The sequence below is a fragment of the Paenarthrobacter sp. 10N417 genome, assembly GCF_056394745.1.
This window is the reverse complement of record NZ_JBFTIL010000007.1, coordinates 114,248-169,644: the sequence shown is the minus strand read 5'-3', so window position 1 is coordinate 169,644 and position 55,397 is coordinate 114,248. Positions and strand designations below refer to the sequence as shown.

The following is a 55,397-nucleotide window of genomic DNA, read 5'->3' as shown; positions in this document are numbered from 1 at the left end:
AGCCGCCTACTCCGGGCGCTGGTTTCCGTTGGTGGTGGCGGGAAGCGGAGCACCATGCAACACCCGGTGGACGGCATCGGCAGGGTCATCCACCAGTTGGATCAGGTCCAGGTCCTTTTCGGACACCATTCCTTCAGCAACCAAAGTGTCCCGGATCCACTCAATCATTGGACCCCAGAAGCGAACACCCAACAGCACAATCGGGAACGATGTCACCTTGCGTGTCTGCACCAGGACCATTGCCTCGAAGAGCTCGTCCAGGGTTCCAAGTCCGCCGGGCAAGACGACGAAGCCCTGGGCGTATTTCACGAACATGGTCTTGCGGGCAAAGAAGTACCGGAAGTTGATGCCCAGGTCCACCCATTGGTTCAGGCCCTGCTCGAACGGCAACTCAATGCCCAGTCCGACAGATACGCCGTTGCCTTCCACAGCACCCTTGTTGGCGGCTTCCATGGAGCCGGGGCCGCCACCGGTGATCACGGCGACTCCGGCTTCGGCGAGCTTGCGCCCTACATCCACTGCCATCTCGTAGTACTCGGTTCCCGGTTTGGTACGGGCTGAACCGAAAACACTGACTGCCGGACCAATATCGGCCAATGCCCCAAAGCCCTCAACGAATTCGCTCTGAATCCTCAGGACGCGCCAGGGATCGGTGTGGATGAACTGCCCGGCACCGCTCGTGTCCAGCAAGTGCTGATCGGACATTCCCTTGTCTGCCTGTTTGCGTCGCAGTTCCAAAGGGCCCTTGTGCTTGGCCGGTGCAATCTCCGAAGGCAGGGGCACGTGGACGCCCGCGACGTGGCCATTCGCGTCCGGGCTGGGAATCGGGTGCTGGCTAATGCTCATTGCCCAAGGCTAGCGCGGATGAATGCAAGCGAAGACGCTACGACGCGGTTCTTGCATTGCAGTCTGGTATATCGCTGGAGGGCAGGTTTCTGTTCAGTCACGATCTGGAGGAACTTGCCGTGACCGTGGTCATAATTGTGTCTTTGTTCGCTAGATTCGTCCTATGACTACTCAAGTGTCCGGCGATGCGCTCGTCTCCCTGAACAGCGTCAACAAACACTACGGTCAATTGCACGTCCTCAAAGACATCAACCTCCAGGTTCGGAAGGGTGAAGTCGTCGTGGTCATCGGGCCGTCCGGCTCCGGTAAGTCCACGTTGTGCCGTGCCATCAACCGTTTGGAAACGATCGACGACGGCGACATCGCGATCGACGGGAAGAAGCTCCCGGAAGAAGGCAAGGAACTCGCCCACCTGCGTGCCGACGTCGGAATGGTCTTCCAGTCCTTCAACCTRTTCGCCCACAAGACGATCCTTGAGAACGTCACGCTGGGACCGATCAAGGTGAAGGGCGTTGCCAAAGGCACGGCAGAAAGGGAGGCAATGGCCCTCCTGGAACGTGTCGGCGTCGGCCACCAGGCTCCCAAGCTCCCCGCGCAGCTCTCCGGTGGCCAGCAACAGCGTGTGGCCATTGCCCGCGCGCTTGCCATGAAGCCCAAGGTGATGCTGTTCGACGAGCCCACCTCGGCGCTGGACCCCGAAATGATCAACGAGGTCCTGGACGTCATGATCCAGCTGGCAAAGGAAGGCATGACCATGATCGTGGTTACCCACGAGATGGGTTTTGCCCGCAAGGCAGCCGACCGCGTCGTGTTCATGGCCGATGGCCAGATCGTGGAAGATTCAACACCCGAGGAATTCTTCACCAATCCGCAGAGCAACCGCGCCAAGGATTTCCTGTCCAAGCTTCTGACCCACTAGCTCCCTGCTGACCCGCATCCAGGCCCGCACGGACCGCATCCAGGCCGTACGCCGGCCAACCAATGAAAGGAATGTCATGAAGAAGGCTTTTATTACCCGGAGGAAATCTCTCCTGGTGGCCGCTTCGGCTGCACTGGCCCTCTCGCTGAGCGCCTGCGGTGGAGGCAGTGGCACCACCACTCCGCCCGTTGCCTCGGCGACCTTCGACGCCGGCACCACGATGGCGAAGTTGAACCAGGCCAAGAAGATCACCATTGGTACCAAGTTTGACCAGCCGCTGTTCGGCCAGAAGGGCCTGGACGGCAAGCCTGTGGGCTTCGACGTCGAAATCGGCAAGGCCATCGCTGCCAAGCTCGGAATTGAACCTGACAAGATCGAATGGGTGGAAACTGTTTCCGCCAACCGTGAACCGTTCATCGAGCAGGGCCGCGTTGACATCGTCATTGCCACCTACACGATCAACGATGCCCGCAAGCAAAAGGTCGCATTCGCGGGCCCGTACTACGAAGCCGGTCAGGCTCTGCTGGTGAACAAGGACGATAACTCCATCACCAAACCCGAGGACGTCAAGGGCAAGAAGGTCTGCTCTGTAACGGGTTCCACCCCGGCTAAGACCATCGTCGAAAAGTACGGTGCCGAACTGGTCCCGGCCGCAAACTACACCGCTTGCCTGGAGCCGTTGCGCAACAAGCAGGTTGTCGCCGTCACCACTGACAACGTGATCCTCGCCGGCTACGTTGACAAGGAACCGGACGCCTTCAAGCTCGCATCGGACCAAACGTTCACAAAAGAGCCGTACGGTATCGGCCTGAAGAAGGATGACACGGTCTTCCGCAACTGGATCAATGACCAGTTGGAGGGATTCGCCAAGGACGGCACGTACAAGAAGGCTTGGGAAGCAACAGCAGGAAAGGTCATCAAGACCGCACCTGAACTGCCCAAGATCGACCGCTACTAGTCGGAAGCCGGTGGCTGCCGCACTCCCCCTTGGGGAAGGGCGGCAGCCACCGACCTTGAGGACTCCCTACCTTTCCGCAGCAGCCGAAGGAAGCCAATGGACGCCATCTTCGAAAGCCTCCCCCAATATTGGGACGGATTTCTCCGAACCCTGTTTCTAGCCGTCATATCTGGCGTCATCGCACTGACAGCGGGTACTCTCCTCGCCGCAATGCGTGTCTCGCCCGTGGCTGCCTTACGGGGCTTCAGCACGTTCTATGTTGAAGTCGCCAGAAACACCCCACTCACAATTATTTTCTTTTTCTCCGCAATCGTGCTTCCCCGGCTCGGCGTCAAGTTCGAACAGTTTGAAGTCGCCGCCATCATCGCATTGAGCAGCTACACGGCAGCATTTGTTGCCGAAGCCGTTCGATCCGGCGTCAACAGCGTCCCGGTGGGGCAAGCCGAGGCAGCCCGCAGTATCGGCATGACGTTCACGCAGGTTTTGGGCCTGGTGGTCCTGCCACAGGCTGTCCGGACCGTCATACCCCCATTGATCAACATCATGATTGCCTTGGTCAAGAACTCATCCGTCGCGGGTGCATTCTTTGTCCTGGAGCTTTTCGGCTATGGTCTGCAGCTGTCAAACAGCCATGGTGACGCGGTCATGTGGATCTTGATTGGTGTGGCATTCTTCTACCTGCTGATCACCGTGCCCCTGGGCTTGTTGGCCCACTTCGTCGAGAAAAAGGTGGCGATTGCCCGATGACTTCGGTTCTCTATGACGTACCGGGCCCCAAGGCCCGCCGCGTTTCCCTCATTGGTTCAGTTGTCGGGTCCATCATCATTGCCGGTGGCGTGGTGGGAGCCATCGTCATCCTGTCTTCGCAGGGCATATTCAACGCCTCCCGTTGGGAAGTCTTTGTTAACGAATCTGCCAAGGACGTTTGGACGCAGCTCGGCTATGGCGTCCTTGCCACCCTGCAGGCAGCCGGCGTCGCAGCCGTCATTGCCTTTCCCCTTGGAGTGGCGCTGTGCCTGCTCCGCATTTCCCTGATCTCGTGGATTCGCGTTCCCACACAGGTGGTGCTTGAGTTCCTCCGCGGCATGCCAGTGGTGCTCATGATCCTCTTCGTGCTCCTGGTGTTTGCTACGACCCCCTTCACTGCTGTCGTCAGTGGCCTGGTCCTCTACAACGCAGCGATCTTCGCTGAAATTCTGAGGGCGGGTATCCAGTCACTTCCCAAGGGACAACGCGAAGCCGGTTTGGCCATTGGACTGCGCAGCTTCCAGTCCAGGATGAGCATCGAATTTCCCCAGGCAATCCGCCGCATGCTCCCCTCACTTATTGCACAGTTGGTCGTTCTCCTGAAGGACACCTCGCTTGGCTACATCGTGGCCTAGTCCGCAGCCGTTCATTCGGCTGCGGACCTTCTCTTCATGTGCTTTTAGAGCGCTTTTAGACCTTAGCGACCAGCCACGTCCGAAGTGCACGAAGGCACTCACGGACGGCATCGGCGTCGACGTGTTCATTGTCCTTGTGCGCCAGCAACGGATCGCCGGGCCCGAAGTTCACGGCCGGGATGCCCAACTCACTGAAACGCGCGACGTCGGTCCACCCGTATTTGGGCTTTGGTTCCGCGCCGACTGCGGCCACGAAAGACGCAGCTGCGGGGTGGTTCAGTCCGGGCCGGGCGCCGGCAGCAGCGTCGGTGCGGACGACGTCGAATCCCTCCAGGAGCTCTCGCACGTGGGCCTCGGCCTGGTCCGGGGTCTTGTCCGGAGCGAAGCGGTAGTTGATCTCCACCACGCAGCGGTCAGGGATGACGTTACCGGCCGTGCCGCCATTGATCTTCACCGCATTGAGGCTCTCCCGGTAATCGAGGCCGTCCACGTTGATCGTCCGCGGCTCGTAGGCCGCGAGGCGGGCGAGAATTGGTGCCGCCGCATGGATGGCGTTGCTGCCCATCCAAGCGCGGGCCGAGTGGGCCGCTTCACCGATGGTGGTCGCTTCGAACCGGCTGGTTCCGTTGCAGCCCCCTTCCACCGTGCCGTGTGTGGGCTCAAGAAGAATAGCGAAGTCCCCCAGGAGCAGGTCGCCATGGTTGCGGACCAGCCTGCCCAGGCCACTCTTGACGGCCTCCACTTCCTCGTGGTCATAGAAGACAAAGGTGACATCCTTGTCTGGCTCCCTGCCGTCGTCGAACAGGGTCGCCGCGAGTGCGAGCTGCACGGCAACGCCGCCCTTCATGTCGGTGGTCCCCCGGCCATAGAGCACACCCTCCCCGGGGATGCCTGATTCCCACGTTGCCGGAACGGTGCCCAGCGAGCCTTCCACCGTGGGCAGCGGAACAGTGTCCAGGTGTCCAGCGAGGATGACGCGCTCGGCGCGGCCAAGTTCAGTGCGTGCAATGATGGCGTCGCCGTCGCGCACCACGGTGTATTCGGGGATGGCGCGCAGGGCCGCCTCGACGAGATCGGCGAGCAGGGTCTCGTTGCCCGAGACACTGTTGATATCGATGAGCGCGGCTGTCAGCAAGGCAACGTCCTGGCGCAGGTCCAGTAGGGCGGGGGCAGGGTTAAGGGTCACCACTCCACCTTAACTCCCCGGGCAGCTGTGTTTCGGGCAACAAATGCGACCTTGCGGGTGAGACGGGTTTCAGCCGCGCCACGGGCGATCGATACACTGGGGCCATGACTGAAACTGCTTCCTCTGCTGTGCCCGCAAACCACCGATCAGCCTACGGATTCGGCCTCGCCACCATCGCCACCTCGCCTTCCGGGGAAGCAACCGTGCTGGATGTCTGGTACCCGGCACCGGCCCTGGGTGTAGCCGCTGAAACCCTTCGTGACGTTGACAATGCCGATCCCGCACTCACTGCCCTGGCTGACGACGGCAAAGACGCCGATCGCGGCACGGAGCAGAAGGTGGTCTTCGCACAGATCGACCTCGACGCCGCCCCGGCAGATACAGCCGATGCTTACCTGCGTCTGCACCTCCTTTCGCACCGCCTGGTCAAGCCGAACAGCATCAACCTGGATGGCGTCTTCGGCAAGCTCCCCAACGTCGTCTGGACCAACTTCGGCCCAGCCGCCGTCGAGGGTTTTGAAATGACGCGTGCGCGCCTGCGTAAGCGCGGCAACGTGGTGGTTTACGGCGTGGACAAGTTCCCGCGGATGGTCGATTACGTGGTTCCCACGGGTGTTCGGATCGCCGACGCCGACCGCGTCCGTCTGGGCGCGCACCTCGCCGAAGGCACCACTGTGATGCATGAAGGCTTCGTGAACTTCAACGCTGGAACCCTCGGCACGTCCATGGTGGAAGGCCGCATCTCCGCTGGAGTGGTGGCCGGTGACGGGACGGACGTCGGCGGCGGCGCCTCCATCATGGGTACGCTCTCCGGCGGCGGCAAGGAAAAGATCGCTTTGGGCGAGCGGGTACTGCTTGGCGCAAACTCCGGTGTCGGCATCAGCATCGGCGATGATTCCGTGGTGGAAGCCGGCCTGTACGTCACCGCGGGAACCCGCGTTCGGGTGCCCGGCCCCAAGGACGAAAACGGCGAAGACACCAGCAAGATCATCAAGGCCGTCGAGCTTTCCGGTGTCCCCAACCTGCTGTTCCGCCGCAACTCCACCACCGGCGGCGTGGAAGTCCTGCCCCGCAAGGGCCAGACCGTGGAGTTGAACGAGGCGCTGCACGCCAATTAGCAGGAGACAAGCAATGCGCCGGTTCCGCCGCGCCATCGTTGCGGTGCTGGCGCTGGCCCTCGTGGCCGGTGCTATCTACGCGATAGTTGCCATACTGCAGCGCTCCGAGACTCTGGTCTCGGAGCGCTGCCTCGCCGTCACGGGGTCCGAAAGCTACGAGTTGGCTACCGACCAAGCGGCCAACGCCTCGCTCATCACGGCCATCTCCGTTCAGCGCGGACTTCCACCAAGGGCTGCAAGCATCGCCCTCGCCACCGCGATGCAGGAATCCAAGCTACGGAACATCAATTACGGCGACGATGCAGGACCTGATTCGCGGGGTTTGTTCCAACAGAGGCCATCCCAAGGTTGGGGAACCGAAGCACAGGTCATGGACCCTCTCTATGCGACGAACGCCTTCTATAACGGCCTCATCAAAATTCCCGGTTACGAGACCATGGAAATTACCCAGGCAGCCCAGCAGGTCCAGCGCTCCGCGTTCCCCCGGGCATACGCCCAGCACGAGAACATGGGACGCGCCTTCGCTTCTGCCCTCACCGGGCACTCGGAATCCGCGCTGACCTGTGAACTCCGCATGCCCGAAGCGGCCGGTGACCCTGCCGCCGTCGTGGAGGAACTGACGACGGCGTTCGGCTCCCAGCCGACCACAGTCCAGGGCCGCTCGGTGCAACTGGATATCACTGGCACGCAAGCCTGGGCAGTTGCCCATTGGGCGGTAGCCAACGCCAAGTCCCTCTCCATCACGCAAGTGGATGTTCGTGGTCAGACATGGAATCGGGAAAAACGCGACGGCTGGATTACTTCGGCCGCACCGTCTGAGTCAGTGACCATCACCGTCTCGGCACCTACCACCTGACTACTTAGGCGAGCATCTCCACCACGGGCTGGACATAGCTGCGGAAGACTTCAGGCTCGGACAGCAGCCTGTGGCTCATGATCATGGTGCTGGGCTCCAAGTACCAGGCGCGCGGCTCGTTGAGCGGCAACTCGATAATGGTGAGATCAAAGTCCCGCGAGCTCCGGCCAACTTCCAGGAGCCTGTCCTCCACCATCTCGTTCAGGACTCCCGTAACCCCATTCGCTTCGCGCTCTGCCTCGATCTTCGCGTATTCATCGATCCTGTCCGTTGCCCATCCCAAAGCCGAACCAAAGTGTGCCTGCAGGACACGCTGCAGGGCAGGAGAATTGCCGAAGGCCTTGAAACTGGGGGGCGCGAGCTCAAGTGCCGGGTTGGGATAGGTCTTCACGAGCTTCTCCCACCAGGCCTCCCACTCGGTTTTGAGGGCGTGGATCCCACCCACATCCGAGGTGAGGTGGCTATGATCGGCATGGCGGACCTTGGGAGCAGCGTGGGACAGTAACGGTTTTCCGGCACCGTCGAGTCCAGCTACGTCGCGCAAGTACAGGGCGATGAGCATCGGCCCGGACGTGTCCATGGTGATGCGCCATCCAGAGCCGCCTGACTCATGCATCCGAATTCCTCCCTTGGCAGGTTCCCGACATGTCCCAGTCTATTCCCGTTGGCTTGCTACGGTAACGGTGCGGGAGGCACTGCTTGCTGGGTGGCACCTGGGTCTTCCTGTCAGCGTCCTGAGGGCGTCCTTAGGGCAGGACGGCCTATGGCGCAGCCGGCACCGGAGCGAAAGCCGCCAGATGGGCCGTGAGGACGTCACTACACATCTCGGCCGTCATCCATTCGGGCTGGAGCAGCGCGTGCATGCACAGGCCGTCCATGGTGGCCAGGAGCCGTTCAGCCTCTGTGACAAGGCTTTGCGGGGCGGTGGCTTCGCCGGGGCTCAACAGGATGATGAGGCGTCCCACAATGGCAGCGACCACGCGGTGACTGCGTTCGGCTTCGGGAGCAAGGACCGGCTTTATCCGGGCAGCGTGGCGGAAGGCCATCCAAACGCAGGCGTCCACGGCGAGTTCTTCGTCCAAGGGAAGGAACTGACCCAAGAGGTTCAACACCGCGGCGTGCTGCCCGGCGCTGCCCGGGATTTCGCCTTCAACGGCAAGCAAAGCTGACTCCAGCCGACCGCTAATACGGTCGATGACGGAGGAAAAGGAGAACACGAGAAGCTCGTCGCTGCTGGCAAAATAGTGCCGAACGGAGCCTACGGCCAGCCCGGCTTCATCAGCTACTTCACGAAGGGAGGCCCGTTCCAAACCGTCGCTTGCGATGATCCTGAAGACAGCTTGGACAACTTCCTGGCGCCGGGCTTCGGCATCAACAATTTTGGGCACCAGTATTTTTTAGCACGAACGTGCTTCAACACCGCTCAACACTGAGCGGCGTGGCTCCGATTTCCGATAGCGTAGACATCATGAAAATTCTTGTCACGGGTGGCACCGGCTACATCGGTTCGCACACCGTTCTGTCCCTTCAGGAAGCCGGTCATGAGGTCGTCGTGCTCGATAACCTCGTGAACTCCAGCGAAGAGTCCCTGCGGAGGGTTTCCGAGCTCACTGGCAAGACTGCAGCCTTCCACAAAGTTGACCTGGTGGACGAGCCCGCCGTCGAGGACGTGTTCGACCAGCACCAGATCGACGCCGTGATCCACTTCGCAGGACTGAAGGCCGTGGGCGAATCCGTTCAGGAGCCATTGGCGTACTACTACAACAACATTGTGGGCACGCTGAACCTGCTCCGGGCCATGGACAAGCACAACGTCCGCTCGATTGTGTTCAGCTCCTCGGCAACCGTATACGGCGAGCACAATCCCATCCCGTACATCGAGAAGATGGAAATCGGCGCCAACAACCCGTACGGCCGCACCAAGGAACAGATCGAGGACATCCTCTCGGACCTGGGCAATGCGGACGACCGCTGGCATATCGCACTGCTGCGCTACTTCAACCCGGTTGGCGCCCACCCGTCCGGACGCATCGGCGAGGACCCTCAAGGCATTCCCAACAACCTTGTCCCATTCATCGCACAGGTTGCCGTGGGACGCCGCGAGAAACTCATGGTTTTCGGTGGTGACTATGACACCCCTGATGGAACGGCCCAGCGCGACTACATCCACGTCGTGGATCTTGCTGAAGGTCACGTGGCGGCACTGAACTTCATTGCTGACCGCGCTGGCGTCCGTCGCTGGAACCTTGGTTCCGGCAAGGGATCGTCCGTGCTGGAGGTACTGCGCTCCTTCGAAAAGGCCGTCGGACACGAGCTGCCCTACGAAATCACGGGCCGCCGCGCTGGCGACCTCCCCGCCTTCTGGGCCGATGCCTCGTCCGCCCCCTCGCGCGAGGTGGGCGGCCGCCGTCGTGATTGACGCTGTTGCCGTATCAGTTGGCCGGGTAGTTGCGCTCCGGCTCCCCTGTGTAGAGCTGCCGCGGGCGGCCGATCTTGGTCTGGGGATCGTTGATCATTTCGCGCCACTGGGCAATCCAGCCCGGGAGGCGGCCGATGGCGAAGAGGACGGTGAACATCTTCTCCGGGAAACCCATCGCCTTGTAGATCAGGCCAGTATAGAAGTCCACGTTGGGGTACAGCTTGCGCTGGATGAAGTAGTCATCAGCCAGGGCCTTTTCTTCAAGGCGCATGGCGATGTCCAGCAGTTCGTCGTTGCCGCCGAGCTTGCCCAGGACCTCGTGCGCCGTTGCCTTGATGATCTTGGCGCGGGGATCGTAGTTCTTGTAGACGCGGTGCCCGAAGCCCATGAGGCGGACGCCGTCTTCCTTGTTCTTAACCTTCTCCATGTAGTCCTCGGGCTTGATGCCGTCGGCCTGGATCTGGCGCAGCATCTTCAGCACGGCCTCATTGGCGCCGCCGTGGGCGGGGCCAAAGAGGGCGTTGATGCCGGCAGATACTGACGCGAAGAGGTTTGCGTTGGAGGAACCCACCAAGCGGACAGTGGAGGTGGAACAGTTCTGCTCGTGGTCAGCGTGCAGGATGAGCAGCAGGTCCAGGGCCTTGACCACAATGGGGTCCAGCTCGTACTGCTCGGCCGGGAGGCCAAAGCTCAACCGCAGGAAGTTTTCCACGAGGTTCATGGAGTTGTCCGGGTAGAGCATCGGCTGGCCGATGGACTTCTTGTGGGCGTAAGCGGCAATAACGGGCAGCTTGGCCATGAGGCGGATGGTGGAAACTTCCACATGCTCCGCGTTGAAGGGATCCAGCGAGTCCTGGTAGAACGTGGACAACGCTGAAACGGCCGAGGAAAGCACCGGCATGGGGTGAGCATCGCGCGGGAATCCGCCGAAGAAGCCCTTCAGTTCCTCGTGCAGGAGCGTGTGGTGGCGGATGCGCTGATCGAAGGCTTCCAGTTCCGTGGGAGTGGGAAGGTTACCGTAGATCAGCAGGTAGGAAACTTCAAGGAAGCTCGAGTGCTGTGCGAGCTGCTCGATCGGGTACCCGCGGTAGCGCAGAATGCCTGCGTCGCCGTCGATGTACGTGATGGCAGAGGTGGTGGCCGCTGTGTTCATGAAGCCGGGGTCATAGGCAACGGCGCCCGTCTGCTTCAGCAGCTTGGAAACGTCATAACCTTCGTTTCCTTCTACAACCTGGATGCGCGGCAGTTCAAGTTCGCCGCCGGCATGGCGCAGTGTCGCGCTGGTGGTCTCAGTCATGGAGTCCCCTTCATGAGGCCTCTGGGCCTCTATAGAACGCTTGTCCAACCAACTTCTGGTGACGCCGTCTTCGGCCCCACTGTTGCAGGGCTCCAACGACCGCAGTGCTTTCTTATTGAAGGCCACCATTGATAGTCAGTTAAAAAGCTACCGCCAGTAACCCTCCGGAACTAATCCGTTCCGTCCGGTTACTGGCGGAATGACGCGACTTGTGGCACAAGTCACAGCATTGTTATGACCCTGAGCTTAACCTCTCCACGGCCGCGTCAATGCGTTCATCGCTGCCCGTCAGTGCCACCCGGATGAAGCCATTGCCGGCATCACCGTAGAAAACACCGGGTCCTACGACGATCCCCAGCTCAGCGAACCGGGCAACCGTGTCCCACGTAGCTTCACCCGCCGTAGACCATAGATAAAGCCCGGCGTTGGAGTCATGGATCTGCAATCCGAACTTCTCAAGTGCCGGAACGATTCTCTCGCGCCGCCCGCGGTAGAGGTCCTTTTGGGCAAGCACGTGGTTCGAATCGCCCAAAGCGACGCGCATCGCCTCTTGCACCGGGTAGGGCACGATCATTCCCGCGTGCTTCCGGCTGTTAACAAGGTTGGCCATAATCGCGGAATCGCCAGCTACGAAAGCAGCCCGATAGCCGGCGAGGTTGGACTGCTTGCTCAGGGAATAGACGCAAAGGAGGCCATCCGTGGAACCACCGGAAACCCGCGGGTCCAGGATGCTCGGGACCGCTTCTCCCCCACGCTGGACATCCCACTCACCCCAGCCAAGCTCGGCGTAGCATTCGTCGGAGGCCACTACGGCGCCGATTTCGCGCGCCTGGTTGACGATCTGTTGTAGAGATTCCACGCTCCGGACACTGCCCGTGGGATTGCCCGGCGAGTTGATCCAGACCAAGCGAACCCTTGCACGAGTAGCGGCATCCAGCTCGTCCAGGCTATCCGCCGCTACGGCGGTAGCTCCCGCCAGCATCGCGCCGATGTCGTACGTGGGGTAGGCAACGGTAGGCCTGACTACGATGTCCCCGTTGCCAAGGCCCAGCAGGAAAGGCAACCAGGCGACGAGCTCCTTGGAGCCCACCGTGGGCATAACGTCCTTTGGATCCAGGTTGGGGACTCCGCGGCGGGTCGCAAACCAGTCCACGACGGCCTGCCTCAAGGCTTGGGTGCCATGCACAGTCGGGTAGCCGTGGGCGTCCGACGCCGCAGCCAATGCGTCGCGGATCAGCCCTGGAGTGGGATCAACCGGGGTTCCGATCGAGAGGTTAACGGCACCCCCGGGATGTTTGGCGGCTGTGGCCACATACGGTGCCATGGCCTCCCACGGGTAGTCGGGCAGGTTAAGGCCAAAGGCCGGTGCCGCGGAAATCAAGGAAGCAACCGCCCTTAGTGGTCTTGGTTCTGCGGGGGCAGTGCGGCAATGAACGGGTGGTCCTTGCCGGTGTTGCCGATCTTCGCAGCGCCGCCCGGGGAGCCAAGATCGTCAAAGAATTCGACGTTGGCCTTGTAGTAGTCAGCCCACTCTTCCGGAGTGTCATCCTCATAGTAGATGGCCTCAACAGGGCATACGGGTTCGCAAGCACCACAGTCAACGCATTCATCCGGGTGGATGTAGAGGGAACGCTCACCTTCGTAAATGCAGTCAACAGGGCATTCTTCGATACATGCCTTGTCCTTGACATCTACACACGGCTGCGCGATTACGTACGTCACGTCCCAGACCTCTCCACGGTTTGTCCCGGCCAATAGCCGGGGTAATACGGCCGGCAGCATGCCGGACACTCAACTTCTGACCCTATTATCCAACAGTGCTATGACGCCAACCTAGCCCGCGTCTTAGTATGAAACGGTGACTCCCCCGCATTTGCCACCTCGACAATTTCTGCTCAAAGCCCAGCCGGGCATTCGGGTCGTGGTCCGCTACAGGATCCAAGACGGCCTGACCGATGYGCTGGGGTATCTGGTGACCACCACAGAAAGCAGCTGCACCGTACGAACGCGAACGTCCGACGTCGAAATTCCACTTGCGCTGGTCATCGCAGCGAAAGAAGTTCCCCCACCACCGTCCCGGCGCCAGTAGTGCTGGCAGCTGTGCGCGGGACACTACCTACTGAACAGCTGTCCGCCATCGCTTCACCAGACGGCTGGCAACAACAAGCATGATCAACGTGACTGCAGCTATGCCATAAACCCAGATGTTGCCCGCGGCGTCACCTAGCAACAACTGTTTGTCGCGTCCCCCTGACGACAATGCACCGACGGTGGCATAAACCACCACGCCTGCTACCGCCGTCGGGATAACTGAAACCGACCAAGCTGCCAGCCACAACTGTACCGACGCGAGCAGCAACAGCGCGGCGCAGACGCCCCACTGGACGTCGACGCCGGAGATCACCATGCTCTGCCGGTGGAGTGCCGTTCCTGCCGCAGCAACCAAAAGAGCCGCCAGCACGGCCGCGGCGATGCCACGGGCCATACTGGCGACTCCCTTGTTCATTCTGCTGTTCCAGCCGGATTCAACCCGGCCGGACCGGACTAGGCCTTTGCGCGGGCGCGGTTGGCCTTGGCACGCTCGTTGGAATCGAGGATGAGCTTGCGGATACGGATGTCTTCCGGCGTCACCTCAACGCACTCGTCTTCACGCGCGAATTCGAGGGACTCTTCGAGGGTCAGGTCGCGCGGCGGCGTCAGGTTCTCGAAGGTGTCCGAGGAAGCTGCACGCATGTTGGTGAGCTTCTTTTCCTTGGTGATGTTGACGTCCATGTCGTCGGCGCGTGAGTTCTCGCCCACGATCATGCCTTCGTAAACCTCGGAGGTGGGCTTCACGAAGAAGGAACCGCGCTCCTGCAGGTTGATCATGGCGAACGGGGTGACGACACCGGCGCGGTCGGCAACCATCGAACCGTTGGTGCGGTATTCGATGGGACCGGCCCACGGCTCGTAGCCTTCGGAGATGGAAGCCGCGATACCGGCACCACGGGTGTCGGTGAGGAACTTGGTGCGGAAGCCGATGAGGCCACGGGCAGGAACGATGAATTCCATGCGGCACCAGCCGGTGCCGTGGTTGGCCATGTTGGTCATGCGGCCCTTGCGGGCGGCCATGAGCTGGGTTACGGCGCCGAGGTACTCTTCGGGCACGTCGATGGTCATGTGTTCCATCGGCTCGTGGATCTTGCCGTCGATGGTCTTGGTGACTACCTGCGGCTTGCCAACGGTCAGCTCGAAGCCTTCGCGACGCATCTGCTCAACGAGGATTGCCAGGGCGAGCTCGCCACGGCCCTGTACTTCCCAAGCGTCCGGACGCTCGGTGGGCAGAACCTTGATGGAGACGTTACCGATCAGTTCCTTGTCCAGGCGGTCCTTCACCTGGCGGGCGGTGACCTTGGCTCCCTTGACCCTGCCGGCCAGCGGCGAGGTGTTGATACCGATGGTCATGGAGATCGCGGGGTCATCCACGGTGATCAACGGCAACGGCTGCGGGTTTTCGGCGTCCGTAAGGGTTTCACCGATGGTGATTTCCTCGATACCTGCAACGGCAACGATTTCACCCGGCCCGGCCGACTCGGTAGGAACGCGGGTCAGTGCCTTGGTGGCCAGGAGTTCAGTGATCTTGACGTTCTTGAGTTCACCGTTGGCACGGGCCCACGCGACAGTCTGGCCCTTGCGGAGCGTGCCGTTGTAGATGCGGAGCAGGGCGAGGCGGCCAAGGAACGGCGAAGCGTCCAGGTTGGTCACGTGCGCTTGAAGCACGCCATCCGGGTTGTAGGTGGGAGCGGGGATGTGCTCGATGATGGTCTTGAAAAGGGGCTCAAGGTCCTCGTTGTCCGGGGCGGAGCCGTTGTCCGGCTGGTCCAGGGAGGCGCGGCCAACCTTGGCAGCAGCGTAGACGACCGGAACTTCGAGGACCTTGTCCAGGTCCAGGTCCGGAACTTCGTCGGCAAGGTCCGAAGCCAGGCCCAGGAGCAGGTCCATGGACTCGTGGACAACTTCATCGATGCGGGCGTCGGGACGGTCCGTCTTGTTGACCAGGAGGATCACCGGGAGGTGCGCAGCAAGGGCCTTGCGGAGCACGAAGCGGGTCTGGGGCAGCGGGCCTTCAGAGGAGTCGACCAGCAGGACAACGCCGTCGACCATGGAAAGACCGCGCTCAACCTCGCCACCGAAGTCGGCGTGGCCGGGGGTGTCGATGACGTTGATGGTGATGGTTTCGCCGTTGGACGACGGGCCGTTGTAGGCAACCGTGGTGTTCTTTGCGAGGATCGTGATGCCCTTTTCGCGCTCCAGGTCACCGGAGTCCATGACGCGGTCCTCAACCTCACCGTGGGAAGCGAAGGAGTTGGTCTGCTTGAGCATGGCGTCGACCAGGGTGGTCTTACCGTGGTCAACGTGTGCGACGATCGCGACGTTGCGCAGATCGCTCCGCGACGCAGTGTTGGTGATGGTTTCAGACATGCGTTTATGACTCGTTTCAGTGGTGAAGTCAGTTGTTTGTATCCGCGCGCATACCTGATCACGTGATCGGAACACACAACGAAAAAGACCCCGGGACACAGGGCACCTACAGCAAGTCTAAACGCAGTTGCATTTATCAGCCTAAAAAGCAAGCCATTTACCGCCCGATTGTGGCGTCCATCACAGCACATCACGCTTTAGTAACCGGCAGTCAAGATGCTGGATTTTCTGCTTCCAGTGCCCCATGATTGCTGCAGAACCAGTGCCACACGGAGACCAACGATGCGCAAAGCCTCGGCCGCGTTCCGCCTGCTCGCACCCTTGATCGCCGTTGGCGTTCTTGTGGTCGGCTGCGGACCAAACCAAGCAACCCCACAATCCACACCCTCGCGCTCAGCCGCGCCAGTTCCCGCGGAGACTTCAGCGGCGGACAAACCCCTTAGGGTGGCGCCTGCTCCGAGCCCCCTTGACCTGCCAGTGGGCTCCCTCTACAGGAATCCGGCGAACAACCGCGACGAAGTGGTCCTCGCCGATGTGCGCCACACCGCGGTGTTGATTGGCGATTCCCAGGCCATGCCGAAGGACTCATGGCCGCAAAGGGGAATTTCGGCGCTTGGGTACAAATTGCACGTCGTGGGCATGGGTGGCACGGGATTCGTAGCTTCCAACGGCAAGACAGGCAATTACATCGACGCGCTCCAGCGTGGGGACTGGCTGCTGCCTTACGGAGATCCGCCACTGATCGTGGTCCAGGGTGGCGGCAATGACGCCTCCCAAAAGGCCACTGACGCCCAGATCACGAGTAACGCCGACCGGCTCCTCGGTGCGCTCAAGAAGCGCTATCCGGGTGCCCGGCTGGCAATGATCGGGACGTTGGCACGCGGAGCCGACAACGGTGGCGGCCGCCGTTCCGAGGTGGACGCACTCCTTGGCCGGATCGCCGCCAAGCAAGCGATCCCGTTTGTCAGCGCGGGCGACTGGCTCACCCGCTACGATGCCGTTGCCGATCTCCAGGACGGCGTCCACCTCAAGCCATCCGGGCACGCGAAGTTGGGCAGCGTTCTGGCGCGCGAACTCACGGCACTTGGTCTGACGGCACGCCCGGACACCGACCCGTCCGTTTCACCCGAATAGATGCCGTTGCGGGGCTTGCTTTGCGCCTTTTGCGGGTGATTTGGGATGCAGAGCAGGCCTAACAACGAGTGATTTAACGGCAAGAGCCGGCGGTTCCCTCTCGTGGGAGCCACCGGCTCTTGCTTTTGTCTCCTCGGCTGCTGTTGTCTCGTCAGCAGAGAGTACGACGTCGGTCAGGCCACCGCGGGCGGCAGCAGCAGCGAACCGCCAGGAATGGCATCCAACAGTGCCTGCGTGTAGGCCTCGCGCGGGTTGTCGAAGACATCGTCCGTGCTGCCCGTTTCTACGAGCTGGCCCTTTTCCATGACGCAGACGTGGTCGGCGATCTGGCGCACAACGGCGAGGTCGTGGGTAATGAACAAGTACGTCAGACCAAGGTTGTCCTGAAGGTCGGCGAGAAGGTTCAGCACCTGCGCCTGGACGAGTACGTCCAACGCGGAGACGGCCTCATCACAGATGATCACTTCAGGATCCAAGGCCAAGGCACGGGCAATCGCAATGCGTTGTCGCTGGCCACCTGAAAGCTCGTTCGGATACCTCTGCATCATGGACTGTGGCAAAGCCACCTGGTCCAACAGCTCGCGGACCTTCTTTTCGCGACTGGCCGCATTTCCGATCTTGTGCACCCGCAGAGGCTCTTCGATGGTCCGGAAGATGTTGTACATCGGATCCAGGGAGCCGTAAGGATCCTGGAAAATCGGCTGCACCCGCCGCCGGAACTTGAAGAGGTCCTTGCCTTTGAGTCCAGCAGTATCGACGCCGTCGAACACAATCTGGCCCTCGGTAGGCTTCTCAAGTTGGAGGACCATTTTGGCCACGGTGGATTTACCCGAACCCGACTCCCCCACAATCGCCGTAGTGGTTCCGCGCTTGACGTCGAAGCTGATGTCGTCCACTGCAGCGAAGTCTGAGGTCTGGCCCAGGCCCTGCCGGAGCTTGTAGATCTTGCGCAGGTTTCGGATCTGCAGGACCTCGTCGGTTGCGTGCTTCTTAATTGCCGCGACAGGCGCCAAGAGGTCGCTGGCTTCCACGCCCAGCTCCTTCGCCACCTGAATGCGGCGGGAGGCGAGCGAGGGCGCCGATTCCACGAGTCGCTTTGTGTAGGGGTGCTGCGGGTTCTGCAGCAGTTCCAGTGAAGGACCCGCCTCCACAACGTTGCCCTGGTACATAACCACTACCTTGTCCGCGCGCTCGGCAGCAAGGCCGAGGTCGTGGGTGATGAGCAGCACCGATGTACCGAGCTCCGTAGTCATTTTGTCCAAGTGATCCAGGATCTTGCGCTGGACGGTAACGTCCAATGCAGACGTAGGCTCATCCGCGATCAGGAGCTTGGGCTGGCAACTCAGACCGATAGCGATAAGAGCCCGCTGGCGCATACCGCCGGAGAACTCGTGTGGATACTGCTTGGCTCGCCGCGCAGCATCGGGAAGACCCGCCTCCGCCAAAACCCGGGCAACGTCTTCGGGCCCGTCCGGACGACCATTGGCCTTGAGGGTCTCGCGAACCTGGTAGCCGATCTTCCACACGGGATTGAGGTTGGACATCGGGTCCTGGGGAACCATACCGATATGGCTGCCGCGGAGTTCAATCATGCGTCGTTCCGGCGCATGCGAGATGTCCTCGCCGTCCAGCAGAATCTGCCCACCTGAGACGCGTCCATTGTTCGGCAACAAGCCGATGGCAGCCAGGGCCGTCGTCGACTTTCCTGAACCGGACTCCCCCACGATCGCGACGGTTTCGCCGGGCATGATGGTCAAGTGGGCGTTTTTGACGGCCTTCACTTCACCCGAGCCGGTCTTGAAGGTGATGGCCAGATCCTTGATTTCCAGGATTGGCCGTACCTGTGAGGTGACTTCGTTGATTCGTACGTTGGCAGAAGCCATGTTCGCCTCCTTAGCGCTGACGGCTCTTGGGATCAAGAGCATCGCGAACGGCGTCGCCAAGCATGATGAAGCTCAGGACGGTGATGGACAGGGCGGCTGCCGGATAGAGCAGGATTCCGGGGTTGGTTCGAATAGAGGCATTGGCCGCTGAAATATCGTTACCCCACGACATCACGCTGGTAGGCAGGCCCACGCCAAGGAAGGACAATGTCGCTTCCAGGACGATGAACACGCCAAGTTCCAGCGTGGCCAGAACAATTACCGGAGCCAGGGCATTTGGCAAGGCGTGCTTGACCAACGCCCCAAACTTGGAAACACCAAGAGACCGGGCCGCTGTAACGAAGTCCGCGTTGCGCACCTCAATCACTGCGCCTCTGGTAATACGGGCCATTTGCGGCCAGGCCAGCAAGGATATCGTCAGGACGACCGTCCAAACGCTCCTGTTCTCGCGGAACAGCGGCAACTGAGTGATGACCAGGGCGCCGAGGATGATCGGCAAGGCGAAGAAAATGTCGCCGAGTCGGGCCAAGACCGCATCCAACCAGCCACCGTAGTAGCCAGCCAGGGCGCCGAGAGTCACGCCGATGATGATCACTGCGAGGACGGACAGGATGCCGACAGACAACGAAGCTTGCGTGCCATGGACAACCCGGGAATAGACGTCACAGCCTTGCAGCGTGAAACCTAGCGGGTGTCCTGAAGTTGGGCCCGCCTCGGAGTTGGCCAACTGGCAGTCGTTGTTGGGCGCCACGCTGGTAAACAGCCCTGGGAAGAGGGCAACCGTCAGCAACAACAGGATCAGCAGCGAGGAGACGATGAACATGGGACGGCGGCGCAGCTTTCGCCACGCATCGGCCCATAGGCTCAGGGGTGCCTGATCCGTCTTGACGGCGTCAGTGGCCAGCAGCGGGGTTTCATCGACAGGGGCAACGAAGTGTTCGGTATTACTGGTCATAGCGGATCCTCGGGTCAAGCCAGGCGTACAGGAGGTCAACCAGGAGGTTGGTCACGACGAAAACCAAGACCAGGACACTCACGATCGCAACAATGGTGGGACCCTCGCTGCGCTGAATGGCTTGGAAGAGTTTGTTCCCAACTCCGGGGACGTTGAAGATGCCTTCGGTGACGATGGCCCCTCCCATCAGGCCACCCAGGTTTGCGCCCAGATAGGTCACAACAGGGATCAGCGAGTTCCTCAGAATATGGGCCATGATCACACGCGGACGCGAAAGGCCTTTGGCCGTGGCAGTACGCACGTAGTCCGCGTTCATGTTCTCGCTGACAGACGCCCTGGTGAGGCGAAGGACATACGCGAAGGAGACCAGCCCCAAAACCACTGCCGGGAGTATGAGATTTCCCCAGTCCGCATTGGCGCCAACTGTCGGCTTGGCCCAGCCGAGCTGGACGCCAAAGATGAGCTGGAAAACGAAGCCGAGGACGAAAGTGGGAACGGCAATCACAACCAGCGACATAATGAGCACGGTGGAGTCGAAGAGTTTGCCTTTGCGAAGGCCGGCGAAGACGCCAAAAGCAATGCCAAAGACGGCCTGGATGATGAGCGCTTCAACGGCGAGCATCGCGGTAACCGGGAATGCCCTTGCCAGAGCGGCTGAGATGGGCTGCTGGGTGAAGTCGACACCGAGGTTGAAGGTGAACAGGTTCTTCAGGAAGATCCCGTACTGGACCCAGAACGGCTGGTCCAGGTTGTATTGGGCGCGAAGCGCGTCAATAACGCTCTGCGGCGGCTGGCGCTCACCGAACAGGGCGGCGATGGGGTCCCCCGGAAGGGCGAACACCATGTAGTAGACAAGGAGGGTGGTTCCAAGGAAAACGGGAATTACCTGAAGGAGCCTACGCAAGATATAGCGAACCACGGGTCACCCCTTTCCGCTTGATGGGCGTTGGTGTGTCATGTTTGCCTTCCTGCCGAAACAAGGCAATGGGGGCCCGGCTTTAAGGCCGGGCCCCCATGCCTCACGGCAAGGTCAGATCCTGGGGATTACTTGGCCTGGATGTTGTAGTAGAGGATTCCGCCATTCCAGCCAGTTTCAGCTGAGACAACGTTGTTGCTCCACACAATCGGGCGGTTCAAGTACCACAGCGGAAGGCCGGGGAGGTCCTGGAACAGGATCTCCTGTGCCTTGTTGAACTTGGTGTTGGCGTCCTCAGGCGTCTTGGCGGCAAGGCCTTCCTTGAGCAGCTTGTCGAACTCGGGGTTCGAGTACTTCTCGTAGTTCGACGACGCGTTGGTTGCCCATACCGGTCCAAGGAAGTTGTAGAGCGACGGGTAGTCACCCTGCCAGCCAGCACGCGTCAGGCCCGGAAGGGACTGCGACTTGCGGAGGTCCAGGACTTCAGCAAACTTGGCGAATGGCTGGATTTCAGCATTGATACCGAGGTTGTTCTTGAAGCCGTTCGCAACGGCGTCGATCCATTCCTTGTTGCCACCATCGGTGTTGGAAGCGATCTGCAGCGGCTTTGAACCGTCATACGGCTTGATCTTCTCAGCTTGAGCCCAAAGATCCTTGGCCTTGGCAACGTCGAACTTCAGGACGTCACTGCCCGGGATGTGGTCGTTGTAGYCATCCAGAACGGGAGCCGTGAATTCGGTAGCCGGAGTACGCGTGCCGTTGAAGATCACCTTGGTGATCTCTTCACGGTTGATGGCGTGGGACAAGGCCTGGCGGCGCAACTTGCCAGCTTCACCCTGGAAGTTCGGGTTGTAACCCGGGATGTTCAGCGTGGAGTTGTTGGCGACCGGCTTGGTGGAGTTACGGTCTTGGAAGTCCGTCGTGTAGGTCTTCAGGGCATTGGACGGCAGGACGTCGGTGACGTCGAGGTTGTCAGCCTGGAGATCCGTGTATGCGGGGCCGGGATCGGTGTAGAACTTGAAGGTCACTCCACCGTTCTTCGCCGCACGGGGGCCGTTGTAGTCAGGGTTCTTGACGAGGGAGATGGACTGGTCATGGACCCATGCACCTTCCTTGGCGAACTTGTACGGGCCGTTGCCAATCGGGTTTTCGCCAAACTTCTTCGGGTCCTTCAGGGCATCTGAAGGAAGCGGGTAGAAGGCGGAGTAGCCCAGGCGCAGTGACCAGTCAGCCTCAGGCTGGGCCAGCTTCACCGTAATGGTTTGATCGTCCTTGGCTGCCAACCCGGACATTGTCTGCGCGGTGGGGGCCGGAGTGGAAGTCTTCTTGCCATCAGCGCCTGTGGTCTGATTGACGGCGCTGACATCGGCGTAACCCTCGATGGACTCGAAGAAGAAGCCGTTGTTCTGGAGGTTGGTGCTCAGCGCCGCGAAGTTCCAGGAATCAACGAACGTCTTGGCTGTGATGGCCTCGCCGTTGGTGAACTTGGCTCCCGACTTAACCTTGATAGTCCAGTTCTGGGAATCGGAGGTATCGATCGACTCTGCCAGAGCATTGACAGGCTTGCCGCTGGGGTCGTAGGCACGAAGGCCTTCAAACAGCAGCTCGACGACGCGACCGCCATACACCTCGTTGGTGTTGGCCGGCAGCAGCGGATTCTGCGGTTCATTGCTGTATGCGGTGATGACCTTGTTGGGATCGGCTGCAGCAGAGCTGTTCGTGTTGCTGCCGGAGCCGCCGCCGCAACCGGTCACTGCGAGGGCGATTATCGCCGCTACGCCTAGAGCTTTGGAAGTGCGCGAGAAACGCATTCCGCCTCCTATGAGTCGTGGAGTTGATCAGGGGAAATTTGTGATGACCCCCAGGCGCAGACGCAGTTTTCCTACTGTGACGTTGCCTACATGTGTGTGTAAGCCTACCCACATTGTGTCCGGATGTTGGGACTCGCTGGCCAAACTGTAACCGTTCCGCAACCTCCAGATGCCTAAACTGGCGGGAATTTCAAGTCAAAAGCTACTGGGTGGTAATATTCGCTGTCTGACAGCAGGACAAGCCTGTTTTTGGGCAAAAAAGAACCCCGGTTGAGGCTGAAGGCTCAGCCGAACCGGGGTTCTTGGGCGAGTCGAGCGTCTAGTACAAACCCGCCGACTGTTCAGGCTGCAGTACGCGGGCCAGGCATTGCGAACGAGGAGGAACTCCACGGGTCACCGCATTTAGAATTCGATCCGGCTGACCGGGTCCAAACACTTTCCGCAACCAGCGGTAGAGCCAGCATTGTTCCCTACCCGATCAGGTAGACCATGCCGCGGCCCTCGTCCGCGAGATTTGTGACGAAAACCTGCGCCCGTCGCAGATAGCCAAGGGCATACTGGACATCAGAGGCCCTATCGATGTGCGGCGAAACCGGCAGCCGCAGCCTTAACTCAGCCTCAGAGATAATGTTCAAGTCCTGAGCAATAGCCACCACATCGGACGGAGTCAGTGCCTGCACCCACGGCTCCCAACCGTCGTCGTGCATAGTCACTCTTCCTTCAAACATACGAAACGCAGGTCTCGCCTCCACTCCAGACCCCAAAGAGGCGGTGAAGGCCTGCAGTTGCCGCCACGCCTTGTCCAGGTAGAGCATGTCGCGCTCAGGCACCGATTGCTCGAAGGTGGTACTACTGACCCCAGCCCCGGATTCAAGACCCCAAGCATCAGCTAACGGATCAGCCGATACAACATAGTAGGGATCGGACAGCACCTGGTCAGTGATGGCGCCGTCAAAGGCATATGCGTAGTATCTGATTCCCATTCTCCAAGTATCGCCAGGGCGACGCCTGCAACGATCAGGCGCGTGGCGTTATGTGGACAACTCATGAAACGGTCATGTTATCGCCGCGTTGAAGTGGATCGGGCACAATGGGTAGCCCGCTTGGCTGCCCTAAACGTTGAAGCGGAACTCCACCACGTCGCCGTCGGCCATGACGTACTCTTTGCCTTCGATGCGGACCTTGCCGCGGGACTTTGCCTCAGCCATGGAACCGGCGTCGATGAGGTCCTCGAAGGAGACAACCTCAGCCTTGATGAAGCCGCGCTGGAAGTCGGAGTGGATCACGCCGGCGGCCTGGGGTGCGGTGTCGCCCTGGCGAATGGTCCATGCACGGGTTTCCTTGGGACCGGCCGTGAGGTAGGTCTGCAGGCCGAGGGTGTGGAAACCAACGCGTGCCAGCTGGTCCAGGCCGGATTCGCTCTGGCCGTTCATTTCCAGCATTTCGCGGGCTTCTTCCTCGTCCAGTTCAACGAGGTCGGATTCGAGCTTGGCGTCGAGGAATACGGCATCTGCGGGAGCAACCAGGGCACGCAACTCGTCCTGTTTTTCCTGGTCACCAAGAATGCCTTCATCGGCGTTGAAGACGTAGATAAAGGGCTTTGCAGTGAGAAGTCCGAGTTCCTTGAGGTGCCCCATCTCCAACTTGTCGCTCTTAATCGAAGAGAAGATGGTGTCGCCGCGTTCCAGCACAGCCTGGGCAGCCTTAATGGCAGCGAGTTCCGCAGCATCGCGCTTCTTGATCTTGACTTCTTTTTCGATACGCGGGATCGCGTTTTCGATGGTCTGGAGGTCTGCCAGGATCAGCTCGGTGTTGATGGTCTCCATGTCGGAGCGCGGATCAACCTTGCCGTCGACGTGGATGACATCAGGATCGTCAAAGACCCGAACAACCTGAGCGATCGCCTCTGCCTCGCGGATGTTGGCCAGGAACTTGTTGCCCAGGCCTTCGCCCTCGGAGGCACCCTTGACGATGCCGGCGATGTCCACAAAGGACACAGGAGCGGGAAGCAACTTCTGGGAACCGAAGATCTCCGCCAGCTTGGCCAGACGGGGATCCGGCAGGCTAACGACACCGACGTTCGGTTCGATCGTTGCGAAGGGATAGTTCGCAGCAAGCACCTGGTTGCGGGTCAGTGCGTTGAAAAGAGTTGATTTGCCGACGTTGGGCAGTCCGACGATGCCAATAGTAAGAGCCACGAGCATTTATTCTACCCGTTGCCGCGATGACCATGCCTGCTCGCTCCTGAAGCCAACGCCGTCGACTGCCCTGCGCTAAAACTGTCGGACCCCTGTGACAGGGTTGCCACATGGATGGATTTGGATTTGTTTTGGCATTGCTCATGCTGCTGATCGGAGCGGCGGTGGGACTCAGCAGTGCATATGTGGTCTTTCGACGCCGGACGGCCGGGTTGGAGGAGGACTTCGACGCCGTTTCGTCGCGCCTTTCCGAGGTAACTGCCCAGCTCGCAGCAGCCGACGCCGAACGCCGGCTTCTGTTCGCACAGAACCGGGAGCTGAGTGATTCAAGGACCTCAGACGGCAGCGTGCTGCGGGCCTTGGGGCCCGTGGCCGAGAAGCTCACAGCCGTACAGCAGCAGGTCTCGCTCCTGGAACGCGACCGGGTGGAGCAATATGGTCAGCTGGCACAGCAACTTCAGGACGCCAGGTTGTCCGACGAACAGCTTCTACGCTCCACACATGCCCTCGCTTCTGCACTCCGATCCAATAGTGCCCGCGGTCAGTGGGGCGAGGTTCAGTTACGCAGGGTTGTCGAAGCCTCCGGGATGCTCCGCCACGTGGACTTCCACGAGCAAGTGCACTCCGGCCGGAGCGAGAACACACTGCGTCCGGACCTTGTGGTGCAATTGCCGGGCGGCAAGCAACTTGTGGTGGATGCCAAGGTCCCGTTGGCGTCCTATCTGGCGGCGCAGGAACAGGTACACGGTGAAGGCTCAATGGGTGAATCGGTTGGGCCATCGGCCAACCAGGATTCCAAGACGCTCCTGGCACAGCACGCCAAGGCACTCAAAGCCCACATCGATGCCCTCGCAGCCAAGAAGTACTGGGACATTCCGGGCAATTCCCCGGAGCTCGTCATCTGCTTCCTCCCCGCGGAGTCGATTTTGGCTTCAGCCCTTGAAGCCGATCCCGCTTTGTTGGAGTACGCCCTTTCCCGGAACGTCGTCCTGGCCTCTCCGGGAACACTGCTGGCGGTCCTCAAGTCCGTCGCCTTCACGTGGCGGCAGGATGTCCTGACGGACAGCGCCCACGAACTCTTCGAACTGGCCAAGCAGCTCTACGAACGGATGGGCACACTGGGCGAGAACGTCGGGAAGCTCGGAAGTTCCCTGAAGACGTCTGTAGATCGGTATAACGCGATGGTCGGCACACTGGAAGCACGTGTTCTCCCCACGGCGCGCAAACTCAACACCATGGACGACGCCGGACTCGCCACACCCATGTCCGTGGAAGCAGTCCCCCGGGCCTTGGCTGCCCCCGAACTGCTCGCCCTGGACTCACAGGATTCAGCAGCCCAAGAGGAGTCTGCAGCTTAAGAAGACAGGCCCGCTGCGCAGCTTCCCAAACGGGTGGCTGCCGCAGCGGGCCTGTTAAATAACACTCAGGATAGGTACACCTAGGACGAAGGACGGTTCCCGCGGCCACCAAGGGCCCGACTCACGTCGCCAGCCTCCTTCAGCGTGGCCCGAAGCTCCTTCGGCAAAGAGAAGAGAAGGTCTTCCTCGGCCGTGACTACTTCCTGGACTTCGCCATAGCCGTAGTCCGCCAAAAGCCGGAGGACGTCCTGCACGAGCACTTCGGGGACGGAAGCTCCGGAGGTCACGCCCACCGTGGCGACGCCCTCGAACCAGCTTTCATCCACCTCGTTCGCGAAATCCACGCGGTATGAGGACCGTGCGCCGTACTCAAGTGCCACTTCAACGAGGCGCACCGAGTTGGACGAGTTGGCCGAACCCACCACAATGACCAGGTCAGCCTGGGGAGCGATCTTCTTGATGGCCACTTGGCGGTTGGTGGTGGCATAGCAGATATCGTCGCTGGGCGGGTCCTGCAACGTGGGGAACCGGTCCTTGAGCAGGCGCACGGTCTCCATGGTCTCGTCCACGCTCAGGGTGGTCTGCGAGAGCCAGATGGTCTTCTCGGGATTCCGCACGGTGACTTTGTCTACCTCGTGAGGGCCGTTGATGATCTGGATGTGCTCCGGGGCCTCGCCGGCCGTTCCTTCGACTTCCTCGTGGCCCTCGTGGCCGATGAGCAGGATGTCGTAGTCCTCCTTGGCGAAGCGCACCGCTTCACGGTGGACCTTGGTGACAAGGGGGCAGGTGGCGTCAATCGTGCGAAGACCGCGGTCTTCTGCCGACTGGACCACAGCAGGAGACACGCCATGCGCCGAGAAGATCACCAAGGCGCCTTCAGGAACCTCATCCGTTTCTTCGACGAAAATGGCGCCTTGCTCTTCGAGGGAGCTGACGACGTGCACGTTGTGGACGATCTGCTTGCGGACATAAACGGGAGGTCCATAGTGTTCCAGGGCTTTCTCAACAGCAATGACAGCCCTGTCCACGCCGGCACAATAGCCCCGGGGAGCCGCCAGCAGAACCTTCTTGGGTCCAGTAACCGGCGCCGCCGCCTGAACCTCTTCCGGTGATCGCCGTCTGCGGGGCACCGTGGGCATCGGAATGGAAACTGCTGTGCTGGTCATCCCTCCATGCTACCGGCCCGGCCCCGGCCCGCTGGCAGAAGGTGACCGCCGTCTCGCGGACAGGATCCAGCCGATAACACCCAAAGCCAAGACTGCGCCGGACACCACAGCAGCGATGACTATCCATTCACCGAAGCCTGTCCGGACCGCCGAAAAGAACTCCTGCTTGAACAGTTCTGCAACACCGTTGCCACTGGAGAGGCTTCCCATGAGTCCGCCCGCCAGATCCACCATCGCGGACCACAGCCCAACAAGCACCAAGCCGCCGAGTCCGAGGGAGACCATCACTATGGAGCGGCGACGCGCTGCAGCGAGGGCCAACAGGACCGACACCACTGCACCTAGCGCGGCGAGCCACCAGAGCGGTGCGAAGGCCGCCACGCGCTCAACGAGTTGCTTCTGTGATGGTTCGCCCATGGTCACCAAACTTTCCGCCGGGACCTGGATCTGTAGTCCGCTGGCGGAGGACAATCGGTCGCGGATAAGCCTGATGAGTGGGCCAATGTCCAGGAGCAGGTCTGTATGGGATACCGTCTCCTCCGCCTGCTTCCCGCCTTCGAAGTTCAACCGATGACTGTTCCTGGCCGTTTCTTCCCAGGCTTTGGGATATTCAGGCCATGACTGCATTCCGGAAGCGGCTTCCCTGAGGGCATCCGCCGCCACTGATTTGAGTGGTTCCGGAAGATTTACGGAGGACTCGAAGTTCCCCACTGCGGCTGTAGCAAGTCGGCTCTGGAACTCGGGATCCTTGCCCAACGCGCCGGCCAGGTGGACGAAGCCGTCCTCCTTGACCACGTTGACGTCCGCCCAAGCGGCCGGAACTGCGACGGCCGTGAGCATCAAGGCGAGGACCACTGCCACCGCGGAAATGAAACTGCGCAAAAGTCATCCTCGGGGTAAGGGGCCAGTGCCACCATCCTAGGTCTGTCCACAGGATAGAAAAAATGTCGGGCTTCACTGCTAAAGCTATGGATAGAGTTGGAAGGCCGGCCCAGGGACCGATTGGCCGCGACCACGGCCGCACAGCTAGCGAGGACATAGACACATGCAGGTAAACGCACGGATAAGCCATGGCAGCTGACGCGACCCCGGAATCGACACTGCCAGGTACCGCTGCGGAGACCAGCCCGGATAACCCTTGGCCCCTGCAGTTGCTGTCCAGGAAGCTAAAGGCCCACATCGAGCGCGCTCCCGCAGCGTGGATCGAAGGTCAGGTCATCGAACTCAACCGCCGTGGCGGGAACGCCTTCCTGACACTCCGGGACGTCGATGCTGAGATTTCCCTGCCGGCATCCGTGTGGTCCACGGTCCTCGATCGCCAGAAGATACCCCTGGAGCGTGGTTCCCGGGTGGTCGCCCTGGTCAAGGCCGACTTCTGGGTCAAGACCGGACGCCTGAATATGTCCGTCAAAGACATCCGGCCCGTGGGCCTGGGTGATCTCCTGGCCAGGATCGAGCGGCTGCGTCAGGCCCTTGCCGCGGAAGGCCTGTTCGCCGACTCCCGCAAACGGAAGTTGCCCTTGCTCCCCCACCGGATTGGGCTCATCACAGGGCGGGATTCGGATGCCAAAAAGGACGTCCTCCGTAATGCGGCATTCCGCTGGCCGGCCGTTGAGTTCGACGTTCGCGAGGTAGCTGTCCAAGGCAATACGGCCGTTGCACAGATCATTGCCGCGCTCCGTTCGTTGGATGCCGATCCACACGTGGACGTGATAGTCCTGGCCAGGGGTGGCGGCGCTTTGGAAGATCTTCTGCCGTTCAGCAATGAGGACCTGATCAGGGCTGTGGCCGCGGCAACAACGCCGGTGGTCAGCGCCATTGGCCACGAAGCTGACCGTCCCATCCTGGACGACGTAGCTGACCTGAGGGCTTCCACACCCACCGACGCCGCTAAACGCATCGTTCCTGATGTCACTGAGGAACTGGCCATGGTCCGTCAGGCCCGGGACCATCTTCGTCGGAGCATTGGCAGGATGGTGGACAGGGAGACGGACAGACTCCACGCCTTAAGGTCGCGGCCGGTCCTGGCAACGCCGGACACCATCGTTGCAGCCAGATCGGAGGACATCACCCGTCTTCAGCGAAGGTCGCATGCTGCCGTCAGCACAGCCGTGGTCCGCGCGCTTGACCAGGTCCATCACCTGCGTGCCCAGGTGCGCGCGTTGTCTCCACAAAAGACCTTGGACCGGGGCTACGCCGTTGTCCAGATCGTGGGTGAAGACCAAGCTGGACACACAGTGGTCAGTAGCCCGGTGCAGACTCCGGACGGCACGCCGCTGGCCATCCGTGTCGCCGAAGGCCGCTTCAGGGCTGTGTCCACCGGACAAGCACAACACGTCGAGCGCTGATTTCACGGCAGCTGCACGGCACAAAAACTGCACGGTACAAACACTCACCATCGAACGCGAAGGACCACCATGACAGAGAACAATCCCGCAGCACCTTCACCGGATTCCTTGGATTCCCTCAGTTACGAGGAAGCCCGAGAACAACTTGTTGCGGTGGTCAGCCGGTTGGAAGCAGGCGGAGCCAGCCTTGAGGAATCGCTGGCGCTGTGGGAGCGGGGCGAGGCGTTGGCAAAACGTTGCGAGGACTGGCTTGAGGGCGCCCGTAAACGGCTGGCAACAGCCAGGGACGCAACCAACGACGGCGGTGCTGTCGCCAGCACAGACTAGACAGCCCAAACTAGACGACACAGACAAGCCGCCCCGGGACGAACCGGCACAGACCAGCCGCTCCGGGCGACCAGCTCACCCGACGAAAACGACAGCTCGCCGTTCAGGATTCCTCCACAAGCGCACGTTCAGTAGCGACGTCGAAATCCGCCTTCGGCCATTCCAGGGACAAGCCCTCCAGGGCGTCCAAAAGCAGCTGTTGGACTGCGATCCGCGCGTACCACTTCTTGTTTGCCGGAACAACGTGCCAGGGGGCAATGTCCGTGGACGTCTTTTCAAAGGCCGTGTTGTAAGCATCCATGTAGTCATCCCAGAACGCCCGCTCCGCGAGATCACCCCGGTTGTACTTCCAGTGCTTGCTGGGATCATCAAGCCGCGCGAGAAGACGCTTCTTTTGCTCATCCTGGCTGATGTTGAGCATGACCTTGACGATGGTGGTTCCCTGCTGGACCAGCCTGGATTCGAAATCATTGATAGCGGCATAGCGCCGTTCCAATTCCCTGGCGTCCGCCCATGCATGGACTCGGTGGATCAGGACGTCCTCGTAGTGGGAGCGGTCGAAGACTCCCACCATTCCAGCGGCTGGCGCCTCTTTCTCGATGCGCCATAGAAAGTCGTGTGACTTTTCCTCGTCAGTGGGTGCCTTGAATGCCGTCAACTGCACGCCCTGTGGATCCAACGCGCCCACGACGTGGCTGACGATCCCGCCCTTGCCGGCCGTGTCCATGGCCTGAAGAATCAGCAGCAGCCGCTTATTGCTGCCGAACTTACCCTCCGCAAAAAGCTTCTCCTGCAGTTCAGCGAGCCTGGCGTCCTGAGCAGCCAGCAAGGACTTGCCGTCGGCCTTTGCGCCGACAAAGCCCGGCGTGGCCTTGGGATCCACGCTGGCCAAGGAAAAACCGGGCCCAACCCTCAGTTCATCGGCTGGACTCTTGGCGAACTCAACTGCGACGGACATGGCTTGCCTTTCTGCATGGACGCGACCGCATGACGCGGCCATGGACCTCAGGCTAGTTCCCCGGGTACCTCGACAGGAAGTCCGCCATGCGGCCAATTGCCTCTTCAATATCCTTGACGTTGGGCAGCGTCACCATCCGGAAGTGGTCCGGCCGCACCCAGTTGAAGGCACGCCCGTGGGAGACCAGGATCTTCTGTTCCTTCAGCAGGTCCAGGACGAATTTCTCATCATCCCGGATGTGGTAAACCTCTGGATCCAGTTTGGGGAAAAGATAGAGGGCGCCCCTGGCTTGCTGCGTGCTGACACCGGGGATAGCGTTCAGGAGATCGTACGCTTTGTTGCGCTGCTCCAGGAGCCTGCCACCGGGCAGGATGAGATCGTTGATGCTCTGGTAGCCCCCAAGCGCTGTTTGTATGGCGTGCTGTGCCGGGACGTTGGCGCATAAGYGCATATTGGCCAGCAGGTTGATGCCTTCAAGGTAATCGGCAGCATCCTTCTTCGGACCGGAAATGGCCATCCAGCCAGCGCGGTAGCCGCAAACACGGTAGGCCTTGGACAGTCCACTGAACGTCAGGCACAGGACGTCGTCCCCAGTCAGACCGGCAAGGTTTACGTGGACAGCGTCTTCGTAAAGGATTTTCTCGTAGATTTCATCGGCAAAGAGGACCAGGCCGTGCTTTTCGGCCAAAGCAACGATCTGTTTGAGCGTGTCCTCGGGGTAGACGGCGCCCGTGGGGTTGTTCGGATTGATGACCACGATGCCCTTGGTTCGCGGCGTGATCTTGGATTCGAGGTCCTCGAGATCAGGTTGCCACCCCGACTCCTCATCACAGAGGTAGTGCACGGGGCGACCCCCAGCCAGGGCAACGGAAGCCGTCCACAGGGGGTAGTCCGGCGTGGGAATCAGGACCTCGTCGCCATCTTCAAGGAGGGCCATGAGGGACATGGTGATGAGCTCGCTGACCCCGTTGCCGAGGTAGATGTCATCAACGTGGATGTTCTGGATTCCGCGGGTTTGGTAATACTGGGATACAGCGGTCCGGGCGGAGAAAATGCCGCGGGAATCGCTGTAGCCCTGGGCATTGGGCAGGTGGCGGATCATGTCCACCAAAATGGCGTCGGGCGCTTCAAAGCCAAAGGGAGCCGGGTTTCCGATGTTCAGTTTGAGGATCCGGTGACCCTCCGCCTCCATCTGCTGGGCGGCCTGAAGAATCGGTCCACGGATGTCGTAAAGGACATTATGAAGCTTGGTGGACTGCTTGAAATTCGCCATTCCTCAAATATGCCACACCGGGGATGGACTTCAGTTGAGACTTAACTCACAGATACGACGACGGCGGTGACAGCCCCGCACGGGTCCGTCACCGCCGTCGTACGCGGTTTACGTCAAGGGCTACTTGACGATGCCCTTGTCTTTCAGCCACGCGGCTGCGGCATCCTTGGGGCTCTGCTTTTGGTCGCCGCTGACTGCGCGGTTCAGGTCCACGAGATCATCGGTGGTCAGGATCTTGGACACGTTGTTGAGTGCGTCCTTGGCCTTGTCCGTCATTTTGGCCTTGTTGTAGAGCGGCAATACTTGCTGGGCCTTGAAGTTGTTTTTGGGATCTTCCAGGACCACGAGGTCGTTGTCGGCGATCGAGGGTGTGGTGGTGTAGATGTCAGCCACCTGGACCTTATCCTCCAGCAACGCCTGGAGCGTCAGGTTACCGCCGCCGTCGCTGAATGGCTGCAGGCCCTTGAGCTCGCAGTTGTAATTCTTCTTCAACCCCGGGAATCCGTACGAGCGGGTCTCGAAAGTGGCCGGGGCAGCCATGGTGAAGTCCTTGCACACCTTGGCCAGGTCCTCGATGGACTTCAACTGATACTTCTCGGCTGTGGCCTTGGTTACCACCATGGCGTCCTTGTCCTCTGCCTTGGAAGCGTCCAGTACCGCCAAACCGTCCGGAAGCTTGCCAGGGAGCGCCTTGAAGACGTCCTCAGCCGAGACCTCCGTGGCCTCTGGATCCACGAAGGAGAGCAGGTTGCCGGAGTAGTCCGGGACCAGGTCCACGGACCCATCCTGGACAGCCTTGAAGTAGATCTCGCGCGAGCCGATGTTCGGCTTGGTAGTGGCCGTAAGGCCGGCCGCATTCAACGCGCCCGCGTAGATCTCGCCAATCACCTGGCTCTCTGGAAAGTCGGCCGATCCAACAACAAGCGGACCGCTGGATCCGCTGGATCCGCCGGCAGCAGAAGTGGATGGAGTGGCCAAAGGGCTGCCGCCGCACGCGCTCAAGGCGAGGGCCATACCGACGCCGGCCGCGAGGCCGCCGAGTCCACGGCGCGTAAGGGTCATGGGAACGGGATTTTTCATGGTGTACCTCCTTGAACGGCAGCCGCGGCGGGAGCTGGGGCTGTGAGATCGTCGGCCGCCGTATGGCGTCCGCTTGAGTCGAGGGTGAGGCCGGGCGAGAGAACCAGCCTCTGTAAGGCGGCCAGAACGAGGTCCACCGCAATGGCAAGGGCAGCGATCAGGAGCGATCCACCAAGCATCCGCGGAAAGTCCTGCAGGACAAGCCCATCGAATAAATACCGTCCCAGGCCACCCAGCGGCAAGTAGGCGACTACCGAAACTGTGGCAATCACTTGCAGAACAGCCGTCCGAATGCCACCGAACATCACTTGGAGGCCGTTGGGCAGCTCAACGCGAAACAGGATCTGAAGCTCAGTCATGCCCATTGCCCGGGCGCCGTCCACCACTGCGGCATCCACGCTGGAGATACCCGCGTACGTCCCGGCAAGCAACGGTGGAACCGTGAGGATGACCAGCGCCCACACCGGCGGCATCAAACCGCTGCCCGCCAACAAGGCAAAGAGGACCAATAGACCCAGGGTAGGCAGGGCCCGCAGGGCACCGGCGAGGGCCACCGCAATCACCCTGCCTCGTCCTGTGTGGCCAATGTAGAGTCCCACAGGCACTGCAATAGCCGCAGCAATGAGGAGCACCAGCCCGCTGTACTGCAGGTGCTCGGCCAGCCGGGTGGGAATGCCGCCGCTCCCCGTCCAGTGAATGGGGTTCGTCAGCCAGCCGATGGTGTCGGTAAAAACGTTGCTCATGCCGATGCACCCGGGTCCGGCCGCACTGGGGCATGGGGCAAGGACGGTCCGGCCTTCGGCTCAGTGAGCAAAGCCGTGCCGTTCTTGCGGTCGGTCCGTCCGCCAGCTGCCGCACGTGTCCACGGAGTCAGGAGGCGCTCCAGCACCACCAGGACTGCATCCATGATCAAGGCAAGGACAAGTATGGCGATGATGCCAACCACAACTTCGGTAACGAAGGTCCTCTGCAAGCCATCGGTAAACAGGATTCCAAGATTGCCGACTCCCAGCAGGGCCGCAACGCTGACCAGCGAGATGTTACTGACCGAGACCACGCGGAGCCCGGCAAAAAGAACCGGCAGGGACAGCGGGAGGTCCACCTGGAAGAACCGGGCCGAGGGCTTGAATCCCATGGCTACGGCAGCATTTCGGAGATCGTCGTCAACCGAGTCAAACGCATCCATGGCAGCACGAACCAGCAGGGCCACCGCATAGATCGTCAATGCGACTACGACGTTGAGGGGATCGAGGATGCGTGTGCCCAAGATGGTGGGCAGGATGATGAAGAGCGCCAGGGACGGGATGGTGTACAGCAAGGACGTAGCCGTAGCCACTACAGACCTCGAGGTGCTGTTGCGCCGGGCAAGCTGCGCCAAAGGAATTGAGATCAGCAGCCCAAGAAGCATCGGAACGAGCGCGAGCACAAGGTGCTGGCCGGCCAAGCCGAACACCATGCCAATGTTCGCCAGGAACCACTCCATCAGGTGGCGTCCTCCCTATGGCGGCGCACTTCCTCAATCAGGGCAAGGACTTCCGGCGCTTTCAAGACTCCGGCCACCCTGCCGTCGTCGTCCACGGCAACGCCCAATCCCGACGGCGAGGACAACGCCGAATCCAGCGCCCGGCGCAAAGTGTCTCCCTTGTGGAACAACGAACCGCCGGGGATCAGCCCGGCACCGTCCCGGGGTGAGGACCATCCGAGGGGGCGTGATTCGTCGTCGACCACCAACGCCCACTCCCCCGTCCGGCGTCCGGCGTTTTGCCCCTCGGTTGGTCCCACCATGGTTACAGGGTGGAGCCGGACTGAATCTGCGACGTCGAAGGCTAAGTGGCGGAAACCACGGTCCCTGCCCACGAAGGAGGCAACGAAATCGTTGGCCGGTGCCCGAAGGATCTCTTCCGGGGCGGCATACTGGGCCAGCTTGCCGCCAACAGCAAAGACCGCCACCTTGTCGCCAAGCACCGTGGCCTCGTCAATGTCATGGGTAACAAACACGATGGTTTTCGCCAGCTCGCGCTGCAGGCGCAGCAGTTCCTGTTGGAGTTCATCGCGAACCACTGGGTCCACGGCGCTGAAGGGCTCGTCCATCAGAAGCACCGGTGGATCGGCTGCGAGCGCCCGCGCCACGCCGACGCGCTGCTGTTGACCGCCGGACAGTTGCGAGGGATACCGCTTGCCGAGCACCGAAGCCAGCCCAACGACGTCGAGGAGTTCTGCGGCACGTTTGCGAGCATCAGCTTTGGAGATGCCGTTCAGCCGCGGAACCGTGGCGATGTTATCCAGGACGGACCGGTGCGGGAGCAGCCCGGAGGACTGCATGACATAGCCCATGGAGCGGCGAAGCTGCGCTGCCGGCACTGTGGAGACATCCTTGCCTGCCACCGTGATGGTGCCCGAACTCGGCTCCACCATGCGGTTAATCATGCGCAGGGAAGTCGTCTTGCCACAGCCCGAGGGACCGACGAGGACGGTGATGGCTCCCTTGTCGATGGACATGGTCAGGTTGTCGACGGCCGGCTGGCCGCCTTGGTATCGCTTGGTCACGCTCTGGAACTCAATCATGGCTTCAGCCATACCCGGGCCTATCTTCGGCGGACGATCTTCACCCAGCGTAGTCAGCACCACCGACGATGTCAGCGACGCCACGTATTCCGTAATGAATCGGCAATGTTCAGCGTTTGCGTCGTTTGCCGCCCTTTGCTGCGCGTTCCTCGGCCTGATCGTGCCGGTGTCGTTCCGCGGCGCGCTGTCCCCTGTCCGCGGACAGTACCTTTTGATGCCATTCGCGCTGATAGGCACGCCTGGCTGCGGCATCGTGTTTCCGGTTCAGGGCCGCCAGTTCGCGTTGCAGTTTGAGGTAGCTTCCCCAGCGGCCCGGGTCCAGGCTTCCATGGGCGAGCGCCTCCTGCACGGCACACCCCGGCTCGGCTTGGTGGGAGCAGTCGGCGAATCGGCATTGTGCGAACAACGCTTCAAGGTCGCCGAACATCTCTTCCATCCCCTCCTCAGCGTCGAACAGTCCAAACCCGCGAACACCCGGAGTGTCCATGAGCACGGCACCGCCTCCCAGCGGCACCAGTTCCCGGGACGTGGTGGTGTGCCGCCCCTTACCGTCACCGGCACGCACCTCAGCCGTTTCCTGGAGATCTCGTCMGGCGAGGGCATTGATGAGCGTTGATTTGCCGGCACCCGAAGGACCGAGCAGCACCAGCGTGGCCCCTTTCGGGATGTGCTGCCTGAGCTCCTCGAGTCCGTCGCCCTGCTCGGCGGACGTGGTGACCACCTCTACTCCGGCAGCTTGAAGAATGACTTCGCCTACGACGTCGTCTGCCAGGTCAGCGAGGTCGGCTTTGGTAATGACGACCAGCGGGGTTGCCCCGGAATCCCAAGCGGCCACGAGCGTCCGCTCCAACCGGTTATGGGTAAGAGGCCGGTCCACGGGCACTACTACCGCCACGATGTCGATGTTGCTGCCAAGGATTTGTTCCTCGGAGGATGCCTCGAAGGCGCGCTTGCGGCTCAATGCCGAATGCCGTGGAAGAACCTCGACGACGGATGGCTCACCTGCGCCGTTGTGCCCCAGCCACACCCAGTCCCCGGTGGCGGGAACCAAGCCATGCCCTGGATAGGGCAGATGGAGCAGGCCGCTGTTGGACGCCACGAGCACCCGATTCCTATCGAGACGAACTACCCGTCCCGGGGTGTTGTCGCTTGTGTCGCCGTCCGTAGCCGGGTTGGTGCGGAAGAGTTCAGCGGTGCTTTCGGTATAGCCGTAGCCTGTTGGGCCTTTCAGGTGGTTGCCGTCGCCGGCGCTGCTGAAACTGATTTTTGGGTCGCTTGAAGAAGCGTAAGTTTTCACGTTGGAACCTCTGCTGAGGCCCGGCCGCCTAGTTTTGGCAGGCTGATGCCGGGACAGGAATGGTGGTGTGATGATGGTGCGCCGCGCTTGAGTGCGGGGCGCGCAGGATTATGGCAATCATCATTTCCACCTCCTCGGCATCCAGGCCGGCAGCTGGTGGGCCGGCAACGTTCTACAGCGTAGCCAAGCCAGTGGGCTTTGGCTAGGTCTTTGAAGTCGCGACTAGTTGAGCTTCCCGCCAGCAGGCCGCTCATTGTGCAGTCGCAACGCCACGTCCACCAGGGACACCCGGTTGAGTTTCCCGATGTCCTCCAGGGGAATCCATGCCGCATGGGTGGTGCTGCCGTCCACCTCGTGCGTCAACTCGCCACCGACGATCGTAGCTTCGTAGACCAGTCGGAGTGCCTGGAAGTCCCGCAGCGTACCGTCCGCCAGGGCTTCCGCGGGCCAGTGCCCGACGTCGATGCCCAGCATGCGATCAATGCGGGCCTCGTAGCCGGTTTCCTCAAAGACCTCGCGGCGGCATCCGTCCACGGGATGCTCCGCAAGGTCCAGCCCCCCGCCCGGCAGCGTCCAGCCTTCCTTGCCGTCCTGCTTCCAGTAGGCCAGAAGAATCCGGTCCTCATGAATGATGACGGCGTAGGCGGCAGGGCGGGTGTCGAACTCCAGGGTCATGGTGCCAGCTTAGTTGGCAGCTCAGTTGTCAGTCGGTCGGCAAAGGCGCTACGGCAATTCGGCCGCCGCTATCGGCCCCGCCTCTTCCGGGCCAAGGTCCGGCCCGTCGCGGAGCTCGACGACGGTCCCCGGCTTGGCGAGCTCCAGCACCTTGATGCTGTTCCGGCCAATCTTCACCAGAGGTGCCGGGGCGTACAGGGTGACCTGCGGCCCCTTGTCCCAGTACCGTCCCAACAGGAATCCATTGAGCCAGACGAAGCCCTTTCCAGAATCAGGGAGTGCAATATACGTATCCGCCGGTTCCGCAACCTCGAACTCGGCTCCCGCCAGTCCTTCAAGGTCTTCGGCCGCCCATTCAGCCAAAGCCACGGGCGTCTGCGTCCACTGGAAGGTGTAGCGCTGGTTGATCAGGACGCCGCCAAGGATGCCTTTGCCATGTCCGGTCAGGGGGCCATAGTTGATGCGGCCTAGGTTCTCCACCAGAATCTCCAGCTTGGCCGGGACGCCGGTTCCGGTGACAACCAACCCTTCGGCCGCGTTGATATCGTCAAGGACGCCGGCATACTGTCCGTCGACCCAGATGTAGGCGCGGTCATTCAACCCTGTGATTTTGAGGCGGCTCTCCACGGGAGCCCCGGGGCGTCCCGGGAGCGTCGCTTTGGCTGCATAGAGGACCATGCCGCCGTCGAGCCCCAGCTGTTCAAAAGTGAGCGGTTTGACGCTGTTTACTGGCTTGCCCGAATCGCGAACGAGCTCCAACAGGTCCCGGCCCTCTGTCAGGGCGAGGGACTGCGCTGGAAGGACCGGAGCATCCGCGAACAACCCAGCCGGCAGTTCAGGAAGGTCCTCGATGCCCTGGGCGCGGTAGAACTCCTTGCGGAAGGCATGGAATTTCGGCGTTAATGCTCCGTTCTCGGCAATGGGGGCATCGGAGTCGTAGCTGGTGACTGTTGGCTGGAGCATGGTGCCATCGTGGTTGCTGCCCGATCCCAGGCCGAAGTTCGTACCGCCATGTGCCATGTAGAGGCACACCGATCCACCAGCATCGAGCATCTTCCGTGCTTCTGCAGCGGCGTCACTGGCATCGCGGCGATGGTGGTGTTCGCCCCAGTGGTCAAACCAGCCACCCCAGAATTCGACGTTGAAGAAGGGCTCGTCGGGCCGTCGCCTCTTCCAGGTTTCAATTGCCTCATCGCCCCGGCTTCCCAAAGTGGCCGCCGCCCACGTTCCATCCACGGAGCCGCCGTCGAGGAAATAGTCGGTTCCGCCGTCGGCTGTGAAGAGCATCTCAGTGATCCCTCGCTCTTCCAGGGCACGGCGGTTCCAGCGAATGTAATCGTGGTCGTCGCCGTAGCTGCCATATTCGTTCTCAATCTGAACGGCGACCACGGGACCACTCGCCGATGCCTGCCGGGATGCGATATGCGGGAGAAGGTGATCGAACCACTCCTCGATCGCGGCCGTAAACTGTGGATCCATGCAGCGCAGGCCAATGCCAGGGATTCCGGTGAGCCAGGCCGGGAAGCCGCCGTTGTCCCATTCCGCGCAAATGTAGGGGCCTGGCCGGACAATCACGTCCAAACCTTCCTCAGCGGCGAGGTCGATGAAACGGCCGATATCCCGCCAGCCTGTAAAGTCCGGTGCCTCTTCGCGCTTAGGCTGGTGGAAGTTCCAGGCAACGTAGGTGTCCACAGTATTGGCGCCCATGGCCTTGAGTCGACGCAGCCGGTCCTGCCACAAATCAGGGTGAACGCGGAAGTAGTGGATGGCTCCGGCAAGGATGCGATACGGTTCACCCGAACGGTAGAGGACGGCGTCGTGGTAGCTCAAAACGGCGTTGTTCACACGGAACAGATTAGCTCAACTTCCAACATTTATGCACAGGTGATGAACACATGACCAATCTTGATACTTCCCCGGCGGAGCAAGTCTGCCCCGCTGCCCCTGAAGGACAAGGCCCGTGCGTGCAGTTATGGCCTGAGCGTGAAGTTCCCCTGGGCGGCGTCCGGGCCATGAACGTGTTCCGCACGCTGCCCCAGCGCGGCTTGCCCACCGTTGGCGCCTGGTGCTTCCTGGACAGTTTTGGTCCGGACCGTGTGGCAATGAGCGTTCTCCCCCACCCTCACAGCGGCCTCCAAACCGTGACATGGCCGCTGGAAGGGGCCGTGCGGCACCGCGACAGCGTGGGAAGCGATGTGGTGGTCAAACCGGGTGAACTGAACATCATGACCGCCGGCCATGGAATCTCCCATTCCGAATTCTCGGTCCTGCCTGCAGCTACGCTGGCCGGGGCTGATGACGAGATTCCCATGTCGCGGGGACTCCAGTTGTGGGTTGCACTCCCTGACGAACACCGGCACCGCGAACCCTCCTTCGAGCAACACACCAAGCTTCCAGTGGCTGTTGGCGAGGGCTACACAGCAACCGTGATGGTGGGCGAATTTGCCGGTCAACGTTCCCCGGCCACAATGTTCAGCCCCATCGTCGGCGCTGACATCACCGGCGCAGGTACACTCCAGCTTCCGCTGCTTCCGGAGTTTGAGCATGCCGTGTTGGTGCTGGACGGCCACTTGAACATCGACGGCGAAGACATCGAACCAGGCCCCCTGGCCTACCTCGGCGCCGGCAGGCAGAACCTGATCGTAGAGGCCCAACCGGATACCCGTTTCATGCTTTTGGGTGGCGAACCGTTCGGGGAAGACCTCTTGATGTGGTGGAACTTCGTGGGACGAACGCATGAGGAAGTGGAAAAAGCGCGTTTGGAATGGGAAGCCGAAGGCCTGCTCGACGACGACGCTGCCGCCACTTCACGCTTCGGCTTGGTCCAGGGCCATGGTCCAGACGCAGGGCCGGAAGCCGGACGAATCCCTGCGCCGCCGCTTCCGGGCGTTAAGCTGCGTCCCCGTACCCGAGGCTGACGTCCTCGGACACGGGGCTGAAGTCCCGGACCCGAGGCTGAGTTTAAGCCGCTATGCCCGCTGCTCGGCCACAAGCATAGGGACGCCGAACACTGGGTCCTGCTGGAGAATCCGGACATCGACGATGCCCTGCTCGGCCAGCCGCGCCTTGAATGATTCCTGCAGGCGGTGGACGTTCATGCCCAGTCCGCTGCCCAGGATTACGGGACCATCCAAGCCGAGTTGTCGAACGGCCTGTTTGGCCAAGTCAGCCAAGTCCCTGCCCGCTTGGTCCACCAGACGTGAACTGGTTTCATCATCGGCGTCCGCAGCTTCGACGACGAGCCGCGCTTTTTGTGCCCAATAACGGCGACCCGTTTCCGGGGAGTGGAACAAGGCGATCAGTTTGCCAGGCTCTTCCACTCCACAGGAATTCAGCAAGGCACGGCTCAGGGTATCCGGCTCAAGTCCCTGGTTCATCCGCCGCAGGCTGTGGCGCACGGCTTCGCGGCCCAACCAGTAACCGCTCCCCTCGTCGCCCAGAAGATAACCCCAGCCTCCGGCCCGGGCCTCCTCACCGGCCGCGTTCCTACCCCACGCGGCAGAACCAGTTCCGGCAATCACGGCCACGCCCGTGCTTGCTCCCCCTGCGGCCAGGAGCAGCCGGGAATCGTGAACCACCGTAATGCGTGCCCCGGGGACATGCGGAGAAATGAGGTCGGCGAGCGCTTGCGCGTCCTCATCGGTATCAATTCCTCCGGCACCGGCGTAGACCTCGTCAATATCACCGCCGCCGATCTTTCCGAAAAGCTCAGCGAGATTTGCCATGGCCTCTTCGCGGCTTACGTTCTGCACATTGGAGCTTCCGGCGCTTTCGTCCAGGACGGGAACGCCGTCTTCGAACCTCACGCCCCGCGTTTTCGTTCCGCCGATATCCAACCCGATCACGGTACCGGTGAGTGCCTCCGGGGACGTGTGGGAATGCATGGCAGAGTCAAGATTGTTCACCGTGAAAGACTAGCTTGGAGCGCCCCGAGGAGAAACCGCAATGTCGCATTCCCTGTTTGATACGCCTTTCATTGCAGCGCCCATGGCTGGCGGAACGTCCACTGCCGCCCTGGTACAGGCAGTTCAAGCCGGCGGCGGTTTGGGTTTTCTCGCCGCCGGCTATAAAAGCCCCGAGGCCATGACGGCCGAGATCGCAGCTGCGCGTGCAATGGGCATCCGATTCGGAATGAACGTTTTTGTACCGGATATGGCGCAACTCTCCCCGTCCCCGGCGGCTCGCGCGAGGATGGAGGCGTACCGGACGGAACTTGAAGCAGAGGCGGCCCGCTACGGCGTGGCAGTCCCGGCCCTCCGATTTGATGACGACGACGCCTGGCAGGACAAAATCGACGCGTTGATCGCGGGTCCTGTGGAGTTCGTCAGCTTCGCCTTTGGGCTGCCGGGACGCTCGGTGGTCAAGGCCCTGCAGAAGGTCGGAACTGCTGTCATCGCCAGTGTGACGAGTGTTGCCGAGGCCCTTGCCGCCGCGGAGGAGGGCCCGGATGCCCTTGCGGTGCAGCATAGTTCCGCAGGAGCACACACGGCGGCGTTCCTCGCCGCCGGCCCAGGAGAAAGCACCACGACGGCGGGTCTCATCGCCCAGGTGCGTACCGCCGTCGACCTTCCCTTGATTGCAGCCGGCGCGATCAGCGACGGTTCAGCGCTTCGCGGAGTCCTGGCCGCTGGTGCGGCAGCCGCGCAAGTTGGTACGGCGCTGATACGCACGGAGGAAAGCGGAGCCCGGCAAGCGCATAAAGATGCCCTCGGCGATCCGCGCTATTCGGAGACAGCCAGGACCCGGGCCTTTACGGGGCGCTTCGCCCGCTCGCTGGTCAACGAGTTCGTCCGTGATCACGAGGATGCGCCGGAGGGCTATCCGGCAATCCATCATCTGACGGCGCCGATCCGGGCAGCAGCATCGGCGGCCGGTGATCCTGAGCGCCTCAATCTGTGGGCGGGCACCGGTTGGCGATCCGCAAAGGAAGGATCTGCGGAGGATGTCGTCAGGAGTTTCCTGAACGTGCTCTGACAAGCTCGGCCAGCAACGCTTCGCCCTCCCTGACCACCAGCTCACGGAAGAGCCTGACGGCGTCGGGTTCGAAGGTGCGCTCCCGCCAAGCCATGCCGATCTGCCGGAAGGCAAGCTCGGATTCGATGGCAACTTCAACAAGTCCCAACTCGGCCCCCGGCAGGAATTGGCCAGTTCCGGAGCCCGGCCCGGCGGGAGGCAGGATGCTGAAGCCAAGTCCGGCCGCGACCAGCCCACGGACAGTGTGGGATTCCTGGACTTCAAAGGCGGTCCGCGGACGGAAACCTGCTTCGCGCAACAACGCTTCACCCAGAGCCCGGAGGCCGACGCCGGCGGGCAGCGTCACATAGGGCTCGTGCCGCAGCTCGGAGAGGTGCACGCTTGAGCGGCTCGCGAGTGGGTGCCGATAATGCAGCACTACGCGCAGCGGCTCCCTGTAGAGAGGCAGGGAGTGGATGCCCCTGCCGTCCGGGGCGATCGGTGCAGTGAGGGCGAAATCTGTATCGCCCTTGGCCAGTTCTTCCAGGCAGTCATCGCGCGGACCCTGCCGGAGCTCGAAGACCGTATGCGGATGGCGACCGCGGTAGGCGCTGATGAGCAGGGGCAGCGTCGCTTCCCCAAACGTGTGCTGGAACGAGACCCCGATCCGTCCCCTGACCACGTCCGACTCGTGGCGAACCCTATCCAATCCGGCTTGGAAGTCTTCCAGCGCCGCTTCGATATAGGGCAGCAATGTTCTTGCCGCTGGAGTCAGGCGGATGCCACGCCCATCACGAACAAGAAGATCCATCCCCACAATCGCRCTTGCCCTGGCCACTGCACGGCTCACCGTGGACTGGGGAACGCCGAGGAGCTCAGCCGTTTCCGTCATATGCTCCGTCCGGCCCAATTCTGCCAGGACGGGTAGGAGCGGCAGGAGTTGCACAAGCTGTTGGTGATCCGGTTCCATGCGCCTGCCGTTCCGCTCCAGCATCAGTACGAAAGTCATGCATTCCTGCATGAATCATAAGCGAATCATGCATTGGAACGCACAGTCCAGGAAGCCTAGTCTGGGCCAGTGACTAAAACAGCTATGAGCGTTACACCATGGGACGGGCATGCCAAGGGTTCCCGTGGCTACCGACGCGTGCTTGCCGCATTGGCCTTGGCCGGCGTGGCTACGTTCGCCCAGCTGTACTCAACCCAGGCGGTCCTGCCACTCATGGCAGCCGACCTCCGCATCTCGGCAGCAGAAGCCGCACTGAGTATCTCCCTGGCCACCGTGGGACTTGCCGTCAGCGTCCTGCCGTGGTCATTTGTGGCAGACAGGATCGGCCGGGTTCGTGCAATGGCCATGGGCATCGGAGCAGCAACAGTGCTGGGGCTGGTTGTTCCACTGGCACCGACCGTTCCACTGGTCCTCGGACTGCGCGCTCTTGAAGGCATGGCCCTGGGCGGAATCCCAGCCATAGCGATCGCGTACCTCAACGAAGAAGTCACCAAGATCCACACCGCACTGGCGGCCGGAAGCTACGTTGCTGGAACCACGCTCGGCGGACTTGCCGGACGCTTGGTCGCGGGTCCAGTGGGAGAACTGTGGGGGTGGCGGGCAGCTGCGCTGGCAGTGTCCCTGCTGGCCACCGTCTCCGCGGTCCTGTTCCTGGTGCTGGTACCCAAACAGCGACGCTTCATGCCCGTACCGCCGAAGGGATTCCGCGGAGCCTTGCGCACACTGCGAGGCCATTCCACGAATCCCAAGCTGTTCTCCCTTTACCTTCAGGCATTCCTGCTCATGGGCGGATTCGTCGCGGTCTACAACTACCTCGGATTCCGGCTCCACGGTGAACCATTCGGACTTCCCACCACTCTGGTGAGCCTCATTTTCCTGGCCTATCTGTCCGGAACCGTGAGCTCCCGGTGGGCGGCCGGACTCACCACGCGCTTTGGGCGGCGCACTGTCCTGCTCTTTGGGATTGCCATGATGATCGCGGGACTCGCCCTCACGTTGGCAGAGAACCTCGTGGCCACGTTGATCGGCCTCGTAGTGTTTACTGGAGGCTTTTTCGCAGCCCACAGCGTGGGTTCCGGTTGGACCGGTGCCATCGCCACAACAGGCCGCGCCCAAGCGGCATCACTCTATAACCTCTCCTACTATTTGGGGTCCAGTGTCATCGGCTGGGCGGGGGGCCTGGCTTTCCAGGCGTTCGGGTGGCCGGCTTTGGCGTGGAGCGTCATGGGCCTTGCCATCACGACGGCGGTAATCACCGCCGTCGTACATCGCTCACCGTCAGCGCAAAGCAAGCCGCTTTCGGCACCGGAACCCCTATAATCGTCAGGCATGACAGAGATCACAAGTTCCCGGGAGCTATCCTCGCCGGAACGGCTGCAGGCGTTTACCGATGCCGTGGTAGCGATCGCTTTGACGCTGCTGATCCTCCCCCTCATGGAGAGCGTTGGTGAACTGGCTGATCATCACGGCACGACAGCCCAGTGGTTCGCCGAGGAGCGGTATCCCCTCCTGGGATTCGTCCTGAGCTTCGTCCTCATCTCTGTTTTCTGGGTTCACCATCACCGGCTCTTCCGCAACGTCCGTCTTGTGGACTCAGTACTCTTGTGGCTGACTATTGCCTGGATGTTCACCATCGTGTGGATGCCGGTGGCAACTGCACTGTCAACGCAAATGCATGCAGATTGGGCGCAGCCGCTTGTCTACATAGGCACGCTTTTCGCTACGAGTTTCCTGCTGCTGGCCCGCGTCTATCTTCGCTCGCACCCACACTTGCATGACCTGGACGAGGCGGCCACGAGGTCCGGGATCCAGGCCGGGACCATCGTGGCGGCGCTCTTTCTCGCCGCGCTGATCCTGGCTCTCATAGTTCCAGACTTGGGAAACCTGCCATTGCTCCTCATGGTGCTCAGTGAGCCACTGCAACGGCTCGCCCGGCGTCGGAGCCTCAAGAACAGCGAGCGACAGCCCTTGGACCCAACCCCAAAATAATCCACGTAGTACCCGCGCCATTACGGACAAATATTCGGGAAGTGCCATCTGGAACGAATGGTTAGCCAGGATTTCAGTGATTATGATGAATGAAAGGCAATTTCAGGAGGATCCGTGAGCAACCCCGCGAAGAATGTTCGGCCAACGTCAGGCAGCGCCGAGCCGCTGGACGCCATAGATGAACGGATCCTTGCCGCCCTGGTGGAGGACGCCCGCATCTCCAACAAACAGTTGGCAGAACTAGTGGGAATCGCTCCGTCCACTGCGCTGATGCGGACAAGGGCCCTGTCCGAACGCGGGATCATCGAAGGCTTTGAGGCGATCCTCAGCCTGCCGGCCATCGGCCGCTCGGTGCAGGCGCTCATTGCCGTCCGTCTCCGCGCCCACGATCGGGACCAGATCGACCGCTTCACCGCACGCGTCCCTAAGCTGCCCGCAGTGATCTCCACGTTCCACACCACGGGTTCCGTTGACTATCTTCTGCATATTGCAGTCGCCAACACCGACGACCTCCGCAACTGGCTGCTGGATAACCTCGCGACTGATCCGGTGGTTGGCCACACGGAAACCACCATGGTCTTCCAGCACATCCCGGGCAACCGCGGTCCGCTCCCCGAGTAGCTCAGGCGCGCCTGGCACCCCGGAGTGACGCCGCGGCAAGTGCCAGCGCTGCAACCCCACACAGCACGGTAAAACCAACGACGGCGGTCTGCAAGCCAAATACCGAGACCGCCATTCCCAAACCAATCACCGGAACTGCGCTCCCCAAATAGGTGATGACGTATACCGTGCTGATGACCTGTGCATGCCGGGCTGCCTCTACTTTCCCGGCAACGTCGTTGAACACCTGACGGAACGCGATGCCCTGCCCTGCCCCCGCAGTGATGCTGGCGGCAACCAGCAACCATGGACTCGACCAAGAGGCGGCAGCTCCCACCAGGACTATCGAGATGCCCAGCACCGCCAGGGCAACGGGGACCAGGTAGCGTCCGCGTACTCCTACCAACTGGCTGAGTGCCGAAGCACCCAGGGTCACCCCAGCTAGCAGCCCGATAAGGGGTCTGGAATCAGCATGCACCACCGTTGCGAAATATCCGGGAGCCAGCGACAGGCAGAACCCAAAGACTGCGAAGCTCAGGAAGCCCACTGCCGATGCCATCCAAAAGGCACTGCGGGCGTGACTGGAAATGGCGGGTTTTCGTGGAGCGAGAACCTTGAACGCCGGCTTTCCTGCAGCGGGCGCAATCGCGGGCCTTGCCTTGAGTAGCCACAGTGGAATAAGCGTGGCAAGCAGCACCCCGGAATGGATGTAATAGGGCGTCCGCGTAGGGTCCGGAAGCAGCGACAGGAGACCACCGATGGCGGGTCCGGCAGCCACGCCACCAGCCGAGGAGAGCAACGTGAAGCGCGAAGCCCAGTCAGGCCGCTGGGGCAACAGTTCACGCAGGGCTGCGGAACTGGCCCCGGTGGCCAGCCCTACTGCCACGCCTTGGAAGGCCCTGCCGAGGGACAACATGCCAAGACTGTCCGCATTCGCGAAGATGATGCCGCCCACCAAACCCATGACGACGGCAAGCACCAGTGCCGCCCGCCTCCCAATGTGATCGGACCAGTGCCCCGCCACGATGAGAGCCACAACAAGCGCCAGCACGTAGCTGGCAAAGGCCATCGTGACGTCCAAGGAGGACATACCCAGGCGGGCCTGCAGCAAAGGATAGAGAGGCGTGGCAAGGTTTGCGCCCACAAGCAGCGTGAACATCACTATGCCGGCCAGGACCAGCCTTGCAGTGGTGGTGGCATCCCAACTCCAGACGCCGGCTTTGGCCGGACGCATGCGGAGTTCGCTCAAGACAGTCATTTCCGTGCCTTTGATTCGGGGCCGCGGGGGTTCCTTGTGGGATGGAGGGCGCAGCCAGGTTTCGGTAGCAACAGATTGCCGCAGTATTGCGCTCAACGAAGCAGGAACGTGCGAAAATTGAGCAAAATACTCAAAGTAGTCTCGTCAAAGTAAGCCGGAGTGACCATTTGAATACCTTGGACCCCATGGACTTGAAGATCCTGCTGGAACTCATCAAGGACCCCCGCATCCAGATCGCCGAGCTCAGCGATTCCCTCGGCATTGCCCGCAATACCGCGCAGAGCCGCCTTAAACGGCTGCTCCGGTCCGGGGTGCTCCAGGCAGCAGGCCGCGAAGTGGACCTCGAAAAGGTGGGGTACGACGTCGTCGCTTTCATCACCATTGAAGTAACGCACCGCGAACTCGACGGCGTCATCGGCGCCTTGCGGCTGATTCCACAGGTGCTGGAAGTCCACGAAATCTCAGGCCGCGGAGATCTGTGGTGCCGTGTGGTGGCAACGGACACCCATAACCTGCAATCCGCGCTGAGGTCCGTCCTGCGGACCAAGGGCGTCATCCGAACGGAAACTGTCCTGGCCCTCCACACACATATCCCCTACCGCACCGAGCCATTGATGGAACGGTTGGCCGGAACCACCAACACGCGGTCAGCATGAACGCTTGAACACCGGTTCCAGCGCTCCGCCGCCACTAGGCTTTTGAGCATGGATTGGCTCTCACACATAACGCACATCAACTGGCTCGCTATCCTCCTGGCTTTCGTATCAAGCCTGGTGATCGGGTTCGTTTGGTACATGCCAGCCGTCCTGGGGCGCCGGTGGATGCAAGCGATCGGCAAAACCGAAGAGGACCTCAAAAACATCGACGGCGGTGCGGGCATCTGGATCCCCATGATGCTTGCCGCGGCGCTCACCAGCATTCTCCTGGCCATCCTGATCAGCGCCCTGGAGCTCAACACTTTCCTTGCCGGCGGCCTCTTCGCCCTGATCCTGGCCTTGGTTTTCCGCGCCGGAGGACATGTCATCCACAATGGTTTCGCCGGGCGCCCCTCTGAGGTGACCGTTATTGATGCGGGGCACGACATCCTCGCCATGACCATTGCCGGGGCCATCATCGGTGCCATGCAGTAGCGTTCACTCGTGACCATCATTGATAACGCCGTCTATGTAGAGGGCGTGCGCACAGCCACCCCACACAACCTGGAGCAAACTTTCGAGACACTCTCGGAGCAAGGTGGCATGGCGTGGATCGGGCTTTACCGGCCCACCCGGTACGAGATGGCCGCCGTCGCCCACGAATTCGGCCTCCACGAACTCGCAGTGGAGGACGCCGTTTCAGCGCACCAGCGGCCAAAGCTGGAGCGCTACGACAACAACCTCTTCACGGTCCTGCGCCCCGCCCGGTATCTGGATGCTACCGAGACGGTGGAGTTCGGCGAGCTGCACATCTTCACCGGTCCCAATTTCGTGGTGACCATCCGGCATGCTGAGACCGGCGGAGTTGCGCGTGTCCGCCATCGTTTGGAGCAACGCCCGGATCTCTTGCGGCATGGACCGGAAGCGGTGCTGTATGCCCTCCTGGACCAGGTGGTGGACGATTACGCGCCTGTTGTGGCCGGACTCGAGAACGACATCGACGAAATCGAAGACCAGCTCTTCAGCGGCGATACAGCGGTTTCTCGACGGATCTATGAACTTGCGCGCGAAGTCATCCAATTCCAAAGGGCCATCCAGCCTCTTCCGGACATCATGGTGCTACTGGAGAAGGGCTTCGAGAAGTACGGCGTGGACATCGAGCTCCAGCGATCCCTCCGCGACGTAGAGGACCACGTCCAGCGCGTCATCTCCAGGGTGAACTCCTTCAGGGATCTCCTGCAGAACGCCCTGACCCTTGACGGCACGCTGACAGCGAACCGCCAGAACGAGGCGAGCGCTGCGCAGAACGAACAGGTCAAGAAGATTTCCTCGTGGGCCGCCATTCTGTTCGCTCCCTCCTTTGTGGCGGGCGTTTATGGCATGAACTTCGACCACATGCCAGAGCTGCACTGGGACTTCGGTTATCCAATGGCTATCGGGCTCATGGTTGGAGCAGCAATGCTGATGTACCTCATTTTCAAGCGGAAAGGCTGGCTGTGACGCCGCTATTCCCGCAACCAGGAAACCGTACCCAACGAGGGCAAGGCAACGGGGAAACCGTCCTGGCGCTCTTGGAGGGCATCTCGCACGACGCCGGACGGTCAGGTTTCCAGCTTGAGTCCAGCCAGCATGAAGCAGCGCAGCGGTTGGCAGCCTTCGGTGCAGCGGTAACGGGCCGTCGTCGTACGCAACAGCAGAGGACGCCGCGAAGCATCTATCTTCACGGACCTGTGGGTCGCGGCAAAACGTGGCTCATGGACAGTTTCCATGACAGGCTCCGGGCCCGGAAACGTCGCGTCCACTTTCACGATTTCTTCCGCAAGCTCCACGCCGGAACGCACCGTCCCGTTTCCGCGGATGGAACAGCCATACAGCACTCAGTGGATGTGCTCCTGGCGGACATCGATGTCCTGTTCTTTGATGAATTCCATGTCCATGACGTTGGGGATGGAATGTTAATCGCGCGACTACTGCGAACCGCGGCACAGCGCCGGATTCCCTTGGTGGTCACATCCAACTACGCCCCGGACGACTTGCTGCCTAATCCCCTGTGGCACGACCATTTTGTGCCCACCATCGAAGCCATCAAAGAGATGATGGAGATTGTGGAGATCAACGGCCCCGCCGATTTCCGGCGTTTTCCTGCAGCAGGCACCACTCCCGGCGACGCGCCCAAGGCCTTCAGCTCTGGCCGGATCATCACGCCGGGCACGCCCAAACAACTGGGACGGTTGGGGCTCTTCCGTCCAGACGCGTCCCAAAGCCGTGTCCTGACCCCAACAACGCAACCGATCGTGGTCAAGAACGCAGACCCGGACCTGCTCTGGGTGGGGTTTCCGGAATTGTGCGCGGGGCTGACATCCACAGCGGACTACCTGGCCTTGGCGCACAGTTTCAAGACGTGGGTCATCGACGACGTTCCCTCCCCTGCCGTGGGCGACCCTGCTTCCGCGCCCGCATGGCAGCGGTTCAGCAATGCCATGGACGTGCTTCACGATCAGGACATCACCTTGTTCCTGATCGGCAGGGGACCCCTGGAGTGGGATGCAGAACCCGCCGGCAGTGTCCTGCCCGTGGATCTGGCCCGGATAGCCAGCCGTCTGTCCCTGTTGGGCAGGTCCGACCACGACGATGCCCGGGCAATCGAAGAGGCCGCCGGAAGCTGAGCTTCGGGCGGCCCCGGGACCTGTTTTCGGCCTGGGAATTTCGACCTCGGGACGGTGTTGGCCCTTTGGGTTTCTTGCCGCTAGATCACGCCACCGGCAGCAGACGGCGCACTTGAATCACGCCCAGCATCGCCAACGCTCTCACGGGCAACGTAATTCTCGATGTCGAAGAGGTTTTCCGCCCGCTCTGTGATGTTTAGAAGCGTGGTCATGGAGGCAACTTCCTCAACCTGTTCCTTCAGGAACCACAGCATGAACTGTTCGCCCAGGGCGTCGCCCTCTGCGCGGGCGGCGCGGAACATCTCCTCAATGTTGCGCGTGACTTCCCTTTCCTGCTCAAGGGCCAAAGCGATGGGTTCCTTGGCGTTGGCGAAGTTGTTGCGAACCGGGGCGATGCCGGGAATCTCGACGGGTACGTTACGGTCCAGCATGTACTGGACCATCATCATGGCGTGGTTCCGCTCCTCGAGGGACTGGCGGTAAAAATGCCGGGCAAGTTGCGGCAAGTCCTGACCGTCAAAATACACGGCTACTGCAATGTATTGCTGGGAGGCCGCAAACTCATTGGCGACCTGAACGGACAACAGCTCATTGAATGTCTTCTTAGCCATGGCACCGATCCTACAGCCGGGCTAAGACAGCCAGGAGCGACCTGTTAAGCCAGCAGCACAGCGAACCAAACACCGGCAGCGGCAGCCCCGACGCTGACAGCCATGGAACCCAAGCCGTTGACAAGCGCCAGCCCCATCCGCCCGCTCTGCACCAGCCGGATGGTCTCCAGGCTTGCCGTGCTGAAGGTGGTGTAGCCACCCAGGAAACCAGTGCCGAGGATGAGTTGAAGGGATTCGGGGGCCTGCCCTTGCATCACCAGGCCAGCCAGGAACCCGAGGAGCAAGGAGCCGGAAACATTGATGAAGATGGTGGCCCATGGCAGGGCCGTACGAAGACGTGCCCGGATGAGCCCGTCCAGAATGAATCTGGCAGCCGCGCCCAGTCCCCCGGCGAGGGCCAACAGAACTACAGTCATTTCGCACGCCTGTGATGCCATGCGGCGAGCCAGATTCCGGTTGTGGTTGCCACCGCCCCACCCAGCAGGCTCACACCCAGATAACTTGCAGCACCAGTCGTGTCTCCTGCGGTAAACAGGTGAACCGCATCCAATGCGAGCGTGCTGTAGGTGGTGTAGGCACCCAGAAAGCCCGTACCCAAGGCGAGGCGCAGCATCCGGCGACGTCCGACGTCGGGCCCCCTCCTCGCCAGCCCCTCCAGCAAAGCGCCGAGCGCCAAGGCGCCGGAAAGGTTGATGAGGAGGATGGGCAACGGCCAGGATCCTGGCGCCGGAATCAAGAGTCCGAGGCCATAGCGGGCGAGCGCCCCCAGGACGCCGCCTACGGCCACCATTCCAATGAACCCCCAGTGAAGATGGACCGGACGCCTGATCTCAGTCGTCATCATCCACCGGTACCCGTGGCTCAACGGGTACAACGAGCACAGGACGGTCTTGGCGGTGGAAGAGCTGCCGGGCAATGGAGCCCGCCGTCAGTTCTTTGATGGCTGAACCGAGCTTGCGGTCCCTGGAGCCCACCACAATCATGGACGCCCCGATGTCTTCTGCCTCACGCGCCAACGCCCGTGCCGGCTCCCCTGCCAGGGAAACGATGGACCAGTTCAGATCAGCTTCGGCCAACTGGGTGGCAATTGCTGTCCGCACGGATTCCGGGGCGCTCTCGGCATCGTCATCCACGCCGTCGGGATCAATCGGGGCCGACGGACCGCCCGTGGTGCCGTCCACGGGATAGGCCGTCACGTCGACGAACGCGCACACCAGTGGGAGCCCGGCGCTCAGCGCCACCTCAGCGGCGCGCTCGACGACGACGGGCCGCTGCCCGGGCATGACACCTACCAGGATGGGGCCGGCGAGGCCTTTGGGTGCTGGGATCCCGGTCATGGTGAAGTCCTCCTGTCAGACTTTCTTTACGACGCTGGACTTGAGCTGCATGGGGCCGAATCCGTCCACTTTGCAGTCAATATCGTGATCCCCCACCCCGTCGACGAGGCGGATATTCCGCACTTTGGTGCCCACCTTGATGGCCGTGGCGCTGCCCTTGACTTTGAGGTCCTTGACCACCGTGACGGTGTCGCCGTCGCTCAGAATATTGCCCACCGCGTCTTTGATGACGTGCGCCTGCACATCACTCTCGGCGGTGGGTGACCATTCGTGGGCGCACTCAGGGCAAACGAGCAGCACGCCCATCTGGTAGGTGTATTCACTGGAGCATTCGGGGCACGGAGGCAGGGAGTCGTTCACAGAGTAATTCTAAGGCGCCATCCACTGCCGCCCGGCTCTTCAACCACAGCCCGATCGCGTGCCTCGGTCACAACCATATTACGAAGGCGCGCCGCCGAATCTGTTGCCCCATGTCGGATCGACACATAGGCTCAATAATGTGAGTGGCGGGGACGGTGATCCGACAAGCGGTACCGACCAGCGACCCGTGAAGGAAAAACAAGCATGGCTACAGGCACAGTAAAATGGTTCAACGCTGAAAAGGGCTTCGGATTTATTGCCCCGGACGACGGTGGCCCGGATGTATTCGCCCACTATTCCGCAATTACCTCCAGCGGATACCGTTCCTTGGACGAGAACCAGAAGGTCCAGTTCGACATCACCCAAGGCCCCAAGGGACCTCAGGCGGAGAACATCCAACCCCTCTAAACTCCCACAAGAAACCGGCCAGGCACGTTGTGCCTGGCCGGTCTTGTTGTCGGCGAAATCTGTGGAGCTAAGGAGATTCGAACTCCTGACCTCTTCGATGCGAACGAAGCGCTCTACCAACTGAGCTATAGCCCCTGGGCACGGCGTCTACGGCCAGGCCAGTGTCCCTAGGCTACAAAGTTTCCCGGCGCTTTTCCAACCACGACACGAACGTTTCAGTGCCATACCTTTGCTCGGGCATGAGGTTGAGTCCTGCGCGCAGGTAGGCGCCCATGGYACCCGGCAGTGGGACTTCCAGAACCTTGCCTCGTGCGCCAGTAATGGCTTTCCACGACGCCGCCATGTCCTTCATGGCCAGGACCTCGGGGCCGCCAACGGTTCTGACCCGGTGCTGCTCGGGAGAAGGCGGTTCCAGCGCAGCTTCGAGCAATGCAGCTGCGGCTTCCCTGGGTGAGATCGTCTGGAACCGCACTCCCTTGAACACCGGAATCAACCGTATCTTTGCACCCGCACTAAAGATCATTTCGACCAGGCTGTGGAATTGCGTGGCTCTGATAACCACCGTTTCCAGTTCGGCCCTCGCGTAGACCCGCTCCTTTGCCGCTTTGGAGACATAGTAGGAATGGGCGCTCTTGTCGCAGTTGATAATCGACAACGCCACAGCCCTGCGAACACCTGCCTGGTGAGCCATGCCAAGAAGACGCTCGCCGCCGTCGGCAAATTGCTTTTGGGCTCTCCCGAACTGGCCCTCAAGGCAATCAATGACGACGTCGGCACCCGCAAGCGCAGCTGCCAGACCATCGCCTGTGGTGACGTCGCCTGCAAAGTAGCTGGCGCCGTCGTGATGCTTCTCCGAACCGGGAGGCGGCACACGGCGACTCAGGACGGATACTGTGTGCCCGGCGTCGAGCGCTTGGCGAACAACTTCACGGCCTACCTGTCCGGTGCCACCCGCAACACAGAGCGTGGTCATGCCGGGCTAGGCGCGGCGACGCTGCAGGACATCGTCCAGGTTGCTCAAGGCACTCTGCCCCTTGGATGCAGTGCGCACCTGCGCAGCTGCTGCGGCCTCCGCCTGCTCAACACTTTGCTTCAGCACCGGCTTGCCCACAGGCTTGGGAGCGTCAGGAAGATCCAAAGGCTCCGGAGCGGGGCGCGGCGCCTTCGCGGCACCAACGTAGGTGGGCTTGGGAACCTCAACCGGTTCCCAGCTGGCATCCTCGGAACCAGCGGCCGCTTCAGTGGACCTGTCACCGGCGGACTTGTCACCAGCAGACTTGTCTCCGGCCGCTAAGGCAACAGCCAAGGCAGCCTGGCGTAGTTCCACGGCCGAAAGGCGTGCGGCTTCCAGCTTTCCGGCCTCAGCATCGAAAACCGGAGTTTCCTTGGCTTCGACAGGCGCTTCCTTTGGCAAGTACCGTGCCGGGGTTTGGATGGGCACCACTGGCGCAGCCCGCCGCGCACGGCGTTCACGGAGATCCCGGAGGGCGAGTCGCCGCAAAGTCACCACGGCAAGTACCGAACCAACGAACGACACCAACGGCAGCCAGACATTACCGGTGCCGAACAGCCGCAGCACGCCCGAAACAATGGCAGTCAGCAATAAAGCAAGGCCGGCAAGAGCCAAGGTGAGCCGGGCATAACGGATCGTAAAGGGAGTTGTGGGCGGCTTCCTGGCAGACGACTCAGCCACGCTGGATTCCTGGGGCGACGCCGGTGCTTTGCTGTGCATGGTCTCCATCGGTTTCTCCTGCCGGGGTGCCAAAGTCAGTACCACCCCTGCCTGCGTTTCGTCTGGTTCGTCGTCAAATGCCTCTGCTGAAAGAGTGGCCGCCTGGACCTGCTGCCGTCTGTTCCGAAGAACGTAAGGAGCGACCCATACCATCCAAAGCGCGACAGTGACCACAAGGATCACTGAGCTGCTGAGAGGGAAGTCCACATTCAAAACCGTAGAAGCAAATCATCAGGGGCGGCGGCATTGCGGTCGGTGTGTCGTCGGCGAGTCCACAAATGAATGGAGATACGGCTCAAAAGGGGCTATGACCTGCCTGTTCTTCCTCTAAGCCAGGCGCCAAGGAGTCCCTGCGGAACCTCCTCCGAGGTCAGTGCGAATGAGCGATGATCCGCCCACTCGCCATTGATGTGCAAGTACCTCAGGCGGTAGCCTTCGTCCCGGAATCCGAGC

General features: G+C 61.3%; 58 protein-coding genes, 1 tRNA gene and 1 pseudogene (1 of these 60 cut by a window edge). 22 read left to right on the top strand and 38 right to left on the bottom strand.

Annotation, left to right across the window (positions count from 1 at the left end; genetic code table 11):
* Positions 1–6: 6 nt before the first annotated feature.
* Positions 7–846, bottom strand: a complete 840-nt coding sequence (locus AC1DCM_RS10800) for an LOG family protein (protein ID WP_431115818.1) — start codon at positions 844–846, stop codon at positions 7–9.
* Positions 847–1,009: 163 nt separating this feature from the next.
* Here AC1DCM_RS10800 and AC1DCM_RS10795 point away from each other — a divergent pair, with 163 nt between their 5' ends.
* From AC1DCM_RS10795 to AC1DCM_RS10780, 4 genes and pseudogenes are all read left to right on the top strand, one after another.
* A complete protein-coding gene (locus AC1DCM_RS10795; protein ID WP_216924118.1) occupies positions 1,010–1,765 on the top strand; it encodes an amino acid ABC transporter ATP-binding protein in 756 nt (251 codons plus the stop codon).
* A gap of 76 nt (positions 1,766–1,841) precedes the next feature.
* Positions 1,842–2,723, top strand: a complete 882-nt coding sequence (locus tag AC1DCM_RS10790) for a glutamate ABC transporter substrate-binding protein (protein ID WP_477518227.1) — start codon at positions 1,842–1,844, stop codon at positions 2,721–2,723.
* 96 nt (positions 2,724–2,819) lie between these two features.
* A complete protein-coding gene (locus AC1DCM_RS10785; protein WP_442003692.1) occupies positions 2,820–3,470 on the top strand; it encodes an amino acid ABC transporter permease in 651 nt (216 codons plus the stop codon).
* A pseudogene (locus AC1DCM_RS10780) lies at positions 3,467–4,102 on the top strand (amino acid ABC transporter permease); the annotation flags it as partial. The gene AC1DCM_RS10785 and the pseudogene AC1DCM_RS10780, both read left to right, overlap by 4 nt.
* Positions 4,103–4,160: 58 nt before the next feature.
* Here AC1DCM_RS10780 and dapE read toward each other — a convergent pair.
* Complete coding sequence (gene dapE / locus AC1DCM_RS10775) at positions 4,161–5,291, bottom strand: succinyl-diaminopimelate desuccinylase (protein ID WP_477518226.1); 1,131 nt, start codon at positions 5,289–5,291, stop codon at positions 4,161–4,163.
* Positions 5,292–5,395: 104 nt separating this feature from the next.
* Between dapE and dapD the strand changes: the two genes are divergently transcribed.
* Together dapD and AC1DCM_RS10765 are read left to right on the top strand one after the other, a co-directional pair.
* Positions 5,396–6,409: a 2,3,4,5-tetrahydropyridine-2,6-dicarboxylate N-succinyltransferase gene (gene dapD / locus AC1DCM_RS10770; protein ID WP_431115824.1), complete on the top strand. Its 1,014-nt coding sequence runs from the start codon at positions 5,396–5,398 to the stop codon at positions 6,407–6,409.
* Between the two features lie 13 nt (positions 6,410–6,422).
* A complete protein-coding gene (locus AC1DCM_RS10765) occupies positions 6,423–7,265 on the top strand; it encodes a transglycosylase SLT domain-containing protein (protein ID WP_477518225.1) in 843 nt (280 codons plus the stop codon).
* Between the two features lie 4 nt (positions 7,266–7,269).
* Here AC1DCM_RS10765 and AC1DCM_RS10760 read toward each other — a convergent pair whose 3' ends face one another.
* Both AC1DCM_RS10760 and AC1DCM_RS10755 read right to left on the bottom strand, forming a co-directional pair.
* Positions 7,270–7,881: a hypothetical protein gene (locus tag AC1DCM_RS10760; protein WP_442017629.1), complete on the bottom strand. Its 612-nt coding sequence runs from the start codon at positions 7,879–7,881 to the stop codon at positions 7,270–7,272.
* A gap of 145 nt (positions 7,882–8,026) precedes the next feature.
* Entirely contained in the window at positions 8,027–8,653 is a 627-nt protein-coding gene (locus AC1DCM_RS10755; RefSeq protein WP_477518224.1) for a TetR/AcrR family transcriptional regulator, read from the bottom strand.
* An 80-nt stretch (positions 8,654–8,733) separates the two neighbouring features.
* Here AC1DCM_RS10755 and galE point away from each other — a divergent pair, with 80 nt between their 5' ends.
* Entirely contained in the window at positions 8,734–9,684 is a 951-nt protein-coding gene (gene galE / locus AC1DCM_RS10750; protein WP_477518223.1) for a UDP-glucose 4-epimerase GalE, read from the top strand.
* A gap of 13 nt (positions 9,685–9,697) precedes the next feature.
* On the opposite strand, the gene AC1DCM_RS10745 is transcribed toward galE, so the two are convergent.
* The 3 genes from AC1DCM_RS10745 to fdxA form a co-directional block, all read right to left on the bottom strand.
* Positions 9,698–10,981, bottom strand: coding sequence for a citrate synthase (locus AC1DCM_RS10745; protein WP_442018824.1), 1,284 nt, complete (start codon positions 10,979–10,981; stop codon positions 9,698–9,700).
* A gap of 232 nt (positions 10,982–11,213) precedes the next feature.
* Complete coding sequence (gene dapC, locus AC1DCM_RS10740; protein ID WP_442018823.1) at positions 11,214–12,362, bottom strand: succinyldiaminopimelate transaminase; 1,149 nt, start codon at positions 12,360–12,362, stop codon at positions 11,214–11,216.
* A 14-nt stretch (positions 12,363–12,376) separates the two neighbouring features.
* On the bottom strand, positions 12,377–12,703 hold the full coding sequence (gene fdxA / locus AC1DCM_RS10735; RefSeq protein WP_018776555.1) for a ferredoxin: 327 nt from the start codon (positions 12,701–12,703) through the stop codon (positions 12,377–12,379).
* 136 nt (positions 12,704–12,839) lie between these two features.
* Between fdxA and AC1DCM_RS10730 the strand changes: the two genes are divergently transcribed.
* The gene (locus AC1DCM_RS10730) at positions 12,840–13,070 is read left to right on the top strand and encodes a putative acetyltransferase (RefSeq protein WP_477518222.1); all 231 of its coding nucleotides are present in this window, start codon (positions 12,840–12,842) and stop codon (positions 13,068–13,070) included.
* 27 nt (positions 13,071–13,097) lie between these two features.
* Here AC1DCM_RS10730 and AC1DCM_RS10725 read toward each other — a convergent pair whose 3' ends face one another.
* Both AC1DCM_RS10725 and typA read right to left on the bottom strand, forming a co-directional pair.
* Positions 13,098–13,487 (bottom strand): hypothetical protein, encoded by a 390-nt coding sequence (locus AC1DCM_RS10725; protein WP_477518221.1) that lies wholly within the window; start codon positions 13,485–13,487, stop codon positions 13,098–13,100.
* Positions 13,488–13,525: 38 nt separating this feature from the next.
* Positions 13,526–15,442 (bottom strand): translational GTPase TypA, encoded by a 1,917-nt coding sequence (gene typA / locus AC1DCM_RS10720; protein WP_442018821.1) that lies wholly within the window; start codon positions 15,440–15,442, stop codon positions 13,526–13,528.
* 282 nt (positions 15,443–15,724) lie between these two features.
* Between typA and AC1DCM_RS10715 the strand changes: the two genes are divergently transcribed.
* Positions 15,725–16,576, top strand: a complete 852-nt coding sequence (locus tag AC1DCM_RS10715) for an SGNH/GDSL hydrolase family protein (protein ID WP_477518220.1) — start codon at positions 15,725–15,727, stop codon at positions 16,574–16,576.
* Positions 16,577–16,749: 173 nt separating this feature from the next.
* Here AC1DCM_RS10715 and AC1DCM_RS10710 read toward each other — a convergent pair whose 3' ends face one another.
* From AC1DCM_RS10710 to ychF, 6 genes are all read right to left on the bottom strand, one after another.
* Complete coding sequence (locus AC1DCM_RS10710; protein WP_477518219.1) at positions 16,750–18,459, bottom strand: dipeptide ABC transporter ATP-binding protein; 1,710 nt, start codon at positions 18,457–18,459, stop codon at positions 16,750–16,752.
* A 10-nt stretch (positions 18,460–18,469) separates the two neighbouring features.
* Complete coding sequence (locus tag AC1DCM_RS10705; protein ID WP_442003678.1) at positions 18,470–19,414, bottom strand: ABC transporter permease; 945 nt, start codon at positions 19,412–19,414, stop codon at positions 18,470–18,472.
* Positions 19,404–20,333, bottom strand: coding sequence for an ABC transporter permease (locus AC1DCM_RS10700; RefSeq protein ID WP_442018818.1), 930 nt, complete (start codon positions 20,331–20,333; stop codon positions 19,404–19,406). The genes AC1DCM_RS10705 and AC1DCM_RS10700 overlap by 11 nt, the downstream gene beginning before the upstream one ends.
* A 125-nt stretch (positions 20,334–20,458) precedes the next feature.
* The gene (locus AC1DCM_RS10695) at positions 20,459–22,141 is read right to left on the bottom strand and encodes a peptide ABC transporter substrate-binding protein (protein WP_477518218.1); all 1,683 of its coding nucleotides are present in this window, start codon (positions 22,139–22,141) and stop codon (positions 20,459–20,461) included.
* A 470-nt stretch (positions 22,142–22,611) separates the two neighbouring features.
* Positions 22,612–23,124, bottom strand: coding sequence for a DUF1877 family protein (locus AC1DCM_RS10690; protein WP_477518217.1), 513 nt, complete (start codon positions 23,122–23,124; stop codon positions 22,612–22,614).
* 129 nt (positions 23,125–23,253) lie between these two features.
* Entirely contained in the window at positions 23,254–24,339 is a 1,086-nt protein-coding gene (gene ychF / locus AC1DCM_RS10685; RefSeq protein WP_442018815.1) for a redox-regulated ATPase YchF, read from the bottom strand.
* Between the two features lie 110 nt (positions 24,340–24,449).
* On the opposite strand from ychF, the gene AC1DCM_RS10680 reads away from it, so the two are divergent.
* The gene (locus tag AC1DCM_RS10680; RefSeq protein WP_477518216.1) at positions 24,450–25,697 is read left to right on the top strand and encodes a DNA recombination protein RmuC; all 1,248 of its coding nucleotides are present in this window, start codon (positions 24,450–24,452) and stop codon (positions 25,695–25,697) included.
* 80 nt (positions 25,698–25,777) lie between these two features.
* On the opposite strand, the gene AC1DCM_RS10675 is transcribed toward AC1DCM_RS10680, so the two are convergent.
* Complete coding sequence (locus AC1DCM_RS10675) at positions 25,778–26,863, bottom strand: 4-hydroxy-3-methylbut-2-enyl diphosphate reductase (RefSeq protein ID WP_477518215.1); 1,086 nt, start codon at positions 26,861–26,863, stop codon at positions 25,778–25,780.
* Positions 26,864–26,872: 9 nt separating this feature from the next.
* Positions 26,873–27,745: a hypothetical protein gene (locus tag AC1DCM_RS10670; protein WP_477518214.1), complete on the bottom strand. Its 873-nt coding sequence runs from the start codon at positions 27,743–27,745 to the stop codon at positions 26,873–26,875.
* Between the two features lie 188 nt (positions 27,746–27,933).
* Between AC1DCM_RS10670 and xseA the strand changes: the two genes are divergently transcribed.
* Positions 27,934–29,211, top strand: coding sequence for an exodeoxyribonuclease VII large subunit (xseA, locus tag AC1DCM_RS10665; protein ID WP_477518213.1), 1,278 nt, complete (start codon positions 27,934–27,936; stop codon positions 29,209–29,211).
* 69 nt (positions 29,212–29,280) lie between these two features.
* On the top strand, positions 29,281–29,538 hold the full coding sequence (locus AC1DCM_RS10660) for an exodeoxyribonuclease VII small subunit (RefSeq protein WP_477518212.1): 258 nt from the start codon (positions 29,281–29,283) through the stop codon (positions 29,536–29,538).
* A gap of 103 nt (positions 29,539–29,641) precedes the next feature.
* Here AC1DCM_RS10660 and AC1DCM_RS10655 read toward each other — a convergent pair whose 3' ends face one another.
* The 9 genes from AC1DCM_RS10655 to AC1DCM_RS10615 form a co-directional block, all read right to left on the bottom strand.
* Positions 29,642–30,496 (bottom strand): polyphosphate kinase 2 family protein, encoded by an 855-nt coding sequence (locus AC1DCM_RS10655; protein ID WP_477518211.1) that lies wholly within the window; start codon positions 30,494–30,496, stop codon positions 29,642–29,644.
* 52 nt (positions 30,497–30,548) lie between these two features.
* Positions 30,549–31,769, bottom strand: a complete 1,221-nt coding sequence (locus AC1DCM_RS10650; RefSeq protein ID WP_477518210.1) for a pyridoxal phosphate-dependent aminotransferase — start codon at positions 31,767–31,769, stop codon at positions 30,549–30,551.
* 120 nt (positions 31,770–31,889) lie between these two features.
* Positions 31,890–32,849: an ABC transporter substrate-binding protein gene (locus AC1DCM_RS10645; protein WP_477518209.1), complete on the bottom strand. Its 960-nt coding sequence runs from the start codon at positions 32,847–32,849 to the stop codon at positions 31,890–31,892.
* Positions 32,846–33,592 (bottom strand): ABC transporter permease, encoded by a 747-nt coding sequence (locus AC1DCM_RS10640; protein WP_477518208.1) that lies wholly within the window; start codon positions 33,590–33,592, stop codon positions 32,846–32,848. Before AC1DCM_RS10640 ends, AC1DCM_RS10645 begins: the two co-directional genes overlap by 4 nt.
* Positions 33,589–34,332 (bottom strand): ABC transporter permease, encoded by a 744-nt coding sequence (locus AC1DCM_RS10635; RefSeq protein ID WP_477518207.1) that lies wholly within the window; start codon positions 34,330–34,332, stop codon positions 33,589–33,591. Before AC1DCM_RS10635 ends, AC1DCM_RS10640 begins: the two co-directional genes overlap by 4 nt.
* A complete protein-coding gene (locus tag AC1DCM_RS10630; protein ID WP_477518206.1) occupies positions 34,332–35,426 on the bottom strand; it encodes an ABC transporter ATP-binding protein in 1,095 nt (364 codons plus the stop codon). Before AC1DCM_RS10630 ends, AC1DCM_RS10635 begins: the two co-directional genes overlap by 1 nt.
* Positions 35,427–35,523: 97 nt before the next feature.
* Entirely contained in the window at positions 35,524–36,711 is a 1,188-nt protein-coding gene (gene rsgA / locus AC1DCM_RS10625; protein ID WP_477518205.1) for a ribosome small subunit-dependent GTPase A, read from the bottom strand.
* Between the two features lie 222 nt (positions 36,712–36,933).
* Positions 36,934–37,386 carry an NUDIX hydrolase gene (locus tag AC1DCM_RS10620; protein ID WP_477518204.1) on the bottom strand — a complete coding sequence of 151 codons (453 nt, stop codon included), beginning with the start codon at positions 37,384–37,386 and terminating at the stop codon, positions 36,934–36,936.
* A 48-nt stretch (positions 37,387–37,434) separates the two neighbouring features.
* Complete coding sequence (locus AC1DCM_RS10615) at positions 37,435–39,231, bottom strand: glycoside hydrolase family 35 protein (protein WP_477518203.1); 1,797 nt, start codon at positions 39,229–39,231, stop codon at positions 37,435–37,437.
* A 50-nt stretch (positions 39,232–39,281) separates the two neighbouring features.
* Between AC1DCM_RS10615 and AC1DCM_RS10610 the strand changes: the two genes are divergently transcribed.
* Complete coding sequence (locus AC1DCM_RS10610) at positions 39,282–40,304, top strand: pirin family protein (RefSeq protein ID WP_477518202.1); 1,023 nt, start codon at positions 39,282–39,284, stop codon at positions 40,302–40,304.
* Positions 40,305–40,355: 51 nt separating this feature from the next.
* Here the strand turns inward: AC1DCM_RS10610 and AC1DCM_RS10605 are convergent, their stop codons facing one another.
* Positions 40,356–41,291 (bottom strand): N-acetylglucosamine kinase, encoded by a 936-nt coding sequence (locus AC1DCM_RS10605; protein WP_477518201.1) that lies wholly within the window; start codon positions 41,289–41,291, stop codon positions 40,356–40,358.
* 40 nt (positions 41,292–41,331) lie between these two features.
* On the opposite strand from AC1DCM_RS10605, the gene AC1DCM_RS10600 reads away from it, so the two are divergent.
* Positions 41,332–42,360 carry a nitronate monooxygenase gene (locus AC1DCM_RS10600; protein ID WP_477518200.1) on the top strand — a complete coding sequence of 343 codons (1,029 nt, stop codon included), beginning with the start codon at positions 41,332–41,334 and terminating at the stop codon, positions 42,358–42,360.
* On the opposite strand, the gene AC1DCM_RS10595 is transcribed toward AC1DCM_RS10600, so the two are convergent.
* Complete coding sequence (locus tag AC1DCM_RS10595; protein WP_477518359.1) at positions 42,335–43,309, bottom strand: LysR substrate-binding domain-containing protein; 975 nt, start codon at positions 43,307–43,309, stop codon at positions 42,335–42,337. The genes AC1DCM_RS10600 and AC1DCM_RS10595 overlap by 26 nt on opposite strands.
* 123 nt (positions 43,310–43,432) lie before the next feature.
* Between AC1DCM_RS10595 and AC1DCM_RS10590 the strand changes: the two genes are divergently transcribed.
* From AC1DCM_RS10590 to AC1DCM_RS10580, 3 genes are all read left to right on the top strand, one after another.
* Complete coding sequence (locus tag AC1DCM_RS10590) at positions 43,433–44,668, top strand: MFS transporter (protein WP_477518199.1); 1,236 nt, start codon at positions 43,433–43,435, stop codon at positions 44,666–44,668.
* A gap of 9 nt (positions 44,669–44,677) precedes the next feature.
* The gene (locus tag AC1DCM_RS10585) at positions 44,678–45,337 is read left to right on the top strand and encodes a TMEM175 family protein (protein WP_477518198.1); all 660 of its coding nucleotides are present in this window, start codon (positions 44,678–44,680) and stop codon (positions 45,335–45,337) included.
* A gap of 114 nt (positions 45,338–45,451) precedes the next feature.
* The gene (locus AC1DCM_RS10580) at positions 45,452–45,958 is read left to right on the top strand and encodes an Lrp/AsnC family transcriptional regulator (RefSeq protein WP_216925167.1); all 507 of its coding nucleotides are present in this window, start codon (positions 45,452–45,454) and stop codon (positions 45,956–45,958) included.
* Between the two features lies 1 nt (position 45,959).
* On the opposite strand, the gene AC1DCM_RS10575 is transcribed toward AC1DCM_RS10580, so the two are convergent.
* Positions 45,960–47,195 (bottom strand): MFS transporter, encoded by a 1,236-nt coding sequence (locus AC1DCM_RS10575; protein WP_477518197.1) that lies wholly within the window; start codon positions 47,193–47,195, stop codon positions 45,960–45,962.
* Positions 47,196–47,380: 185 nt separating this feature from the next.
* On the opposite strand from AC1DCM_RS10575, the gene AC1DCM_RS10570 reads away from it, so the two are divergent.
* From AC1DCM_RS10570 to zapE, 4 genes are read left to right on the top strand one after another with little or no spacing between them, the layout of a single operon-like run.
* Positions 47,381–47,851, top strand: coding sequence for an Lrp/AsnC family transcriptional regulator (locus AC1DCM_RS10570; RefSeq protein ID WP_477518196.1), 471 nt, complete (start codon positions 47,381–47,383; stop codon positions 47,849–47,851).
* A 48-nt stretch (positions 47,852–47,899) separates the two neighbouring features.
* The gene (locus AC1DCM_RS10565; protein ID WP_477518195.1) at positions 47,900–48,325 is read left to right on the top strand and encodes a DUF1761 domain-containing protein; all 426 of its coding nucleotides are present in this window, start codon (positions 47,900–47,902) and stop codon (positions 48,323–48,325) included.
* A gap of 9 nt (positions 48,326–48,334) precedes the next feature.
* Positions 48,335–49,330, top strand: coding sequence for a magnesium/cobalt transporter CorA (corA, locus tag AC1DCM_RS10560; protein ID WP_477518194.1), 996 nt, complete (start codon positions 48,335–48,337; stop codon positions 49,328–49,330).
* On the top strand, positions 49,327–50,496 hold the full coding sequence (zapE, locus tag AC1DCM_RS10555) for a cell division protein ZapE (RefSeq protein WP_477518193.1): 1,170 nt from the start codon (positions 49,327–49,329) through the stop codon (positions 50,494–50,496). The genes corA and zapE overlap by 4 nt, the downstream gene beginning before the upstream one ends.
* Before the next feature lie 80 nt (positions 50,497–50,576).
* Here the strand turns inward: zapE and AC1DCM_RS10550 are convergent, their stop codons facing one another.
* From AC1DCM_RS10550 to AC1DCM_RS10530, 5 genes are read right to left on the bottom strand one after another with little or no spacing between them, the layout of a single operon-like run.
* Entirely contained in the window at positions 50,577–51,107 is a 531-nt protein-coding gene (locus AC1DCM_RS10550; protein WP_477518192.1) for a ferritin, read from the bottom strand.
* A 44-nt stretch (positions 51,108–51,151) separates the two neighbouring features.
* On the bottom strand, positions 51,152–51,523 hold the full coding sequence (gene crcB / locus AC1DCM_RS10545; protein ID WP_477518191.1) for a fluoride efflux transporter CrcB: 372 nt from the start codon (positions 51,521–51,523) through the stop codon (positions 51,152–51,154).
* Positions 51,520–51,951 (bottom strand): fluoride efflux transporter FluC, encoded by a 432-nt coding sequence (locus AC1DCM_RS10540; protein WP_477518190.1) that lies wholly within the window; start codon positions 51,949–51,951, stop codon positions 51,520–51,522. The genes crcB and AC1DCM_RS10540 overlap by 4 nt, the downstream gene beginning before the upstream one ends.
* Positions 51,938–52,444: a universal stress protein gene (locus AC1DCM_RS10535; RefSeq protein ID WP_477518189.1), complete on the bottom strand. Its 507-nt coding sequence runs from the start codon at positions 52,442–52,444 to the stop codon at positions 51,938–51,940. The genes AC1DCM_RS10540 and AC1DCM_RS10535 overlap by 14 nt, the downstream gene beginning before the upstream one ends.
* 15 nt (positions 52,445–52,459) lie before the next feature.
* Complete coding sequence (locus AC1DCM_RS10530) at positions 52,460–52,804, bottom strand: zinc ribbon domain-containing protein YjdM (protein WP_477518188.1); 345 nt, start codon at positions 52,802–52,804, stop codon at positions 52,460–52,462.
* Positions 52,805–53,008: 204 nt separating this feature from the next.
* Here AC1DCM_RS10530 and AC1DCM_RS10525 point away from each other — a divergent pair, with 204 nt between their 5' ends.
* A complete protein-coding gene (locus AC1DCM_RS10525) occupies positions 53,009–53,212 on the top strand; it encodes a cold-shock protein (protein WP_144648155.1) in 204 nt (67 codons plus the stop codon).
* Between the two features lie 62 nt (positions 53,213–53,274).
* On the opposite strand, the gene AC1DCM_RS10520 is transcribed toward AC1DCM_RS10525, so the two are convergent.
* From AC1DCM_RS10520 to AC1DCM_RS10505, 4 genes are all read right to left on the bottom strand, one after another.
* A tRNA-Ala gene (locus tag AC1DCM_RS10520) sits at positions 53,275–53,347 on the bottom strand.
* Between the two features lie 37 nt (positions 53,348–53,384).
* Entirely contained in the window at positions 53,385–54,185 is an 801-nt protein-coding gene (locus tag AC1DCM_RS10515) for an SDR family oxidoreductase (protein WP_477518187.1), read from the bottom strand.
* A 6-nt stretch (positions 54,186–54,191) separates the two neighbouring features.
* Positions 54,192–55,118, bottom strand: a complete 927-nt coding sequence (locus tag AC1DCM_RS10510; RefSeq protein WP_477518358.1) for a hypothetical protein — start codon at positions 55,116–55,118, stop codon at positions 54,192–54,194.
* 131 nt (positions 55,119–55,249) lie between these two features.
* Positions 55,250–55,397, bottom strand: partial view of a GNAT family N-acetyltransferase gene (locus tag AC1DCM_RS10505; protein WP_442004120.1) — the 3' portion only. Its footprint extends 479 nt past the window's final position; the window shows 148 of its 627 coding nt (coding positions 480–627); its start codon lies off the right edge, out of view; its stop codon occupies positions 55,250–55,252.

What these genes read in the sequence shown, in the direction of transcription:
- AC1DCM_RS10800 (WP_431115818.1), bottom strand. Translation starts at nt 846, where the DNA reads ATGAGCATTAGCCAGCACCCGATTCCCAGCCCGGACGCGAATGGCCAC.
- AC1DCM_RS10790 (WP_477518227.1), top strand. Translation starts at nt 1,842, where the DNA reads ATGAAGAAGGCTTTTATTACCCGGAGGAAATCTCTCCTGGTGGCCGCT.
- AC1DCM_RS10785 (WP_442003692.1), top strand. Translation starts at nt 2,820, where the DNA reads ATGGACGCCATCTTCGAAAGCCTCCCCCAATATTGGGACGGATTTCTC.
- dapD (WP_431115824.1), top strand. Translation starts at nt 5,396, where the DNA reads ATGACTGAAACTGCTTCCTCTGCTGTGCCCGCAAACCACCGATCAGCC.
- AC1DCM_RS10765 (WP_477518225.1), top strand. Translation starts at nt 6,423, where the DNA reads ATGCGCCGGTTCCGCCGCGCCATCGTTGCGGTGCTGGCGCTGGCCCTC.
- AC1DCM_RS10760 (WP_442017629.1), bottom strand. Translation starts at nt 7,881, where the DNA reads ATGCATGAGTCAGGCGGCTCTGGATGGCGCATCACCATGGACACGTCC.
- galE (WP_477518223.1), top strand. Translation starts at nt 8,734, where the DNA reads ATGAAAATTCTTGTCACGGGTGGCACCGGCTACATCGGTTCGCACACC.
- AC1DCM_RS10745 (WP_442018824.1), bottom strand. Translation starts at nt 10,981, where the DNA reads ATGACTGAGACCACCAGCGCGACACTGCGCCATGCCGGCGGCGAACTT.
- AC1DCM_RS10725 (WP_477518221.1), bottom strand. Translation starts at nt 13,487, where the DNA reads ATGAACAAGGGAGTCGCCAGTATGGCCCGTGGCATCGCCGCGGCCGTG.
- typA (WP_442018821.1), bottom strand. Translation starts at nt 15,442, where the DNA reads ATGTCTGAAACCATCACCAACACTGCGTCGCGGAGCGATCTGCGCAAC.
- AC1DCM_RS10715 (WP_477518220.1), top strand. Translation starts at nt 15,725, where the DNA reads ATGCGCAAAGCCTCGGCCGCGTTCCGCCTGCTCGCACCCTTGATCGCC.
- AC1DCM_RS10710 (WP_477518219.1), bottom strand. Translation starts at nt 18,459, where the DNA reads ATGGCTTCTGCCAACGTACGAATCAACGAAGTCACCTCACAGGTACGG.
- AC1DCM_RS10705 (WP_442003678.1), bottom strand. Translation starts at nt 19,414, where the DNA reads ATGACCAGTAATACCGAACACTTCGTTGCCCCTGTCGATGAAACCCCG.
- AC1DCM_RS10690 (WP_477518217.1), bottom strand. Translation starts at nt 23,124, where the DNA reads ATGGGAATCAGATACTACGCATATGCCTTTGACGGCGCCATCACTGAC.
- AC1DCM_RS10680 (WP_477518216.1), top strand. Translation starts at nt 24,450, where the DNA reads ATGGATGGATTTGGATTTGTTTTGGCATTGCTCATGCTGCTGATCGGA.
- AC1DCM_RS10675 (WP_477518215.1), bottom strand. Translation starts at nt 26,863, where the DNA reads ATGACCAGCACAGCAGTTTCCATTCCGATGCCCACGGTGCCCCGCAGA.
- xseA (WP_477518213.1), top strand. Translation starts at nt 27,934, where the DNA reads ATGGCAGCTGACGCGACCCCGGAATCGACACTGCCAGGTACCGCTGCG.
- AC1DCM_RS10660 (WP_477518212.1), top strand. Translation starts at nt 29,281, where the DNA reads ATGACAGAGAACAATCCCGCAGCACCTTCACCGGATTCCTTGGATTCC.
- AC1DCM_RS10655 (WP_477518211.1), bottom strand. Translation starts at nt 30,496, where the DNA reads ATGTCCGTCGCAGTTGAGTTCGCCAAGAGTCCAGCCGATGAACTGAGG.
- AC1DCM_RS10645 (WP_477518209.1), bottom strand. Translation starts at nt 32,849, where the DNA reads ATGAAAAATCCCGTTCCCATGACCCTTACGCGCCGTGGACTCGGCGGC.
- AC1DCM_RS10640 (WP_477518208.1), bottom strand. Translation starts at nt 33,592, where the DNA reads ATGAGCAACGTTTTTACCGACACCATCGGCTGGCTGACGAACCCCATT.
- AC1DCM_RS10635 (WP_477518207.1), bottom strand. Translation starts at nt 34,332, where the DNA reads ATGGAGTGGTTCCTGGCGAACATTGGCATGGTGTTCGGCTTGGCCGGC.
- AC1DCM_RS10630 (WP_477518206.1), bottom strand. Translation starts at nt 35,426, where the DNA reads ATGGCTGAAGCCATGATTGAGTTCCAGAGCGTGACCAAGCGATACCAA.
- AC1DCM_RS10620 (WP_477518204.1), bottom strand. Translation starts at nt 37,386, where the DNA reads ATGACCCTGGAGTTCGACACCCGCCCTGCCGCCTACGCCGTCATCATT.
- AC1DCM_RS10610 (WP_477518202.1), top strand. Translation starts at nt 39,282, where the DNA reads ATGACCAATCTTGATACTTCCCCGGCGGAGCAAGTCTGCCCCGCTGCC.
- AC1DCM_RS10600 (WP_477518200.1), top strand. Translation starts at nt 41,332, where the DNA reads ATGTCGCATTCCCTGTTTGATACGCCTTTCATTGCAGCGCCCATGGCT.
- AC1DCM_RS10590 (WP_477518199.1), top strand. Translation starts at nt 43,433, where the DNA reads ATGAGCGTTACACCATGGGACGGGCATGCCAAGGGTTCCCGTGGCTAC.
- AC1DCM_RS10585 (WP_477518198.1), top strand. Translation starts at nt 44,678, where the DNA reads ATGACAGAGATCACAAGTTCCCGGGAGCTATCCTCGCCGGAACGGCTG.
- AC1DCM_RS10575 (WP_477518197.1), bottom strand. Translation starts at nt 47,195, where the DNA reads ATGACTGTCTTGAGCGAACTCCGCATGCGTCCGGCCAAAGCCGGCGTC.
- AC1DCM_RS10570 (WP_477518196.1), top strand. Translation starts at nt 47,381, where the DNA reads ATGGACTTGAAGATCCTGCTGGAACTCATCAAGGACCCCCGCATCCAG.
- AC1DCM_RS10565 (WP_477518195.1), top strand. Translation starts at nt 47,900, where the DNA reads ATGGATTGGCTCTCACACATAACGCACATCAACTGGCTCGCTATCCTC.
- AC1DCM_RS10550 (WP_477518192.1), bottom strand. Translation starts at nt 51,107, where the DNA reads ATGGCTAAGAAGACATTCAATGAGCTGTTGTCCGTTCAGGTCGCCAAT.
- crcB (WP_477518191.1), bottom strand. Translation starts at nt 51,523, where the DNA reads ATGACTGTAGTTCTGTTGGCCCTCGCCGGGGGACTGGGCGCGGCTGCC.
- AC1DCM_RS10540 (WP_477518190.1), bottom strand. Translation starts at nt 51,951, where the DNA reads ATGATGACGACTGAGATCAGGCGTCCGGTCCATCTTCACTGGGGGTTC.
- AC1DCM_RS10535 (WP_477518189.1), bottom strand. Translation starts at nt 52,444, where the DNA reads ATGACCGGGATCCCAGCACCCAAAGGCCTCGCCGGCCCCATCCTGGTA.
- AC1DCM_RS10525 (WP_144648155.1), top strand. Translation starts at nt 53,009, where the DNA reads ATGGCTACAGGCACAGTAAAATGGTTCAACGCTGAAAAGGGCTTCGGA.